The sequence below is a fragment of the Planococcus dechangensis genome (assembly GCF_042654465.1).
Classification (GTDB): domain Bacteria; phylum Bacillota; class Bacilli; order Bacillales_A; family Planococcaceae; genus Planococcus; species Planococcus dechangensis.
Genome location: NZ_JBHSGL010000005.1, coordinates 172,299 through 229,969, shown reverse-complemented (window position 1 = coordinate 229,969; position 57,671 = coordinate 172,299). Strand labels below are relative to the sequence as shown.

Genomic DNA, 57,671 nt, shown 5'->3' with positions numbered 1-57,671 from the left:
GACCTGCATTTCTTCCTGGTTTGAGAAGTTTGAACTGTATACGCCGCTCACAGATCGAATCACCGCCTTATGTCTGCCGGATGCTTTTTCGATAGCATCCGAAATTTCACCGAGCGAAGCCCGGTGGCGTGCTGCTTCGATAGCGCAAGCAAGAATATTGTCTTCACCGCTTTGAGCAGCATTCGTCAATTCCGCCAACGCTTTGTCAACTTTTTTCTGGTCGCGCGCATCGCGCATTCTATCCAAACGCTCGATTTGCTTTTTGCGCACCATCGTATTATCGATATTTAAAATGTCGATTGGGTCTTCTTGTTCAAGACGATAGCGGTTGACACCGATAATCGTCTCTTCATTCGAATCGATTTGGGCTTGTTTTTTTGCCGCCGCTTCTTCGATGCGCATTTTCGGCAAGCCGGTTTCGATCGCTTTCGCCATACCGCCGAGTTCTTCGACTTCTTCGATCAAAGTCCAAGCTTTTTCCATCAATTCTTCAGTCAGCTTTTCGACATAATAGGAGCCGCCCCAAGGATCGATCGTGTTGGTCATCAAGGTTTCTTCCTGTAAGAACAATTGCGTATTACGCGCAATGCGTGCCGAGAAATCGGTCGGCAAGGCAATCGCTTCATCGAGTGCGTTCGTGTGCAGGGATTGGGTATGGCCCATTGCCGCTGCATTCGCTTCCAGAAGCGTACGGGTCACATTATTGAACGGATCTTGTTCCGTCAAGCTCCAGCCGGAAGTTTGGGAATGCGTGCGGAGCGCCAGTGATTTCGGGTTTTGCGGCTCGAAGCTCTTCATCATCTTGGCCCAAATTTCGCGGCCTGCACGCATTTTCGCCACTTCCATAAAGTAATTCATGCCGATGCCCCAGAAAAAAGACAAACGCGGGGCGAAATGATCGATTCCGATGCCTGCATCGAGTCCTGTACGGACATATTCCAATCCGTCTGCGAGCGTATAAGCAAGTTCGATATCTGCTGTAGCTCCCGCTTCTTGGATATGATAGCCGGAAATGGAAATCGAATTGAATTTCGGCATATGGTCGGATGTATATTTAAAAATATCTGCGATGATCTGCATCGACATGGCTGGAGGATAGATGTACGTATTGCGTACCATGTATTCTTTTAAAATATCGTTTTGGATCGTACCGGCAAGTTGCTCAGGCGATACGCCTTGTTCTTCTGCTGCCACGATAAAGAATGCCATGATCGGCACGACTGCACCGTTCATCGTCATCGATACCGACATCTGGTCAAGCGGGATGCCGTCGAACAAGATTTTCATGTCTTCGACGCTGTCGATGGCCACACCCGCTTTCCCGACATCTCCTACAACGCGTGGATGATCGGAATCATAGCCGCGATGTGTCGCAAGATCGAATGCGACCGATAAACCTTTTTGCCCCATCGCCAAATTGCGGCGGTAGAACGCATTGCTTTCTTCGGCTGTCGAGAATCCGGCATATTGACGCACTGTCCAAGGACGGGACACAAACATAGTCGGATATGGCCCACGGACGTTCGGAGCCATTCCAGGCAAACTCGACTGTGGTTTGTTCAAATCTTTGGATGTGTAAAACGGTTTAACGGCAATTCCTTCGTTTGTCATAAAAGCGCTGTCGTCGCGTTCAGCCATTTGCACAGGATTCAGCTTATTCACATCTACACTTTTGAAATTAGGTGTCGTCATTTATAGCGCCTCCTTTCCAAGCGATAAAACATCTTTCAATTTATCGATCAAAGGTTTTCCGGTATGGAGTGTATCCCGGACGCCATGAACTTGCCAGCTCGCTAACGTCTCGCTGTCCAATTTTCCGGCGACATCGATAGCTGTTTGCGGCTTCAAGCCAGGAACGATTTTATCCAAAGTTTCTTGACTGCCGCACAGTACCGCATAATCAAGTTCTTCCGAATGGATAAAGCGATTGACTTCATCTGCAGACGATAGATAAGGGCTGATTTCCGGCTCGATTCCGGCAACCGAAAGGAAACCTTGCACAAAGTCTACCTGCGGTTTAACCGCTTTCAAAGGCTCCAACAGAATGATGGCCGATTTGATTGTCGTTTCACGGCTTTGTGCGCGCAGCTTCTCAAAAGGAGTGGCCAAGCGTTTAGCTGTCATATATTCCAAATGCGCAGGGTCGATTTTGGCGTCTTTTACCGGTTCTTGCGGATTGGCGTAAACATTCGTTCCGATCAATGAAGTTTTGCGTTTTGCCACCTGCTGCTCGCGTTCAAGCCATTTTGCTTGGATATCATCGGTGAGCCAACCCGTGCGTTTCACTTCGGAATAACCGCCCGCATCTTGGATTTCGCAGAAATAATTCCATGCAGCTTCAACGTATTGCCGCGTCAAACTCTCGATGAAATAAGAACCGCCTGCAGCATCAGTTACATGCGAAACATGGGATTCTTCTTTGATGACTAGTTGAACATTACGGGCAATGCGTCGGCTAGAAGGCGTCGGAACCGTCAGGAAATCGTGAGGATGCACCGTGTGCCCATCTGTTCCAGCCAATACGGCCGAGAAAGTGGCATTGCCGGCGCGCAATAAATTGACATAAGGATCCAATTTGGAATATGAGCGCACTGACGTTTCCGTGAAAATCGGAATGCGTGGTGACTGCTCTCCGTATGCAGAACCAAATGCTTGCCACAATACACGGAATGCGCGCAGTTTGGCGATTTCCTGGAAGAAATGTGTATCGACCGCAAAGCGCACCCAGAACTGATCGGCTGCTTGATGGAAAGATTGTTCTTTCAACGTTTCAGCCATCATACTCAGCGCGACCCCGAGTTCATGGATAATGGTGCCGCCAGCGTTATGCGTCGGCAATGTATCAATTAATTGGGTGCGTACCTTGGGTGGCGCCTCGATAGTTCCAGCCCCATGTATAACCCCCTGCACTTGTTCTTGTTGCTCGGTCGTCAGCATTTTAAAAACACGCAAAATCGGGTCCTGTTCTTCGATTATTTTAAAATAAATCGGATATCGGGCGATCAACGCCGCCAATTCTTCGAGTTGCGCATCGGACCAGTCGAATGGATGGGCACTTGTATAGACGATTGCCTCATTGCCTCGCGCCAAATCGTCTTTTGTCAACGTTAAGAATGTTTCGGCATCGTCTGCCGCGATTTCTTGTGCAACGATCCAAGAAGTCTGGAACTTGCCGCTCTGCACTGTGGCCGTTTGTGCATCCACATCGGATACTGTGCGCTCCAACATGCTTTCTGTATAAAGGGGTTCGAGAGTGATGTCTTCAATTGTTGGCGTTTTCATTACCTTGTCGAAATCTTTTCCTTTGAGCGCAGCTTGTGCCGCTTGTTTCCATTCGTCGTATGTATGTTCCGGAAACTGGATGTTTTTCATCGATTCAATCGTCAAACTGTTCCCTCCTCAATGCTTTCTATTTCCAGTTTACCTGACACAGCGGGTTACTGAAAGAAAAAAAAGCTTGAAGTCCGAAGACTCCAAACTTTTCATTAATAGACAGAAGTGTTTTCTTTGTTCATTTTCTCGAGGATTTCTTTGACGCGTGCCAAGAACTGGCCGCAGACAAGTCCGTCAAGAACACGGTGATCGAGTGACAAGCATAGGTTCACCATGTCGCGTGCTGCAATCATGCCGCCATCCATGATGACCGGGCGTTTGATAATCGATTCGACTTGCAAAATTGCTGCTTGCGGGTGGTTGATGATGCCCATCGATTGGACGGAACCAAACGAGCCTGTGTTGTTGACCGTGAACGTGCCGCCTTGCATATCGGCAGACTTCAACTTGCCTGTACGCGCTTTTTGCGCCAATTCGTTGATTTCGCGGCCGATGCCTTTAGCTGATTTTTCATCAGCATTTTTGATGACCGGAACGAACAATGCATTGTCTGACGCGACAGCGATCGAGATGTTGATGTCTTTTTTCTGGATGATCTTATCTCCAGCCCACATGGAATTCATCATTGGGAACTCTTTTAATGCTTGTGAAATGGCTTTGACGAAGAAAGCGAAATACGTGATGTTGAAGCCTTCTTTTTTCTTGAAGTCGCCTTTGATCGAATCGCGGAATTGCGCAAGATCCGTTACGTCGACTTCAATCATCATCCAAGCGTGCGGTGCTTCGTGCTTGCTCTTGAGCATGTTCGCTGCAATCGCTTTGCGCACGCCAGATACCGGAATCTCAATATCTCCTGGTGCCGATTCGATCGGCGCTTGTTTGGCCGCCGGTTGTTTCGGTGCTTCAGGCGCTGATTCTTGGACAGGTTCAGCAGCTTGTGGCGCTTGTTCTTGCTGGTCACCAGCTTGCGGGATGTTGCCGCTGTCGATCAATTGCATCAAATCTTTGCGTGTGATGCGTCCTTCGTTTCCGGAGCCTTCCACTTGGTTCAAATCGATGTCGTGTTCTTGTGACAAACGAAGAACAGCTGGTGAATAACGTGCTTTGCCGCCTTGTGGCTTCGCTGGTTTTGCAGAACCTTGTTGTCCTTCGAGGTTTTTCGTCGGTTTGGCTCCTGCAGCCGGCATTTCATTCGCTTTTTCGCCTTCAGCTGGTTTGGCTTCTTCTACTGGTGCAGAATCGCCGCCTTCTGTTTCAATTGTGCAGACGATCTCGCCCACTTCCAAAGTTTCACCTTCAGCGGCGATCAATTCCTTGATCGTGCCGGTAAATGAAGATGGGACTTCCGCTGTTACTTTATCCGTATTTACTTCAGCCAGCGGGTCGTATTTATTGACGTGGTCGCCTGGCTGAACAAGCCATTTTTCGATTGTGCCCTCAGTGACACTCTCGCCGAGCTGAGGCATCGTAATTTTTTCAATAGCCAAAGGGATTCCTCCTTTTCAATCTGTAGTGCGCGTATTCATTTATGAAAGTAAGGCATGGATGTATTGTCAGAGCAAAACGGCTGTTTCCGCTTTTCTTTATGTCTAGCTCCAACAGCCAGCTTCTTGGGTCATAAGCCGCCTCGGCTGTGTGGCAAAGAGCGCCACTTCGCCGGTTCGTCTTATGCCTGTCGAAGCTAAACGGCTGTTTCCGCTTTTCTTTGTGTCTAGCTCCAACAGCCAGCTTCTTGGGTCATAAGCCAGGCTGACTGTGCGGCAAAGAGCGCCGCTTCGCCAGCCTGTCTTATGCCTGTCGAACCTTAACGGCCATTTCCGCTTTTCTATTAATACTCCGCGAGTTCTCTCATGGCTTTTTCGACTTTGTCTGGGTTGATCATGAAGAATTTCTCCATGGTCGGTGCGTATGGCATTGCCGGGATGTCCGGTCCGGCTAGGCGCTTGATTGGTGCATCGAGGTCGAATAGGCAGTTTTCAGCGATGATCGCTGCGACTTCGCCGATGATGCTGCCTTCTTTATTGTCTTCCGTGACGAGCAAGACTTTTCCGGTCTTTTTCGCAGCTTCGATGATGCCTTCTTTGTCTAGCGGATAAATGGTGCGCAAGTCCAAGATGTGGACTGAGTAGCCATCTTCTGCCAAGCGCTCTGCCGCTTGCAATGCGAAATGGACAGCTAAACCGTATGTGATGACAGTGATGTCTTCACCTTCGCGTTTGACATCCGCTTTGCCGATTTCGATCGTGTAATCCTCTTCTGGCACTTCGCCTTTGATCAGACGGTATGCACGTTTATGTTCAAAGAACATGACCGGATCGTCGTCGCGAATGGCTGCTTTCAACAAGCCTTTTGCATCATATGGCGTGGATGGGATAACGATTTTAAGACCTGGTTGGTTGGCGAATACCGCTTCTACTGATTGGGAATGGTAAAGCGCGCCGTGAACGCCGCCTCCGAATGGTGCACGGAAGACGATCGGGCAAGACCAGTCGTTATTTGAACGATAACGGATGCGTGAAGCTTCCGAGATGATTTGGTTGACTGCCGGCATGATGAAATCGGCAAATTGGAATTCTGCGATCGGGCGCAAACCATACATCGCTGCACCGATGCCGACTCCGGCAATAGCTGACTCGGCAAGCGGCGCATCGAGAACGCGGTCTTCGCCGAATTCATCGTAAAGGCCTTGCGTTGCTTTAAACACGCCGCCTTTTTTCCCGACATCTTCCCCTAGTACGAAAACGTTTTCGTCACGTGCCATTTCTTCTTTCATGGCAAGCGTGATGGCATCGATATAACTCATAACGGCCATTATTCGTTTCCTCCTTTTTCAGCATAAACGTATTTCATCGCGCTTTCTGCTGGTGCATATGGTGCATTTTCCGCATAATCCGTCGCTTCGTTGACGAGGACCATGATGCGGTCATTGATTTCTTTCTCAAGTTCATCGTTCATGATGCCATGTTCTTTTAAATAAGCACCGAACAACAAGATCGGGTCTTTTTCTTTTTGCGCAGCGAGTTCGTCGGCTGAACGATATTGGCGGTGGTCATCATCAGATGAGTGGGCCGTCATGCGCTCGGAAACCGTTTCGATCAGGCTCGGGCCTTCACCGCGGCGTGCGCGATCTGCCGCTTCTTTGACGTGCTTATATACTTCGATTGGGTCATTGCCGTCGATCGTCACACCCGGCATGCCGTAGCTTGCTGCGCGGTCCGAAACGTTTTTGCTCGCCACTTGGCGTTCGTAAGGAACGGAAATCGCATAGCGGTTGTTTTCGACCATCGTGATGACCGGCAATTTATGGACGCCTGCAAAGTTCAAGCCTTCGTGGAAATCACCTTGGTTGGAAGAACCTTCACCTAGTGTATTGAATGTAATGAAATCCTGCTTTTTCATTTTTCCTGCCAACGCAACACCGACTGCGTGCGGCAATTGAGTCGTTACCGGAGATGAGCCCGTCAAGATGCGGTTTTTCTTCTGCCCGAAATGTCCAGGCATCTGGCGCCCTCCTGAGTTTGGATCTTCCGCCTTAGCGAATGCCGACAACATCAATTCTTTCGGTGTCATTCCGAAGTGCAATACAACACCAAGGTCACGGTAATATGGTGCCACATAATCTTTCGTGTTATCGAGAGCATATGCTGCGCCAACTTGTGCCGCTTCCTGGCCTTGGCAAGAGATGACGAATGGAATCTTACCTGCACGGTTTAAGAGCCACATGCGTTCATCGACACGGCGCGCTGTCATCATCGTTTCATAGATGTTCAATAAGTCTTCATTAGTCAATCCTACTTCTTCGTGTTTCGTAGCCATTGAAATTCCTCCTTTAACTATGGATCGCTTTTCCGTCTACCGCCAAAGCCGCTTCACCCATCACTTCTGAAAGCGTCGGGTGCGGATGGATCGTCTCCGCGATTTCCCACGGTGTTGCGTCGAGTACCATGGCAAGACCTGCTTCAGAGATCATATCGGTCACGTGCGGCCCGATCATATGGACACCGAGAATATCATTGGTTTCTTTGTCTGCGATGATCTTAACAAACCCATCAGATTCCCCGTAAACGAGCGCTTTACCTATTGCTTTGAACGAAAATTTACCCGTTTTGATCTCGTAGCCTTGTTCTTTCGCTTGATCTTCGGTAATTCCAACGCTTGCCGCTTCCGGATTCGAATATACGGCGCGCGACACCAAATCGTAATTGATCGCATGCGGCGTATTGCCTTTAATATGCTCGACTGCTGTAATGCCTTCATGCGAAGCTACGTGTGCTAGCTGCATGCCGCCGATAACGTCGCCGATCGCATAAATATGGGATTCTCTCGTCTGGAATGTGCTTTTCACTTGGATAAAGCCTTTTTCGACAATTATGTCCGTGTTTTCGATTCCGATGTTTTCGACGTTCGCTTGGCGTCCGACCGATACAAGCATTTTTTCTGCACTGAAGGTTTCGTTGTTGCCGTTGATTTCGGCTTGGATCGTCACTTTGCCGTCGCCTTTTTCTACCGTTTCCGGTAAGACTTTCGCGCTTGTCGCGAATTTAACGCCTTTTTTCTTTAGTAATTTCAGCATTTCTTTGGAAATGTCTTTATCTTCTGTCGGAATGATGCGCTCCGCGTATTCAAGAACCGTCACTTCGACGCCGAAGTCGTTGAGCATGGAAGCCCACTCGATTCCGATGACGCCGCCGCCGACAATCAAGATCGATTTCGGCAATTCGCTCATGACTAGCGCTTCGTCCGAACTCATGACGAATTCACCGTCAATATCAAGTCCCGGTAAAGTGCGTGGGCGCGAGCCCGTCGCGATGATGACGTTATTTGGAATCAACATTTCGTTTTCTTCCCCGTTTTTCATCTCCACCGAAATCGTCCCCGGGTTTGGAGAAAAGATAGATGGCCCTAGGATACGGCCAATGCCTTCATACACATCGATTTTGCCTTTTTTCATCAATCCTTGAACGCCTGCATGCAATTGATCGACGATTCCTTGTTTACGCTGTTGTACACGGGAAAAATCAAGTGAAACATCACCGGTATTGACGCCGAATTCTGCGGCATGGTTTTTCGTCGTTGCGTATACTTCTGCACTACGCAAAAGTGCTTTGCTCGGGATACAGCCTTGGTGCAAGCAAGTGCCGCCCAAATTGCCTTTTTCGACGATTGCTGTTTTCAGTCCGAGTTGTGCTGAACGGATCGCTGCTACATAACCGCCCGTCCCGCCGCCTAAAATGACGACATCGTAATTTTGAGCCATAAGGTATTCCTCCTATTAAATTAATTAACCGTTCGGGTAGATTCTCGCTTGTTCTTCACCATCTAGAACACGGCTCGCACCTTCCGCGAGTGCCTGTAATTCGTTTTCCCCAGGATGGACCACGACATCGGCAATCCAGGAGATTCGGTCAGAAATGACTTTGACAAAATCTTTGCCGTACGCCAGGCCGCCCGTCAAAATGATGGCATCCACTTGCCCTTTTAAGACGGTGCTGGCAGAACCGATCTCTTTTGCTACCTGATACGCCATCGCGTCATAAATCATCTGTGCATCTTTATCGCCTTTTTGAATGCGTTTTTCGACCGTTACAGCATCGTTGGTACCGAGATATCCGACCAATCCGCCTTGTCCGACCAATTTCTTCATAATCTCATGGCGATAATATTGTCCGGAAAAGCATAGTTCGACCAAATCACCAGCAGGCACTGTGCCCGCACGTTCCGGACTAAATGGCCCGTCGCCGTGCAATCCATTGTTGACATCGATTACTTTTCCATCTTCGTGGACACCGACCGTGATGCCGCCGCCCATATGGGTGACGATGAGACGCAAGTCTTTATAGGAGCGCCCTGTTTCTTTAGCATAGCGTCTCGCCACTGCTTTTTGGTTGAGCGCATGGAAAATCGACTTGCGTTCAATGAGTGAAAATCCGGATACCCGTGCAATCGGCGCTAGTTCATCAACGACTACCGGATCGACGATAAAGGCCGGAATATTAAGCCCTTCGGCAATTTCGTTGGCGATGATGCCCCCGAGATTGGAAGCGTGCTGGCCAGAATAGCCTTCGCGCAAATCGTTGAGCATTTCTTCGTTAACGGCATATGTACCGCCTTCGATCGGGCGAAGCAATCCGCCTCTTCCGCACACTGCGGCAAGTTTCGATACGTTCATGCCCTCTTCATCGAGCGCTTGTAAAATTGTTTGTTTACGAAATTGAAACTGGTCAATAATGGCAGGGAAATCCGCCAACTCTTCTGTTGAGTGGCGGATAGTCTTTTCAAGGATCTGTACATCGTTGTCAAAAACGCCGATCTTTGTCGAAGTTGAGCCGGGATTAATGACCAGAATTCGATTCAGCTGTTTTTGCACATCGATTTCCTCCATTTCTTCTTTCAACTTTAACGTCTGCTTAAAATGTCGTGGCTGTAACCGTTGCGCAGGAACTGGCTTCTTGATTTGCGTACGCGCTCGATGCGTTCTTCCGCCATGCGGTCAGCAGCGATATAGCTTGGAATCCCGTCGCGCTTCGCGATTTCGAAAATACGCGTGATGCTGTCGTAAATGGTTTCAACGCGCTTCATCGCACGTTCGTTATTGTATCCGTAAAGCTCATCCGCTACGTTGATGACACCGCCTGAGTTGATGACGAAATCCGGTGCATAAACAATGCCGCGTGCTTCAAGCTCATCGCCGTGGCGTTGTTCTTTCAATTGGTTGTTCGCCGATCCTGCAACCACTTTCACTTTCAATTGAGGAATCGTGTCGTCGTTGATGATTGCGCCCATTGCACACGGTGCAAAAATGTCCGCTTCTTGCGAGTAGATGTCGTTTGGCTCGACCGCTGTAGCGCCGAACGCATCGACTGCACGCTGGACCGCTTGTTTGTTAATGTCCGTGACGATCAATTTAGCACCTTCTTTGTGCAAGTACTCGCATAGTGGGTAAGCTACGTTTCCGACACCTTGGACGGCAACTGTTTTACCTTCTAGGGAATCGTCGCCGAATGCTTCAAGCGCTGCAGCTTTCATGCCGATATATGCGCCGTATGCAGTGACAGGTGATGGGTTGCCTGAAGAACCGAATGCCGGTGAAATGCCTGTGACAAAATCCGTTTCTTCGTGGATCATATCCATGTCAGCAACAGTTGTACCAACATCTTCGGCTGTAATGTAACGGCCGTTCAAGCCTTGGATAAAGCGGCCGAATGCACGGAACATTTCTTCGTTTTTGTCTTTTAGTGGATCGCCGATGATGACGGTTTTTCCGCCGCCAAGGTTTAATCCAGCTGCTGCGTTTTTATAAGTCATTCCTCGGCCTAAGCGGATAGCATCTTCAATGGCTTCTTCTTCTGTTGCATAGTTCCACATGCGCGTGCCGCCTAGTGCTGGTCCAAGAGTCGTATCATGGATGCAGATAATGGCTTTCAGCCCGGAGTTTTTATCTTGGCAAAATACCAATTGCTCGTAATCATGTTCTTCCATTTTTTTAAAAATTTCCATTTTATAATTCCTCCTAGTGGTTTGTCCCGCTTGTATGTTGTGTATAGAATTGCTATCAATTAGTGAAGTTTTCCCATTGATTGCGGCTGATTTTATAAAGCAGCTGAGCGCAAGGCTATAGCGAGAGAGAATAATTTGCTTTCTGCACTGTCGGCGCGCGATGTCAACACGATCGGTGCTTTGGCGCCTGCGATGATGCCGCCGACCTTGGCTTTCGAAAAATAAACGAGCGATTTATACAGGATGTTGCCTGCTTCAATATTCGGCACAAGCAAGATATCTGCATTTCCTGCAGTATCTCCGTCAATGCCTTTATGCTTGGCAGCTTCTGTAGAAATAGCGTTGTCTAATGCGAGTGGCCCGTCCACGATGCAATCCGTGATTTGGCCGCGCTTGTTCATGCCCATCAGTGCTGCCGCATTGAGCGTTGCCTGCATCGCCGGATTGATAACTTCAACCGCTGCAAGTGCTGCAACAACCGGCGTGTCTACGCCTACCGAGCGTGCCACATGCACCGCGTTGCGGATGATCTGCGCCTTTTCCTGAAGCGTCGGCTCCAAATTCATTCCAGCATCAGTGACGAAGATCAGCCGGTCATAGCCCGCCACTTCAAATGCCGCGACGTGGGACAAAACCTTGCCCGTACGCAAGCCATATTCGGCATTCAATGCGGCTTTCATTAAGATAGCTGTCGGGATATGGCCTTTCATCAAGACAGTGGCGTCATTGTGGAAGACGGCCCTGACGGCTTCTTTCGCCGCTTGCTGCGGTCCCTTCGCATGGTGAATCGTCAGCTTCGGGTGGTCAGTCAAATGGGGGAAATCGGTTAGTATCAATTGTTTTAATGTTGTTTCATCATCATATAGATGAAAGCTTGCCAAATTCTGTTCAAGCGCCAAACTGATGGCTTCAAGGACAGCGGAGTCAGCGGCTGCCGCAACGGCGACAGCGTGATCATTCGACAAGTCGATTTCATCGGCGATGCTCTGTAAAGTGGTCATTTCTATCACCTCATTCTTTTTAATTAAAACAGAAGAAAGCCTGAGATATAAGGGATGTAAGCGTTTTATTTGCTAAATACGGCGCATCTCTTTGCAAATTCTTGCAAAACCTTGCAAATGATTGCAAAAATCTACAGTAGTCCGAATTTTTCCAATTTATAGTACAAAGTTCGCAATGAAATTTCGAGTTGTTTGGCAGTTTTCGACTTATTGCCTTTGGCATCTTCAAGCGCGCGATGAAGGATGCTGCGTTCGAGCGTTTCCAATTGCTCCTGCAAGGGCGCTGACGCCGGGATTACCACTTCATTTTTTGCTTCTTTGGATTTCAGCATATTGAGCGGGATGTGTTCTTCGGTCATGACTTTGTCATTCATCTGCATGAAAATCATCGAACGGCTCAAGATGTTTTCAAGTTCACGGACATTGCCGGGCCAATCGTACATCTTTAAATACTGCAACGCTTTATCCGATAGACTTTCTACATTTCGGCCATATTCCTGATTCAATTTCAAAAGCAACCGATCGGTAATGCGCGGGATATCTTGTTTGCGGCTTCTAAGCGGCGGAATTAAAATTGGCATGCGGTTCAGGCGATAATAAAGATCTTCGCGGAATGTTCCGTCGAGCAGCGCTTTTTCCATATTGGCATTGGTTGAGGCGATGACACGGACATTGACCGGTATCGGTTTGGTTCCGCCGATGCGAAGCGTCTCGTGCTCTTGCAGCACCCGCAGCAATTTGCTTTGGATTTGCGGAGACAACTCCCCGATTTCGTCGAGGAAAATGCTGCCGTTGTTCGCTTCTTCCAAAAGGCCGCGCTTTGTGCCAGTCCGATTGTCGGGCGCAGCACCTTCTTCGTAACCGAACAGTTCTGCATCAAGCTGTTCGCTCGATACCGCCGCACAATTGACGCGCACAAACTTATTGAACTGGCGCTCACTGGCGCTGTGGATAGCGTGGGCAAATAATTCCTTGCCAGTGCCTGACTCCCCGCGCAATAGCACCGTCACGAGTGTCTGGGCCGCGAGTTTCGCCTGCTGTAAGGACAGCTGCATCTCCGATGACAATCCGATAATGTCATCGAACGTATATTTCGACTCCAAGGTCCGGATAATGCTTCGTGCCCTGTCCAATTCTTTCATGAGCGAGCGGATTTCCGTGGTGTCATGGATGACGCCGACGCTTCCTTTTAATTGATTGTCGACGATAATCGGTGCGACGTTGACAATGACTTCCCTTTTAGATGGGCCGACTTTCAAATTGACACCGCGTACCGGCTTGCGCGTCTGCAGCGCCTTTAAATGCATGCTCTCGCCTTCTGAAATATCCGCAGACGCCGGACGCCCGATCACTTGGTCCATTTCCAAACCCGTAATGCGCGTATATGCTGGGTTGACCAATAAGCCATAACCTTTTTCATCAACAACGGAAATGGCATCATCACTGGATTGGATGATGGCTTGGAGCATCGTTTGGATTTCTTTCAAATCGGTAATTTCCTCTGCCAGCGAAACGACTTCTGTAATGTCTTTGAAGACGGCGAACGCACCGATCAGTTCACCATTTTCATCAATCATTGGGAAACGGCTTGTAACGATTTTCGATCCATCTTTTAATTCCAATTCACGATTCAATTCCGTTCTGCCGGTTTGCGCGATCCGCGGAAGCTCACTCATCGAGATAAGCTCGTGTATGTGGCGTCCAATCGCGCTTTGCTGCTCTACGCCCAACATGCGCGCAGCGCTGCGGTTGATGAAATTGATATGGTTATTGCAATCGATTCCGACCATTCCTTCATCGATCGAGTTGAAAATGATGGATCCTTTGTGGCTTTCATTGCTTAAGCGGTTAATATAATGTTCTTTTTCGTCCATCAAACGGACGAATATATTCGCAACACTTCCCGGAATAATGACTGTGCGCGGCGGATAATAATGGCGCAAGCGCTGCGTCAACTCGTCATTGCCCGTCACATTGAAGACGATATCGACAGCCTTCGTCAATTCGCGATAATCCGAGGCAGTGGCAATACTGTATTTTGAAGCTGCAAGTAAAGCAGGTGCAGCAGGATCGATGTCTGCGACGCCTTCAACATGAAACAATCCCGACTCCACCAATAGTTTCAGGATAGCTGATCCCCCGATGCCGCCTCCAATTATGATGACTTTTTGCAATTTTCTTCAAACCTTTCCTTAGCTGTTCGTGCAATACACTGCACAGTTAGTTATAGACTACAGCAGTGAAGAATTCTTGACAACTTTGAGCAGATTGGAAACAATAGACGATGAAGGATGTGGAATAGATGGGACGATTGATTGCATTTATCATATTGCTGATTCCCGGGATCATGGCCGCTTACGGCATTAAACTAATGCGGGATACCCTTTTCAATAAATTGCTAGAACCTTATCCCGCGCTTTGGATGCAGTTCACGCTCGGTATGTTCTTTACGGTCATCAGCATCGGATTTTTTGCCGGTTTCCTATTGAATCGCGACCGTAAAAAAGGCAATGTATCGGAACGATTCCAAAAACGATAAGGACGTACAGCTGCACACAAAAAAAAGACAGCCAGGATTAATTCCTGGCTGTCTTTTTTTGTGTAGGCGCAACTACAAAAGGCGTTCCGGGTAATTGGTGATGAGCCCTTTGACGGATGGATGAAGCGATTGCAATAGACGTTCATTTCCTGAGATGCCATAAAGACGGATGGGTTTATTGAGTGCGGCCGCCGGTTCGAGCCATTTTGAGCGATGGAAACGCTTATGGAAATGGATGCCGTCGACCCATTCTTTATCCATCAGTTCATCCCATTGCTGGGCTTTTTTTATGATCCAGGCCACTTCAATGTCCGGGCGCAATGCTTTTACCCGCTCAAGCAAGGTAATATCAAAAGAGGAAAGATGATAGTTTTGCACCTCGCTTAACAAATCGGCGATGATTTCCGGCCCGGACGGATGATTTCCGACAGAAGCTTTAAGTTCAATATTTAATGGGATTTGTTGTGCACTGGCCCACGCCAACACCTCAGATGCTAACGGAATAACATGTCTGTCAAAACGCTTGAAGCGTTTTCGCACAGCAATGGACTCTACGATATGATACGGGGTAGCGGAAATAACCCTTTTACTGCCAGCCAGCCGCTTGAAGTGCTGATCGTGGTAAACCACCGCAACGCCGTCTTGAGTCAACTGGACATCGAGTTCGATCCCGACACCCAATTGATGGGCCAGCTTGAATGCAGGCCACGTATTTTCCAGTGCTTGTCCCGAAGCTCCGCGATGTGCATAAATTTCTACACTGCGCATCTCTTCCCCTCCCTTAGCGGCCGCTCAAATGATGATCTAATTGTAACATGTGGACGATTTGTTGGATCTGCTCAAGCTTGTTGTTAGCTATTTTTTGATTTTTTTATAATTCCTTATGTAGCTTAGTACATGTCAAGCAACGAAGCTAACACATAAAAAAACCGCTCCCTTTGAAGGTGGCGGTTTCCGTCTATTCATTGTTCTTGATTGCCTAGGCTGTCGACGATCATGGCGATAAACTCTGAGTTCGACGGTTTGGATTGCAAATGTGCTTCGCTATAGCCGATGACAGAAGCTATATGGCCCACCGATTCAGCTCGCACCCATACTTGCTCGATCGCGTGGCGGATGGAGCGTTCCACTCGCGCGGCCGTCGTATCAAACTTCAAGGCGATTTTCGGATACAGCTCTTTTGTCACTTTCCCTAGCAGCGCTTGTTCCTGCTGGACTAGTGACACCGCCGCCTTCAAGTAGACATAGCCTTTCAAGTGCGGCGGAACGCCGATATCTTTTAGGCGGATCGTAATCAATTCATCCACCGTCACCACGCCCGCTTTAGATCTGCTGTCCCCATTTTTCATAATATGGTTGATCTGGACGACGAGTCGTTCCGATTCGAACGGTTTCATGATGAAATAGGAAGCGCCATAATCGGCCGCCTGGCTCATAATCGATTCCTGACCGAACGCCGAAAGCATGATGACATGGATTTTGCTCAATTGTTCATTAGAACGAAGCACATCCAATACGGCAATGCCATCTAGATAAGGCATAATAATATCCAACAGCAAAATATCCACTTCGGTTTGTTCCAGCAGGCCGATACATTCCCTGCCGTCGTATGCCACTCCAACCACTTCCATATTCGGCTGCGCCAAGAGGAATTCGGTCATCAACTCTACAAGTTCCCGGTTGTCATCGGCAATAGCGATTCTAATTTTCTCCATGGTCTTCTCTCCTAAAATACGTATCGATCGTTATTTCATCAATAGCTTTCGGTCATTAGCCAGAGATAATAACTCTTCAGCGTGCTGCAAAGTCAACTCGGTGATTTCAGCTCCCGACAACATGCGGCTCATTTCTTCGGTGCGCTTGCGTCCAGTCAATTCTTTCACAGCTGTCGTTGTCCGCTCTTTCGATACTTTTTTCTCGATGAATAAATGTTGATCGGCCATCGCTGCCACTTGAGGCAAATGAGAAATGCACAACACTTGGGAATGACGTGCTATGGCGGCGATTTTTTCGGCAATCGCCTGTGCCACACGGCCACTCACCCCTGTGTCGACTTCATCGAAAATAATCGATGTGATGCCTTGATGCTTCGAGAAAATGGTTTTCAATGCCAGCATCATTCGCGATAACTCGCCGCCGGATGCGACTTTTGTCAACGGCTTCAGCGGTTCCCCAACATTGGTGGAAATATGGAAAGCGATGCTGTCATGCCCGTAGCGGTCGAATTTCCCTTTTGGCAACAAATTAAAATTGACATCAAAAGAAGCTTTGCCCATATGAAGCTCTTTTAATTGCTCCATAATGGCACGCGATAATTTCGCCGCAGCTTGCTTCCGGAGCAAAGTCAATTCCTCCGCTTCCACGCGCAAATCTTCAGTCAACTCTTTTAATTTCTCCTGATCGAGGCGCAAGCGCTGATCACGGTTAAGCAATTTATCGAGTTCATCGGCACGCTCTTCATGATACAACAGCATATCTTCGACAGAAGCCCCGTATTTGCGCTTTAAAGACTGCAAAAGTGTCATGCGCTGTTCAATTTCAGCCAGCCGCTCGGGATCGAATTCCAATTGGTCGAGTATGCGCTTGATTTCAGTCGATGTGTCCTGCAACTGATAAAATGCCCCGGCGACCGATTCAGAGGCTTCTTGGAATTGTTCGTCGACAGCTGCTGCATGTTCAAGTTCCGACATGGCATTGCCGACCCAATCAAGCCCTTTGGACTCACCTTGAATCGCTTCGTGCGCCTGTGAAATCGATTCGAAGATTTTGGTGAAATTCTGTAATCGCTTGCGTTCTTCAAGCAAAATCTCTTCTTCTCCCGGCACTAGTTGCGCTTCTTCAATCTCTCGTAACTGGAAAGTCAATAAATCGATGCGCTGGGCAATTTGCTGTTCGTTTTCATTGTAACTCGCGAATTCACGCTTTAGTTTTGTATATTTGTCGAATGTATGGGTATAGCCGTCTTTCGCTTTCATCAATGACTTTCCGGCAAATTGGTCCAATAAATGGAGGTGCTGCTTCTCATCCATCAACTCTTGTGTTTCATGCTGGCCATGGATATCAATAAGCGCCGCGCCCACTTCACGCAAAATCGAAATGGTCACAAGCTTGCCGTTGATGCGGCAGACATTTTTTCCTTTGCCATTGAGTTCGCGCCGCAGCACGACGTCCCCGTCACTCGCCTGAATTCCGAAGTCTTCCAGTTTTTTATAAACCGGATGTGCATCGCCTTCAATTTGGAACAAACCTTCGATTTCGGCCTTTTGGGCGCCATGGCGAATAAACTCCACGCTGCCGCGCCCGCCTGCGAGCAAATGCACAGCATCGATGATGATCGATTTACCGGCGCCTGTTTCACCTGTCAAGACCGTCATGCCTTCTGTAAAACTGACCGATAATGTATCGATAATTGCAAAATTGCGTATGTCCAGTTCACGCAGCATATACATCCACCTCTTTATTTAAAGCATTTCGATCAAACGTTGTTTCAACACTTCACGGTGTTCGACATCACGGCAAATAATCAAACACGTATCATCTCCGCAAATCGTGCCGAGAATTTCCTCCCAGTCCAAATGGTCAATCAATGAACCGATCGCATGGGCATTGCCGGGCAATGTTTTCATGACAAGAAAATGGCTTGCTCCATCTATGCTGACAAACGCATCTGTCAGCGCGCGGTGCAGCTTCTGCATCGGATTAAAACGCTGGTCTGCTGGCAAGCTGTATTTATAGCGCCCGTCCTGCAACGGGACTTTAACCAGGTGCAATTCCTTAATATCCCTTGAAACGGTCGCTTGCGTCACTTCATAACCCGCAGCTTTCAGTAAGTCGACCAAATCATCTTGCGTTTCGATTTCGCGATTTGAAATCAAGTCGCGGATTTTGATATGACGTTGTCCTTTGTTCATGGTGCTCCCCCTTGAGTGAATAATTATTCCATATACTTTATATCGTACCTCTAAATGGATTCGAAAACAAGAAAACTTCACGGCGGGACGCTAAGACACGCCAGCTAGACTATCCAATTTTCGCGCCATAGCGGAAATTCAACCATATACGACAAAACGGACAGAGAAAAAGGTGCTTTTTCTCCGCCCGTTTGTTATAGCAAGCTTGCTTTTTCTTTAAAAGCAGCATGAGCATGTTCTACGGTTTGCTCAATTGATCGCATATCCGGAACCGCGCTTTTTTCTTCTGTTGAATTGGAGACGAGATGGAATAGAAATTCGATATTTCCTTCTCCGCCGGTTATCGGCGAATGGGTCATCGCTCTCACTTCAAATCCGCACTCGACAGCATAAGAAGCGACTTTCTCCAGTACTTCCTGATGGACTTTCGGTTCACGGACAATGCCTTTTTTGCCGACTTTGTCCCGTCCAGCCTCAAACTGCGGCTTGACGAGTGCAATGCAGTCACCGCCGGGAACCAAAATGGTTTTCAACACCGGCAAAATGATGCGCAAGGATATGAACGATACGTCGATTGTCGCCATTTCCGGCAAGCCTTCCGTGAAATCTTCCGGTTTGCAATGGCGGAAATTGGTGCGCTCCATGACCGTCACCCTCGGGTCTTGACGGATGGTCCATGCCAACTGGTTATAGCCGACATCGAGTGCATAGCCATGGCGTGCACCGTTTTGCAAGGCACAATCGGTAAAGCCGCCGGTAGATGAACCGATATCTAGCATCATTTTGCCATCCACCGACACATCAAACTCAGCGAGCGCTTTTTCCAGCTTCAAGCCGCCTCGGCTGACGTAGCGCAAATCATTGCCTTTTTTCTCGAGCGGTGCATCGTGGGCGATTTTTTCTCCCGGTTTGTCCATGCGTTCGCTTCCTGAAAAGATGACACCCGCCATGATGGCGCGTTTTGCTTTTTCGCGTGTTTCGCAAATGCCGCGCTCGACAAGCAGGACATCTACACGCTCTTTTTTTACTTTATTCATAGAACGTTCGACCGCTCCTGTTGTTTTGCATCTTGCTGTACATGCAATTTCACTCTCCGGACAACTTCATCGCTATTCAAATGAATTTCATCCATCAATTCAGCGACATCGCCATGTTCGATAAAGAGATCTGGAATACCCATCCGATCGATAACGGAATGGTGGTGGCCATTGTCGTGCGCGTATTCGAGCACCGCGCTGCCGAATCCTCCTTGCACGACTGCTTCTTCGATCGTGATGACCGGCACGCCGCGACCGAAAATCGATTCGAGCATCTCTTCGTCCATCGGCTTGATGAAACGCGCATTGACAACTTCTGCCTGGATGCCTTCTTCACTTAATTGCTGTGCCGCCTTGAGTGCCATCGGGATGGTAGTGCCGAATGTCAAAATCACAGCGTCCTTGCCTTCTGTGAGCACTTCCCAGCTGCCGATCGGAATCGCTTTGAGTTCGTTGTCCATCGCAACGCCGAGCCCATTGCCGCGCGGGTAGCGCAGCGCAATCGGGCCGCCGTCATAATCGATCGCCGTTTTGACCATATGCTGTCCTTCGTTTTCATCTTTTGGCATCATTAACACCATGTTCGGCAGATGGCGCAAGAACGCGATATCGAATACGCCTTGATGCGTTTCTCCGTCTGCACCTACGAGGCCTGAACGGTCGATGCCGATAAAGACGTTCAAGTTCTGGCGGCAAACGTCATGGACAACCTGATCATAGGCGCGTTGCAGGAATGTGGAATAGATGGCCAAGAATGGCTTCATCCCTTGAGTCGCAAGTCCTGCTGCCATCGTCGTTGCATGCTGTTCAGCGATACCGACGTCGAACATGCGCTCTGGGAATTCCGATGCAAAACCTTCAAGCTTTGATCCGACCGGCATCGCCGGTGTGATCGCGACGATGCGCTCATCGCTGCGCGCAAGCTTGCGTGTCGTTTCGGCAATCAGCCCACTCCAAGACGGTGCGCCTGAGCTTGATGATTTCACTAGATCACCGGTCTCCATCTTGTACGGCCCAATGCCATGCCATGTACCGATTTTATCTTGTTCAGCCGGCAAATAGCCTTTGCCTTTTTTCGTAATAACGTGGAGCAGAACCGGCCCCTTGGTTTTTTTCGCATATTGAAGATTGTCTTCAAGCTCTTCTAGGTCATGTCCGTCGATCGGTCCCAAATAAGTAAAGCCCAGTTCTTCAAAAAACATGCCGGACACGACTAAATATTTCAAGCTGTCTTTGACGCGCTCTGCAGTCGAAGCCAGTTTCCCGCCAACTGCCGGAACTTTTTTCAGCAAGTATTCAAGATCGTCTTTAACTTTATTGTATTTGTTCGCTGTACGCATCCGCCCAAGTACGCTATGAAGCGCACCAACGTTCGGTGCAATGGACATTTCGTTGTCATTCAAGATGACCGTCATGTCCGTCTGTGCATGACCGATATGGTTCAATGCTTCAAACGCCATGCCACCCGTTAAGGCACCGTCCCCGATGATCGGAATGACGTAGTTCGAATCTTTCTTGATATCGCGTGCAGCAGCCATGCCCATCGCAGCAGACAAGGACGTCGAGCTATGGCCGGTTTCCCACACATCATGTTCGCTTTCGTTGCGCTTCGGGAAGCCGCACAGCCCTTTAAACTGGCGCAGCGAATCGAATTGGCCGGCGCGGCCAGTCAAGATTTTGTGGACATATGATTGATGCCCGACATCCCAGATGAGCTTATCGTCAGGGCTGTTGAATACGCGATGCAACGCGATTGTCAACTCTACTACACCTAAATTCGGCCCGATATGCCCCCCGGTTTTTGATAGATTTTCTATAAGAAATCGACGGATATCTTCACTCAAAAGCTCTAATTGTTCATGATTGAGCTCTTTAAGAAAAGATGGACCAGTTATCGACTGAAGATCCATTTGCCATCACACACCTTTTTTCTAAATTTTCCTGTATGGTTATCTCCCCATATTATAGCAGTACACGACAAATGTACAAACTAGAGCATTGACTTTAGCTCTTTCGCTCTACGATCAACTCGGTTAATTCCTTCAAAAGCAGCTGCTCGCCAGGCAATGAAGCGATCGCTTGGAGCGCTTGTTGAGCATGAAAATCAAGTTTTTCCTTCGCTTTTGGCAATGTCAAAATGCCGGGATAAGTGCTTTTATCGCTCGTTTCGTCTTTGCCCGCTGTTTTTCCGAGTTCCTCGGAAGTTCCCGTTACATCCAAAATATCATCCTGGATTTGGAACGCCAAGCCTAGATGGCGGCCGAATGTTGAAAGCGCCACCAATTGTTCAGAACTCGCCCCGGCGAGAATCGCTCCGGAAATGATACTATAAGTCAATAAAGCGCCGGTTTTCAGTAAATGGACTTGCTCCAATTCTTCCAGGCTCAACTGCTTCTCTTCACCTTCGATATCAAGAACTTGTCCGCCAACCATGCCTTCTGCGCCTGCTGCTGTCGACAAAAGATCGATAAGCCGCACTTTGTCTTCCGCCGTGACATCCTCCAAACGCGCCAAAATGCCAAAACTGTAAGTTAATAAAGCATCTCCAGCCAAAATGGCGACCGCTTCTCCGAATACTTTATGGTTAGTCGGCATGCCGCGGCGCAAATCGTCATTGTCCATGCTCGGCAAATCGTCATGAATCAACGAATATGTATGAATCATTTCAATGGCAGATGCCACTTTCAACGCATCCGGATGCGCAGCGCCTTGCTCATGCATAACTGCCAAAAGCAACATGGGGCGGATGCGTTTGCCGCCTGCTTGCAAAGAATAATGCATCGATGCTTTCAATGATTCCGGCACTGTCAATCCACTGATCAGCTCAGCCATTTCCTGCTGAATGGCCGGTTCATAATGGGTTCTGAATTGTTTTAAGTTCATTGCGCATTCCCTTCCCCTTCGATCTCAGCAGGCACTTCTTTTCCGTCTTTCATCATCGTCACCAGCTGGTTCTCAGCATTTTTCAATTTGTCATGGCATAACTTCGACAGCTCCATGCCTTTCTGGTACAGCGTCAGCGCTTCTTCAAGCGGCACATCGCCTTGTTCGAGCAAACGCACGATCTCTTCCAATTGCTCCATTGCATCATTAAACATCAATTTATTTTCAGCCATTTATTCGCGCTCCTTGTCATTTGGATTGATCGCTTCGACCACTGTTTGCACATTGCCGTCTTGCAGCGACAAGCTTAAGCAGTCGCCCGTGGTTAGTTGATGAACCGACTTGACCACTTCGCCGTCATGAAACGGAATGGCGTAGCCCCTGTCCATGATTTTCAGCGGGCTCAGAGCATCAAGCGTCCTAAGCGCCGACTTCAATTGCTGGTCACGCTCTTTGAACACACTGCCAACACGTTGGTCAAGCCGCTCTCTCAACACTGTCAGCTCGCGTTCAGCTTGGCGTATCCGGTCAATCGGCTTGCGGTTGTCGAGCTGCTTCGACAGCATAGTCAGGCGGTCATCCGAGCGTCGGATGGCAAGCTGGGTCTCTCGTTGAAGTGCATCTGCTGCCCGTTCGACACGTTCGATAAACGGACGGTACAGCCGGTCGGGATAGGCCATCGGATAGGAATTCTGCAGCTGTTTCAACCGAATGCGCCGCTGTTCGAGATCGTTTGTCATATGCCGAAACATTACTTGGCGCTGCGCCATGACCCGCTCAAACAATTCGGTACGGCTCGGCACAGCCAGTTCTGCGGCGGCAGTAGGCGTAGCAGCTCGCAAATCCGCCACAAAGTCAGCAATCGTCGTATCAGTTTCATGGCCGACCGCTGAGATGACCGGCACTCGGGAATCAAAGATCGCCCTTGCTACCGCTTCTTCATTAAACGCCCACAAATCCTCGATCGAACCGCCACCGCGGCCGACAATCAAAACATCACTGTCCGTAAGGTTTGCCTGTTGGATCGACTGGACGATGGATTGGACCGCTCCTTGCCCTTGTACTAGTGTCGGAAACAGTACAATATCAGCAAGTGGATAGCGGCGTTTTAAGGTCGTCAAAATATCGCGCACTGCCGCACCGGTCTGCGCTGTGATGACACCGACTTTTTCTGGATATGGAGGCAGCGGCTTTTTATGCACTGCATCGAAGAGTCCTTGTTTATTCAGTTTTTCCTTCAATTGCTCGAATGCCAAAAAATATTCGCCAATGCCATCAGGCTGCATCGACTGGGCGTATAATTGGTATTGCCCGCTTGCTTCGTATACAGAGATATCGCCGCGTATGAGCACAGTCATGCCGCTTTCCGGGCGGAATTTCACTGATTTCGCCCGTGCCGAAAACATGACTCCCGGCAATCGTGCCTTTTGGTCTTTTAACGTGAAATAAATGTGGCCGCTCGTATGGATTTTCACATTCGACAACTCGCCTTTAATATACACATCACGCAAATGAGGGTCGGCATCAAATTTCTTCTTTATGTATTTCGTTACAGCTGCAACACTTAAGTACGGGTCGGTAGCCAAACTGTCAACCCCTGTCTATGGAAAGTAAAAAGCTGTCTTTCTTTCGAAAAACAGCTCTATTTGCTATTCATTTTACACGCTTTCGGCAGCTTTGTCTTTCGATAATCCTTTTTCCGCAGACAGCAATGTGTTTTCCATCAGCATCGCGATGGTCATCGGACCGACACCGCCCGGGACTGGCGTAATAAAGCTGGCACGTTCACGCACCGCATCGAAATCGACATCGCCGCAAAGTTTTCCCTTTTCGTCACGGTTCATGCCGACATCGATGACGACAGCGCCTTCTTTAATGTGTTTTGTACCGATGAATTTGGCGCGGCCAATCGCCGCGATGATGATGTCCGCCTGCTTGGTTATCGCCTGGAGGTCTGTTGTTTTGGAATGGCAATACGTCACCGTCGCATCTTTTTGCAGCAGCAATTGCCCGACCGGTTTGCCGACGATATTGCTGCGGCCGATGACGACTGCATGCTTGCCCGAAGGATCGATGCCGTAATGCTCAAGGAGCACCATCACCCCATGCGGCGTACATGGCAGAAACGTATCTTTGCCGATCATTAAATTGCCGACCGAAATCGGGTGGAACCCGTCGACATCCTTTTCGGGAGCGATTGCCGTGATGATGTTGAATTCATCGATATGCCGCGGTAACGGCAATTGAACCAAAATGCCGTGGATTTCCGGGTCTTTGTTCAATTCATCGATTTTCGCAAGAAGCTCCTGTTCAGATAACGATTCAGGGTATAGATGCAGATCCGATCGCATGCCGAGCGATTCGCATGTTTTTTTCTTGTTTTTGACATAAGTTTGCGAAGCGGAATCATCTCCGACCAATACGACCGATAGTCCTGGCGTGATTCCGTTTGCTTTTAGTTTCTCTACACGTTGTTGCACTCGCTCTTTAATTTTCAGGCTTACGGCTTTTCCATCAATCAATTCAGCAGTCACGTAGATTCCTCCAATAATTAATTTGCAGTTTGGTCAGTGAATTTTGAAAGTACGCCGTTGACGAAACGGCTTGATTTATCATCCCCGAACGTTTTGCTCAATTCAATCGCTTCATTCATGACAACACGGCTAGGGGCATCGTCCATATACTCCAATTCAAAAACTGCCATACGCAAAATGGTGCGTTCGACTTTCGGCAAGCGCTCGAGCGACCAATTTTCCAAATGGCCTTTCAGTTTTTCGTCAATTTCCAGCTGTTTGCTGTTTGTGCCTTCTACCAGCAATTTATAAAATTGGTCGGTTTCCCCGTCCATTACATGCTCGATTGCTTCTTCAATTGTCAATTCCGTACCGTCGAGCTGAAATAGTGTCTGAAGCGCTTTTTCCCGTGCTTCGTGTCGTTTCATCATAATTCCGGTCTCCTTTTCAAGCTTATTAGCCCTCATTATACAGCTAATCGCATGGAACTTCCAAGTTTGAAATGTTCCAACAAATCCCGCTCTGCCTGCAAACGGCCATAAAAACAAGGCCGCCCGGACTATGCGTTCGCATGTCCGGACAGCCTAATGATCAATCTGCCTGTGGAGTATCGAAATGGACACCAGTAATGTGCACATTCACTTCCTGCGTCTGCAGCGAAGTCATCGTCTCCAATGTCTGGCGGACTTGTTCTTGGATTTTTTGTGCGGTCTTCGGAATGGAGACGCCATAATTGATGACACAATAGACGTCGATTGCCAAGCCTTCTACCGATAAATCGGTTTTGATGCCTTTGCCGTGTACTTTTTTGCCCAGGCGTTCGACGACGCCTGATGCGAAATTGCCGCGCATGCTCGCAACGCCTTCAATATCAGTGGCTGCAATACTGGCGATCGTCTCCAGCACTTCCGATGCCACTTCGATATTGCCGAGGTCTTGGGCGCCCGGTGATTTCATTTTCACATATGGTACTACTTTTTCTGCCATCTGTTCGTTCCTCCTTAGGAGCCCATTACATCGTATTTTTCAAGAAACTTCGTATTGAAGTCCCCGGATTTGAACACGTCATGATCCATGAGGCGAAGATGGAAAGGAATCGTTGTAAAAACGCCTTCGACCACAAATTCATCCAGTGCACGCTTCATTTTCGCTACGGCTTCTTCGCGCGTATCGGCATAAGTAATGAGCTTAGCCACCATGGAATCGTAATAAGGCGGGATTGTGTAGCCTGAATACATCGCTGAATCGACACGTACGCCCATACCGCCCGGAGGCAAATACATATCGACGCGGCCTGCTGACGGCATGAAGTTTTTCAGCGGGTTTTCCGCATTGATCCGGCATTCGATCGACCAGCCTTTGAACGTGACATCTTCCTGTTTGTAAGCCAGTGTTTCACCAGAAGCCACTTTTAATTGCTGTTGAATCAAATCGATCCCGGTGATCATTTCTGTGACTGGATGCTCGACTTGAATACGCGTGTTCATTTCCATGAAGTAGAATTTTTGGTTCTCTACGTCAAAAATGAATTCGACTGTTCCAGCCCCGCGGTAATTGACTGCTTGCGCTGCTTTCACCGCTGCTTCGCCCATTTCCGCTCTCAGCTCCGCGGACAATGCCGGAGATGGCGCTTCTTCGACTAGTTTTTGCATGCGGCGCTGGATCGAACAATCGCGTTCCCCGAGATGTATGGCATTGCCATGGGAGTCGGCGAGCACTTGGATTTCAATATGGCGGAAATCCTCAACAAATTTTTCGATATAAACGCCCGGGTTGCCGAACGCTGCTGCTGCTTCTTTTTGTGTCATGTTCAAGCCTTTGACGAAATCCTCGCGTGTTCGCGCTACACGAATGCCCTTTCCTCCGCCGCCGGCTGTCGCTTTGATGATGACGGGAAAGCCGATTTTCTCGGCGATTTCCAGACCTTCTTGTTCGCTGGCGACAATGCCTGTCGATCCTGGGACGACCGGAACGCCTGCGGCACGCATTGTTTCACGGGCGACATCTTTCGTGCCCATTTTTGAAATCGCTGCGGCAGTCGGGCCGATGAACATGATATCGCACGCTTCGCACAACTCGGCAAAACTGGCATTTTCAGCGAGGAAGCCATACCCCGGATGAATGCCGTCGCAATTTGTCAGTTTGGCGACGCTGATGATATTGGAAAAGTTCAAATAGCTGTCTTTCGATAATTTCGGCCCGATGCAATATGCCTCATCTGCGAGTTCGACGTGAAGGGCTTCTTTATCGGCTTCCGAATACACTGCGACCGTTTCGATGTCGAGCTCTTTACAAGCACGGATGATGCGGACGGCAATTTCACCGCGGTTGGCAATCAATACTTTTTTCATCATCTCAGCTCCCCCTTAATTCGCTTTTACGAGGAACAAAGGCTGGCCATATTCGACCAATTGGCCGTCCTTGACTAGAATTTCAGCGATTTCCCCATCCACTTCCGCTTCAATTTCGTTGAAAAGCTTCATCGCTTCTACGATGCAAACAACTTGGTCTGCAGAAACTTTTGACCCGACTGCAACATAAGCGTCTTCTTCCGGTGATGGCGATTGATAAAACGTGCCGACCATCGGCGATAGAATTTTATGCAAGTCTTGGTCCGATGCACTGCTTGTTTCAACTGATTCAGTTTGAACCGGTTGTTCGGTTGGAGCTGCTTCTTTCGGTTCAGCCTGTTTTGGAGCCGCTTCTGCAAAAGTTTGTGCAGGCGCTTCTGAAGCCGATGATTGGATTGATCCCGCTGCTGAAGGGTTTGATGAATTTTTCTTCATTTTGACTTTGACTCCGTCAAACTCATAGCTGAATTCATTGATGGATGAGTTATCCACTAATTTGATGATTTCGCGAATTTCTTGGATTTTCATGTTTTACCTACTCCCCTATTTATGTAATTGATTTAGCTACTACCCTATATTAGACTTTTTTGAATCATTTTGAAATAGCAAGCCAATTTTTTTAAAAAAAAGGCCCCAGTAAAGAGGCCTCCGTTGCTTACTGCGCCCTTGATACATAAGACGAATCAGTTGTATTGATGATCAATTTGTCGCCTTGGTTGATGAAGAACGGCACTTGGACACTTAAACCAGTCGTCAATATCGCCGGTTTAGAACCACCGCTTGCCGTATCCCCTTTGATGCCAGGATCCGTTTCAGCCACTTCAAGGACAACCGTGTTCGGCAGTTCCACACCGAGCACTTCCCCTTCGTATTGAATCACTTGAACATCCATATTTTCCTGAAGGAATTTCAATTCGTAGGCAATGCTTTTTTCCGGCAACTCGATCTGGTCGTATGTTTCCGAATCCATGAACGCATGCATGTCGCCATTAGCATACAAATACTGCATTTTGCGGTTATCGATTTGCGCTTTCGCTACTTTTTCGCCGGCACGGAACGTTTTTTCATTGACCGCACCTGAGCGCAGGTTGCGCAGTTTCGAGCGCACAAATGCCGCCCCTTTGCCCGGCTTAACGTGCTGGAATTCCATTACGCGCCAAATATCGCCGTCCACTTCAATTGTTAAGCCTGTTTTAAAATCGTTCACTGAAATCATATTAGTTCCTCCGTTTATTATAAAATACGTAGCTCTTTGGAAGAATGCGTCAAGCGTTCATTCCCCGTTTCGGTTATCAGTATATCATCTTCGATGCGCACTCCGCCAATTCCCGGTAAATAAATGCCTGGTTCCACCGTGACAGCCATGCCTGGTTCGAGCACCGTCTCGGAACGGAACGACAGCCCGGGCGCTTCGTGTACTTCCATGCCGATGCCGTGTCCTGTCGAATGGCCGAACGCTTCTCCATAGCCTTTCGACTTGATATAATCGCGTGCGATGGCGTCTGCTTCGATGCCCGTCATGCCCGGCTTGATTTTCTCGAGCGCCAATACTTGTGAGTCAAGGACGATTTGGTAAATTTCCTTAAGTTTTTCAGACGGCTCCCCAATGGCGATGGTGCGTGTGATATCGGAAATATAGCCTTTATACAAAGCCCCGAAATCAAGTGTGATGAAATCGCCTTGTTCGATCTTCTTGTCGGATGCAACACCGTGAGGCAATGCTGAACGCAAGCCCGATGCCACAATAATATCAAACGATGAACAAGCGGCTCCTTGAGAGCGCATGTAAAACTCCAGTTCATTCGACACTTCGAGCTCAGTCATGCCTGGTTTGATCCAGCTGCAGATGTGCTCGAATGCATCATCAGCGATGTTTGCTGCCGCTTTCAGCACTTCGATCTCCTCGTGAGATTTAAACATGCGCAAATTCTCAATGACGCCGCTGACCGGTTCGAGTGCAGCTGCTAATTTTTCCTGATAAACCGTGTATGTCGCAAAGGTCATGTAATCCTGTTCGAAAGCGATTCGTTCGACAGCAGCTTCTTGCGCAATACGCGCCACTTCGTCGATCAAGCCTTTTTGTGCTTGGACGACTTTGAATTCCTTCACTTGCTCTCCCGCTTGTTCTGTATAGCGGAAATCCGTGACGAACCAAGCGTCGTTGCGCGTGATGAGCGCTAAACCCGACGTTCCTGTAAAGCCTGTGATGTAACGCAAATTATAAGCACTTGTCACGAGAAAAGCATCCATTCCCCGCTTGTTCATTTCTTCACGCAATTTGCTTAATTTCATCGTTTTCATCCTTTCTGTTGTCGAAGCAGGAGCGCTTCTAGCCCAAGTCGGTAAACTTCCTTGCCGAATCCAGCGATTTGCCCGATTGCAACAGGCGCGATATGGGAATGATGGCGAAACTGTTCCCGTGCATGGATATTGGAAATATGTACTTCAACGACCGGCACCCGTATGGACGCAATCGCATCACGCAGCGCTATGCTTGTATGCGTGTATGCTCCAGCATTCAAGATGATGCCTGAAATGCCTTCGTCATCCGCTCCATGGATCCAATCGAGCAATTCGCCTTCATGATTGGACTGCCTGCAGATCAGCTCAAAGCCGCGTTCGTCCGAAAAATCAACCAGTTCTTGTTCCAGTTCCGGCAGAGTAAAACTTCCATATGCTTCTTTCTCCCGTTTCCCGAGTCGGTTCAAGTTTGGACCGTTCAATACTAAGACATTCATGCCCCTACACCCTTTCCTAAGCGTTCCTTTCCCATTTTAACATATGAAACGGCGGCAAGCACAAACCGCAAAAGTGGTTTTGCGCATAAAAAAGCGGAAGCCGTTTTTCGGCTTCCGCTGCTTATATTATAGTCCGCATTTCAATTGGGCTGAACAGTTGGTGCAAGTATTGCAGCCGCCCATTTCTTCTACGGTGCCTTTACGGCACACCGGACAAGTGTCGCCCACTTCAGAACCGATCGACACGTTGGTCGACCGCAAATCCTGGATTGTATCGATTAAAACAATCGGGCGTTTGCCTGTATCTTCTTCGGTATGTTCTTCTTCGAAAGTATTTTCTTCCGCTTTCAGGGTCAGCACTTGCGAATCACGGCTGCCGTCGACATAAACCGTTCCGCCTTTCGCGCCGCCTTTGTACAAGCGCTCATAAACGCCTTCGACTTGCTCGACTGTATAGCCTTTCGGTGCATTGACGGTTTTGGAGATCGACGAGTCGATCCAACGCTGGATAATGCACTGGACGTCAGCGTGAGCTTCAGGTGCGAGGTCCATCGATGTGACAAACGCTTTCGGTAAATTGTCTTCGTCCGCATCCGGGTTGTTCTTCAAGTATTCACGGACAATGTCCGCTTTTACTTCGATGAATTTCCCGAGACGTCCACTGCGGTAGTAAGTAAAGGAATAATATGGCTCAAGCCCTGTCGAGACGCCTACCATAGTGCCGGTAGAACCAGTCGGCGCCACCGTCAATAGGTGTGAGTTGCGAATGCCTTTAGCCAATACTGCTTCGCGGATTTCTTCCGGCATGTCTTGCATAAAGCCAGTTTCCGTGAAAGCACGGCGCAATTTTTGCGTTTCTTCTTCTGTTTTGCCGATGAGGAATGGGAAGCTGCCGCGCTCTTCAGCGAGTTCGGTTGAAGCTTCGTATGCCGCGACTGCAATTGTCTTAAAGATCTCATCGACTAGTTCGTTGCCTTCAGGCGAACCGTATTCACGATCTGTATAGATAAGTAAATCGGCCAGCCCCATGACGCCAAGCCCTACGCGGCGTTCGCCAAGTGCTTGGACTCGGTTTTCTTCGAGGAAATAAGGAGTGGCATCGATGACGTTGTCCTGCATGCGGACACCGACGCGTACCGTTTCCTTCAATGCTTCGAAATCGACCTGTTTTGTTTTCGGGTCTGCAAAACGCGCCAAGTTGACCGCTGCCAAGTTGCAGACGGAATAAGGTGCCAGCGGCTGTTCGCCGCAAGGATTGGTAGCGACAACTTTTTGTCCGTATGCAGCAGCGTTGGTTTTTTCATTGGCATTATCGATGAAGAAAATACCCGGTTCTGCAGAGTAGGTTGCGCAAACATTGATCAAATTCCATAGTTCACGCGCCTTGATTGTGCGGTATGTGCGTACTTTATGGCCAAGGCGTTCCCATTCACGGACATCGCCGATTTTATGCCATTGTTCGTTGTAGTTTGCCATTTCCTCTTTTGAATAGCTTTCGACTGCCGGGAAGCGCAAGTCAAAGTCCTCGTCGTTTTCAACAGCTGTCATAAAGTCGCTCGTCAAAGTGATCGAAATATTGGCACCGGTCAAGAACTCTTCGTTATGGACAGTGTACGTACCGCCGTCGCGCAATTTTGTTTCGGCATCACGCATGATTTTTTCGTTAAAGCCGCCCATGCCCGGAATTGCCCGGTAATTAAGCAAGCCTTGATACATCGCTTGTTCCTGTTCGGTCAATGGTTTGAACTTCAATTTGTCGTGAGCAAGTGTCTTAATGGTTTCGTCTTCGCTGTTTTCAATCAAATAGCGGAGGATGCGCGGGTTCTGCATCTTCGAAATGATGAATTCCGCGATATCCGGATGCCAATCAGCCAGCATGATCATCTGTGCACCACGGCGCGATCCGCCCTGTTCGACAAGGTGAGTCAGCTTAGCGATATCATCCAGCCAGGAAACCGAGCCGGAAGATTTGCCGTTGACGCCTCTCGCAAGCGTATTGCGCGGACGCAATGTCGATCCGTTTGTACCGACGCCGCCGCCCCGGCTCATGATTTCCATTACTTGCTTGCGGTGGTCTGAGATGCCTTCACGAGAATCGGCAACGAACGGCATGACGTAGCAGTTGAAATACGTGACATCAGTATCGGCTCCTGCTCCGTAAAGAACGCGTCCTGCGGGAACAAAATTCAAGCCGACGAGCTGCTCATAAAATTTCGTGAACCATTCGCTTTGTTTTTCCGGTGTTTTTTCGACTGCCGACAAGCCTGTTGCGTTGCGCTTGGCGATTTGTTCGTAAAACACTTCGAGCGGTTTTTCGATGACATCGATCGGGCGGGTGACGATGCCTTTATCGGCTTCATCGGAATTATCGATCGCACTGCGGTAATCTTCCTCGATCCAGACGCGCGCTTTATTCGCTTCGCGGTCGATCGACACGATATAGCCAAGGCCGCGCGCCGGGAATTTCGGGTCTTCCTTTACTGTTAGGACAACAAAATCGCCTGCTTTCAATGTTTCCTTGCTCGTGTCCTTGAAGGAGTAACGGTCGATCATGACCAAACGGGAAACGCCTTTATGCGTTTTCTTCATTTCTTTCGTGACAGCGTGGACTTGCGGAAAAGCCTCGATGTCTTTGTTCAGGGATTGGATATTCAATGTGTAATCGGATTGTGTGGCGGATACCATTTGACAAATCCTCCTTTATAATATATGGAGTAAACACTATATATAGTATTAATACATTTCCCATAATACTATATATTGAAACTCGCTCGCAATAACATTTTTCTGATGGAAATTTTACAAAGTCGATTAAACGAGCAATGGCAAGGCTTTTCAATATTTGTCGAAATAAAAATGAGACAAAAGACACGTACGTTCGCATAAAACTGTATAAAAATTATTTTTTTCTTTTTCGCATCACTTGACAAAACAGGGCGACCAATAACCCTTTGTTAAATCGTGACTTGCAGCGCAATTGGCTGCTCTTCACAGAATTGTCTCTGTTTTAACGCGATTCCTTCAACATAGTCATTGAATATCCTGCGCCTTATCTCTTATAATGAATTAAGTATAGAAAGGGGCAACAACAGTGGAATTTTTGTATATCACATTAGGTGTCGTCATCGCCATCCTTATTTTTGCGGTCATCTCTTTTTTCCGCATTCGCAAAGCGGTCACCGATTTGAACCAGGAAGAATTTATCCAAGGCTATCGAAAAGCCCAGCTGATCGATGTCCGGGAGCCGAAGGACTTCGCGGCCGGCCATATTTTAGGGGCCCGCAATATTCCTCAAACGCAAATGCGCCAGCGCTATAAGGAAATCCGCATCGACAAGCCGGTCTATTTATATGACCAAAACGGAGCCCGCAGCGGACGAGCTGCTGTGTTCCTGAAGAAAAAAGGCTATGATCAATTGTTCCAATTGCAAGGCGGCTTTAAAAAATGGACAGGCAAAGTCAAATCCAAATAATAAAAAATCCCCGTGAGCAAAAGCTCCCGGGGATTTTTTTATGTCTTGCCGCTATGAAGTTCAGTGGCACGTCGAACAAACAGCGGAATGAGAAAACCCGCTGTTTTGTTCGTTGCTCTTTATTCGGTTTCGTTTGGCTTCTGGTAACGGAGAATCGGCTTGCGTGCCGCTTTCGTTTCGTCTAAACGATTGATGACCGTCGTATGTGGCGCATTTTGGACGATTTCTGGGTTTTCTTCGACTTCGCGCGCAATTTGTATCATCGCGTCGATAAAGTCATCGAGCGTTTCTTTTGACTCGGTTTCCGTCGGCTCGATCATCATTCCCTCTTCAACGTTGAGCGGGAAATAGATTGTCGGCGGATGGTAACCGAAGTCAAGCAGGCGCTTTGCCATATCAAGTGTCCGCACGCCGAGTTTCTTCTGGCGGCGCCCACTGAGCACGAACTCATGCTTGCAATGGCGGTCGTATGGCAAGTCGAAATGAGGCTGCAATCTGCGCATCATGTAATTGGCGTTCAGTACAGCGTACTCGGTTACTTTCTTCAAGCCGTCTGGTCCCATCGTGCGGATATACGTATACGCACGGACATTGATCCCGAAGTTTCCATAAAACGGCTTGACGCGACCGATGGAATCCGGACGATCGTAATCAAATGTATAGACGTCACCTTTTTTGATAAGCAACGGCTTCGGCAAATAAGGGATCAGATCAGCGCTTACGCCGACAGGTCCTGATCCTGGGCCGCCTCCGCCATGGGGGCCAGTAAATGTTTTGTGCAAGTTCAAATGCACCACATCAAAGCCCATATCGCCCGGGCGTGCTTTTGACATGACGGCGTTCAAGTTCGCGCCGTCATAATAAAGCTTGCCGCCGACGCCATGGATAATCGCGGCCATCTCCAAAATATCCTCCTCGAACAAGCCTAATGTGTTCGGGTTGGTCAGCATGAGCGCTGCGGTATCCTCGCCGACAACGCGCTTCAGGTCTTCAAGGTCGACAAGCCCGTGCTCGTTCGACTTGACCGTGACCGTTTCAAATCCGGCGACCGTCGCGGAAGCGGGGTTTGTGCCATGTGCCGAATCCGGTACGATGACTTTAGTGCGGTGGGTATCCCCATTCGCTTCGTGGAACGCACGGATCATCATCAATCCCGTCCACTCGCCATGTGCCCCTGCAGCCGGCTGAAGAGTCACTTCGTCCATGCCAGTGATCTCCTTCAAATGCTCCTGCAAGTCAAACATCAATTCCATTGCCCCTTGCACAGTCTCTTCTTCCTGCAGCGGGTGGATATTCGCAAAACCGGAATAACGCGCAACCGACTCATTGATTTTCGGGTTGTATTTCATCGTGCATGAACCAAGCGGGTAAAATCCGGAATCCACACCGTGGTTGCGGTTGGACAACGCTGTGTAATGGCGCATGATATCGAGTTCCGAGACTTCCGGAAGTTCTGCGAGCTCCTCGCGAACAAGCTCACCGCCAAGTAATTCATTCAAGTCTACTTCAGGTACATCAAGTTCCGGCAAGCTGTAGCCGACCCGGCCTTGTTTCGTCATTTCAAAAATGAGTGGCTGGTTATCTTTATGCATGGGAAGCCTCCATTTCTCGCACGAATGCATCGATTTCCTGGACAAACGCATCGATTTCTTCTTTCGTACGCTGTTCTGTTACCGCAATCAGCATATGCCCTTCGAGTTCCTCATAGCTTAGGCCGAGGTCATAGCCGCCGATCATGCCTTTTTCAAACAATGATGCATTCAATTCCTTGACGGAAGATTTCGCTTTGACTACCACTTCGTTAAAATGGGCTCCTTCAAAAGCAATTTCAAAGCCCGCTTGTTTCAACTGCTGTTTCATATAATGCGTCTTCGTAATATTCTGCACAGCGATTTCTTTTGCGCCTGCCTTGCCAAGTGCCGTCATCGCAACAGATGCAGCGAGTGCGTTCAACGCCTGATTCGAGCAAATATTCGATGTCGCTTTATCGCGGCGAATATGTTGCTCGCGCGCCTGCAATGTCAATACAAAGCCGCGGCGGCCTTCATCATCAGTCGTTTCACCGACTAGACGCCCTGGTACTTTACGCATCAATTTCTGTGTGACGGCAAAATAACCACAATGCGGACCGCCAAATGCTTCCGGAATGCCAAAGGGCTGTGCATCGCCTACTGTAATATCCGCGCCGAACTTGCCGGGCGGCGTTAAAGCGCCAAGTGCCAACGGGTTGGAAGAAACCGTGAAGAGTGCGCCAGCTTCATGGACGATTGGTTCGATGTCCTTCAAGTTTTCCACTTGCCCAAAAAAGTTCGGGTATTGAACCATGACAGTCGCCGTGTTTTCATCGACCATTTCTTTCAGGGCTTCAAGATCCGTGCGGCCGTCTTTCAACGGAATTTCCACAACATCGATCGACTGGCCGAGTGCATATGTCCGGACGACGTCGCGCGATTCCGGATGGACAGCGGCGGACACAAGAATTTTCTTGCGGCGCGTCTGTCCGGCAGCGAGCATGCCCGCTTCAGCGAGCGCTGTCCCTCCGTCGTACATGGAGGAGTTCGCGATATCCATTCCAGTCAGTTCAGCGATCATCGTCTGGAATTCAAAAATCGCCTGCAATTCCCCTTGCGAAATTTCCGGCTGGTAAGGCGTATATGCCGTATAGAATTCAGAACGTGAAATAACATGATCCACTACGATCGGCTTGTAATGATCGTACACTCCTGCGCCAAGAAACGAAGCATAGCGAACGGAATCTGCGTTCTTGGAAGCGAGTTGTGCCAATTCTTTTGTCAGCGACGACTCCGATTTTGCAGGCTTGATGTTGTATTCGCCGCGGAAACGAACTTTTTCCGGAATATCAGAAAACAATTCGTCGATCGACTGGACGCCAATCACCTCGAGCATTTCCTTTTCATCTTGTTGAGTCATTGGTAAAAAGCGATGTTTCATCATTTGCAGTCCCCTTTTTTATTCGGATTAATTTGAACGTTTATAAAACGGTGCAGTTATGATTTTCGCCTTGAGCCGCTTGTTGCGGATTTCGACGTCCACTTCACTGCCAAGCTCCTGGTGGTCTGCTGCTAGTAAGGCAAGTCCAATGTTTTTTTTCAAGGTCGGTGATTGTGTACCAGTTGTCACTTCGCCGATTTTCTCGTCGCCTTTGTAGACGGCGTAGCCGTGGCGTGGGATTCCTTTATCGATCATTTCTATTCCGACCGATTTACGCGGTACGCCCGCTTCTTTTTGGGCCGTTAATGCGGCTTTTCCGATAAAGTCGTTGTCCTTTTTCAGCTTGACGACAAAACCGATGCCGGCTTCTAACGGCGTAATGTCTTTTGATAGTTCTTGGCCGTATAGTGCGAGACCGGCTTCAAAACGTAACGTGTCCCGAGCGCCGAGTCCTGCTGGGACGATGCCGTGGGATTCGCCTGCTTTCAATATTTCATCCCACAAAGCAGTCACTGCTTCTGGGCTGCCGTAGATTTCAAATCCATCTTCCCCTGTATAGCCGGTTCGCGATACCAGCACTTTATGGCCCGCTACTTCTACTTGGTCTTTAAAACGGAATGGGCGGATCGCCGACAAATCTTCATCAGTCAATGTGCTGAGCACTTGTTGAGCGAGCGGTCCCTGCAACGCCAATAAGCCGTAGCGCTGCGAGGCGTTGTCGAGTTCGACTTGGCCTTCTTGCTGCTGCTCCATCCAGGCAAAGTCTTTTTCGATATTGGAGGCGTTGACGACTAGCAGAAAACGCTCTTCTTCGAGCTTGTAAACAAGCAGGTCATCGATTGTCCCGCCGTCTTCGTAGCACATTGCGGTGTACTGCGCTTGTCCTTGCTGCATTTTTGACACATCGTTTGTCACAAGTTTTTGCAAATACGCCAAACTATCCGGACCCGTGACAAAGATTTCGCCCATATGGGATACATCAAACAATCCCGCTTTTGTGCGGACTGCTTCATGCTCGTCTTTGATGGATGAAAATTGCACCGGCAATTCCCAGCCGCCAAAATCGATTGTTTTCCCGCCATAGCGGGCGTACGAGTCAAACAAAGGTGTTCGCTTCAATAGTCCCATCTCTTTCCCTCCTATTTTTCAAGCCGCACAAAAAGGACAGAGAACCCCCTTTATAATAAAAGGGAATTCTCTGTCCTGGCACCTGAAAGTTTACCGATTACGGCTTTCCTCTTTGGTAGCTGCACGAAAGCAGCGTTCTCCAGAGATGCGTCCTGTACGAGTCTTTTGTGCCTGAGAGATTCATGACTAATCATTTGCTCCTTCGGCGACGCTAAGCGTTCTCTCCCCGTACATTCATCCGCCCAAATCAATGATGAATTGGTCCAACCCGTTATACAGAATAGTATAACTTCGACTACATCCTAACATTGAATAGCAGAAAGCGCAATCTTTTTTGCTGTTGGACTCAATTCACGAACATTAGAGATTTTCACACATTGTTTCGTTCGGTTTTCAGGCGACGAACTTGAAAAGCAGCATATTGAGTGATTTGTTTTAAACTGCGGTGTTCTGTTCGGATGGTGATATGCGCGGTACGTTTGTAATCACGGTACCGTGATTTGTGTAGCGCCTCAATTTCCTCCCGTGTCGAGCGCCGGACGATTGGGCGATTTGGATCCTTATGAATGCGCCGCCATATTTCCCGAAAAGGGGCATCTAAAAACAACACAAGCCCCGTCCGCCGCATGATCCGCTGATTTTCCTTGCGCATCGTCACGCCGCCCCCGGTTGAAATGATGCAGTGATCCTGTTCTAAATTTTGCAAAAATTGGGTCTCGAGATCTCTGAAATAACGCTCTCCATGCTGCTCGAAAATTTCAGGGATGGTCATGCCCATCTGTCGGACAATTTCCTTGTCCATGTCATAATAAGGCATTTTCAACAAAAAGCTAAGCCTTCTGCCGATTGCACTTTTGCCGCAGCCCATAAAGCCGATCAAATAGATTCTGTTCATTGTTCCCACCCGTACTACCCTACTCAGGGATTTTATTTTGCCCAATTTCCGTCAGTAGTTGTATAGTAGCATTTCTATGAACATTTTCCAAACTATCATAAGTCCGGTACTCAATCGAATACATGAGCACCATATGGGACATGAGCATTAATGCAGAGATAAAAAAGACCAGTGTAAGCGGATAGACAGCGCCCGTTTCACATTCAAGGAAGCGGCAATTCATATTCCACCTCCTCGGCAGTTCCTTTTTTGAATTGCATGGAAATCCTCAAAGTCTTTTTTTCGATGGCAAAATTACCGGCTGTGACCTCAGTCAACATGATTTCATGCCCGAGTTGGTCTTTGCGTTTGCGCACAACCGTCCCGTACATTTCAATATCATAGATCACCCCCGCTCGGTAAATGCGCAGCCCTTGCCCACTGCGCGTTATGGCGACTTGATCGCTTCCAATCACATACTGCTGCAGCTCCAGTGTAAATAACCGGAATTCCGTAGCGCTGGAATCCAAATCCGTATTAAACTGCATACTATACAAATAGAACATCGCAGCCAACGGCAGGACCAGCGATAGAGCGGCAATGTCCAGCAGCGAATCCACAAATGTAAAGCCGCGCTCTGCACGTATCATTTTACGCATAAGCGCTGCTCTTCCCCTCGGTAATCGCTGTATTGGACACAATGCCCTTCAGACTGCCAGCTGTAGATGATACCGTTGACTGTCCTCGTGCCCGCTTTAGCATCACTTTGGACGATTTGCTTTGCTGCCTCATGTAAAGTTTCGTATGCAGCATGGCGCTCTTTTTTTAACTCGAGCCGGATATGCATTTCCTGGATCAGCGGCAGGAGCGAACCGAACACAAGAAAAACCATGAACAAGCTCAGCATCGTCTCGGCTACTGAAGTGCCCAGTTCATTGCGAAACAACCACCCTCCCTTTTCCAAGATGTATCGTCACCGTCCTTTCTCCGCGGCTGGTCGCAAAGCGCAATGTTCCAGGCTGGCGGATCGAGCCATTCGGCGTAAAATACACTTCGCGGATATTGCTTGTTTTGCTTAAGCTGACCGTCGCTGGCATGTGTCTAGAAAAACCAGGATAACTCAAGCCATACATAACATCATAATTGTTTTTCCCTTCCCGAAAAACGAGCATGACCGAGGAACCGAGCAAATAACTTTAGCTTTGCGCGAAATGGATGTCTTGCTCGAGCAGCTCAAAAAAATGCTGTTCTTCCCTTTTTTGTTCCTGCACCGCAGCATGGGACAGTGCGAGCGTGGAAAACACACCCACCACAGACAGCACGAGCAGCATCTCTATTAGCGTAAAGCCGTTCTGCTGCTTCAGGAAGCACGTGAGGACACAACGCCCTCGGTTGAAATGTCGATCGTGTCACCGTTAGGACAGCTCGTTTCGCCAGTTTTCAAATATCCGCCCGCCACTAAATCCGTCATGGCCGGCACTTTTTTATTATCCATCCGGTACGATTCGACCTGCCCTTGAACCATTTGGACAAATGCCTTGCAACCTTTTTCATCGACCGCTGAAGTTTGTTTGGCGACATTCGGAATCGCAATCGCGATGAGCACCGTGATTATGAGCATGACGATAAGCATTTCAATTAATGTAAACCCTCGTTGATTTTTTATTCGATTCATTGTATTCCTCCTTAGATGGTATGGACGAGATTATACATCGGGAGCAAAATCGCCAAATAAGCAGCGACGATGCACACGGCAATTAAGACAAAAAAAGTCGGTTGGATGATTTTCAGCGAACGCTGCGCCTGCAACTCGATCCGGTCCATCAGCACTTCACTATAGAGCACCAGCTCCTTGCCGAGCATGCCCGTAGCTTCTCCGTGTCTTGTGAATGCCGCCATATCATGGGCGGCAAAACTATGGCGCTCAATTGCGACGGATATCGGAATCCCCGTCTTCACCTGTTCGTGTAAAGTGCCGGCGATATGGCTAATGATTAAATGGTGTCGCTGTTTATGCAAAAGCCTTAACGCTTCCTGCATTGGAATTCCGCTGTGCAGCAAAGTACCAAGTTCACGCGAGGCAAGTTGTGACCAGTACAGGCGCAGGGAAGAGTTTATCAGCGGCATTTGCAAAAGCAGCGCGATTTGACGCTCGACCGGCTGGCTTTTAATATAGAGGCGCACAATGAACGCCACCGCTGCGCTGATGATCATGAGCGCGATAAAGACATCAGGGATGCGCAACAGGTAGACAGGGACCCCTTGTTGCTCGCCGTCGTTTTGCAAAGATGAAATGAGCGCCGATAAATTCGGCACGTAATTGGTGCGGAAAAACAGAAACAACGCCGCCGTGAGAACTAGTAAAGATATCGGGTAGACGAGAATGTTCTGCAGTTTTTTCTGGACGTCCTGCGTCCTTTTAAAACCGGCGGAAATGCCTTTGATTGCTTCGCTAAGGCGACCATGGAACTCAGCAATTTCCACTGGAAACAGAACACGCTCACGGAATCCGAGAAATTTCAATACTTCCGCTGCGTTGCCGCCGCCTTTTAGGATCCTGTCCATGCCTGCAATAGCCTCATCGACACGTGACGTATGCATCGGCAAGAGCAGCGTCAATGCGACAGGAAATAAATAGCCTTCCGCCATCAACGCCGACAGCCTCATCAAAAATTGGGCGCGCTCACGGAATGGCAAGCTCTTAGCCGTTCGGGTTCGAGTGAAGCGCACCGATTCTCACCCCTTCCCGGATTTGGCCGCCGAACGACAAATGTTCTGGAAGTTGGTAGTCTTGTTGTTTTTTCGCAGATTCAATGGCGTTCGACAAGCTGTCGCCGCTGAGTATTTCATAAAGAGCCTTGTGTTTGGTTTCCTGCTGCTCCAAATCTTCATACATCGGCACGATCTGTTGGGCAGCAATGCCGATGACTGTCTGCAACATATCCTCGTATGGAATGCCTAAGTCGTGCAGCCGGTGCAAACAGCCGACGGAATGCCTGGCGTGTATCGTAGACAACACCAAATGCCCTGTCAAAGCAGCCCTGATAGCGATTGCAGCTGTATCCGCATCGCGAATTTCACCAATCATGATAATATCCGGATCATGGCGCAATATTGCCTTTAAACCGGCAGCATAGGTCATGCCCGATTTCTCGTTCACCTGGATTTGGAGAAAAGCCGCGTTCTGTCGCTCCACTGGGTCTTCAAGAGTGATGACGTTGCGATTTAATCTTTCGGAGCAATGGCGTAATAGAGAGTAAAGAGTAGTGGATTTCCCGCACCCCGTCGGCCCTGTCAATAAGATCAGGCCTTGCCGCTCTCCGGCGAGTTTCTCGAGAAGCCTGGCCGAATCACGAAATGCAGCCAATTCATCGAGAAATAGCGCCGTGCTGTCCGGTATGACGCGTATGACAATGCTTTCCCTCGTCAACACGGATGGCAATGTCGAAATGCGGAAATGCTGAGGATGTTCGTTCATGTGAATATGGAATGAGCCGGTTTGGGGTTTGCGTTTTTCGCTCATATCCAAAAGAGAGAGGTATTTGAAATAAGCAATCATGCGATCACCCAAATCAAAGGGGATTTTACATACCGGTTCAAAATGCTGGTAGTTCCGGTATGTGATGCTGTAATGCTGGGGTTCTGGCCTGATGTGGATATCGGTCGTTTTCGCCTTTACTGCGGACTGCAATAAATCGAAGCAACGCCGTTCAATGATCTCTTGCATATTCACCTCCTGTCCGGGTCTCCAAGCGGAGGCTGCCACTCCGCTTGCCATTAGTATAAGTCGATTAACAATAGTTGAAAATCAAAAATAGCAAAATAATTATTTAAATCGCCAAAATGCCTCAAATTCCACATTTCATGCCTGTTGGCGATCGGCTGTTATCGCTTTCCATTGCTCTATCCACCGCTTTGTCACAAAGTAGACCGAAGTCCTTGTTTACACATTGACTCGTCTTCCTATATAATGAATAGGAGATTATTGTGTTGTGGCAAAGGAGGGATTACCCATGGATAATATGTTTAAATTAATGGGATGGTGGACTGGAATCTTTGCAATTTTATTTTATGTCGGCGATATGGTAGAAGTATCATTGTTGATGGTTGCCAATACCGGCTTCTTCGTTCTTCTCGGATACTTGAACATCTCTGAACGTATGTATATGTATATTTTTGCGGCCTACCTAACAGTCTTCTTCGTAGGCTTCACTTACTACTCCACGTTCATCCACGTTCCGGGAGCAGGTCATTAATTAATACGAATTTGCACAAAAAAACGGCCGAAATGGCCGTTTTTTTCTATGCCCATCTTTTACGGACGCAGGAATGGATTATATTGACTTTCCTGTTTCGGTGTTGTCTCAGGACCGTGTCCCGGAAATAAGAATGTCTCGCCCGGCAGCGTCAATAAAGATGAGCTGATCGACTGAAGCAGTACACTCTCGGAGCCTTCCGCCAAGTCCGTGCGGCCGATGCTTCCGGAAAACAAAGTATCCCCGACAATCGCAAAGCGGTCTTCGGGAAAATAAAAAGATACACTGCCTGGCGAATGACCCGGCGTGTGGAATATATCCATTGTGATCGGACCAATCACAAGCGTCTGTTCATCGGTGATCAGTCGATCGGCCGGAGCCACACGGTAATCCGGCACAGCCGCATATTTCGCTGAACCGTTCAATTTCGGAGTTCCGAGAAAATCACGCTCTTTGTGATGAAGATAAACTGGAATCTTATACAGCTCACGCAGTTCATCCACCGCACCGATATGGTCAAAATGGGCATGGGTCAACAAGATCGCTAGCGGCTTCAGCTGCTTGCGTTTGATGACTGCCTGAATCTTCCCGGCTTCTTCTCCAGGATCAAAAATGATGCAATGCTGATCTTCCCCGGATACGATATAACAATTCGTTTGTACAGGCCCTAATTCCAGGCGGTCTATTTTAAGCATTTGTTTTCACCTCCCCAATAGTATAACATGTTCAAAAGCCGTCACTTGTTCAATAGAATGACATTTTTAGCGCTCGACAAACATCCCGATTTTCTTTACAATAAAAGAGTAGAAGACGGCACTGGCTGTTAACGTTGAAGGGAGTGTCATAAGATGAGTATTATTTTAATGATTATTTTCGGACTCACAGCAATTCTTGCTGCGATTGGGACAGTTCAAACCCTGAAGAACAGAGAATATTTAGGATTTGTATTTAATTTAGGTACTTTTGTTATCTTCGGTGCTTTCACTGTAGCGACGCTTATTACGCAAGGCTACCCTGCACCAATTTAATGGCAACTAAACCGGCGCAGCTGCACCGGTTTTTTTGTTTGCTTTTATCATGCTAAAAAGGATGGATCAGCCAATTTTAACGGCCGATCCATCCTTTTTTAATTCTGTTTACGGCTGTTCCGATTCTTCAATCGTTTTCAGCTGGCCGCTTTGATCGTCATAAAATCGCAGCAAGTCGCCATTGATGATTGACTCGGAATACTGAAGCTCCTGGATCGCGCGTTCTGCATATGGATCGCACAAAGTTTGATCTTCCACAGGCTCGCCCGTTCCATTCTCATAGCATACGTTAGCCGCGTAGACATATTCGTCGGTCACAAAGCGTCCGTCGCGGAAGATGACAAATTCTTCATGTTCCTCAGAGAAGAGATCTCCACCGAACTGCATGTCTTTGTCCGTCTCCATGCCCATCAAATGAAGGATCGTCGAACGCATGTCGACTTGTCCGCCGACTTCTTCGTTGACATGGCCTTCGCCATAGCCCGGAATATGGACGAATAACGGGACTTTTTGCAGCTGTGCCGATTCATACGGTGTAATTTCCTTGCCTAAGTACTGCTCCATCGCAGCATTATGGTTGTCGGAGATCCCGTAATGGTCACCGTACATAACAATGATCGAATCTTCGTATAAACCTTGTTCTTTCAAATCTTCAAATAAAGATTTTACAGCCTCATCCAAATAACGCACCGTTTGGAAATAGCGGTTGAGTGTTCCTGAATTGGAATCGTACTCATCAATCAATTTATCTTCTTCATCTAAAGTGAACGGATGGTGGTTGGTAAGCGACAGCAAACGTGAGTAAAACGGCTGCTCCATTTCTGTCATATGGTCAACGGATTGTTCAAAGAACGGAATATCTTTCATTCCCCAGTTGACCGCTTGCCCTTCGCCGACCGTATAGCTTTGGATATCGTAGAATTTATCGATGCCCATCGACTCGTACATCATATCGCGGTTCCAGAAACTTTTTGTATTGGCATGTTGAACATTGGTTGAATAGCCTTCGTTGCCCATCTTCTCGGCCATGGAATTGAATTCATTGCCACTGTGGGTAAAGAAGACTGCACCGCCGCTGAGCGGATACAATCCGGTCTCAAGCAGAAACTCCGAATCGGATGTTTTTCCGAGTCCGGTCTGGTGATAAAAGTTCGGGAAGTAGATCGTGTCTTCATCTTCCGTCAATTCGTTCATGAACGGCGTGATGGTCTGGCCGTTCATTTCATTGTTCAAAGTGAAAGTCTGCAATGATTCGAGTGTTACGACGATCAAATTGCGGCCTTCCGCTTTTCCGAACATTTCAGCTGATGGCTCCGCCTGGTTTGAACGCACGTAGTTTGTCACTTCGGTCAATTCAGATCCGTCTGCTAATGCCCGCTGTGCTTGTGATTTCGACTGGATGTAAATATCGTACAAATGGTAATTGTACATTCCAAGGTTTTTCACGAGCATTTCACGGTCAAAGCTGCGCGTCAACAATTGCGGGCGCTCTGCTTCTGCAAGCCCAAGGTTGAAAAACAGGATCGCTGCCGACAACACAAAATACGCTTTGCGATGGGAAGCCGCCGCTTTTACAGTGGAATCTTGTTCTTTGATCAAAAACATCGCAAGAACAATGATGATGATATCTGCAAAGTAGAAGATGTCTGTCCAGTAGATGCTTGCCGCAGCACTAGACCCTAAATCGCCGAAATTATCTGTCTGGAACAATACCGGCAATGTGATAAAATCTGTAAAAAACCGGTAGAATGCCACGTTTCCATAAAGGATTATTGTTGTAATCACTGATATGGCCACGATATAACGGTTGCGTGCTTTTTTACTCTTGAAGAATAGCGCGCCGCCATAAAGGAACAACAGCAAGCTTAACGGGTTTAAAAACAGGATAAACTCTTGCAATGCATTGTCGATTGTAATAGAGAAAGCCGTTTTGTAGACGACGTAGGTGGTCAGCCAAGTGGCGATGACCGCTATGGCCAGAATTGAATGCTTCGGCCATTCTTTGTTTTTCATTGCCGCACATCCTCCTCTTCTTTCAGGAACCTTTGTCCGGTTCGTCTCAATATCAGTTTGTTGCCAGCATTAAAAAGCCCATTAGAAATATCAATAACTTACATTATAGAACAAATTGCCCTCTAGCAAAAGCAATTACCCTTAATATAACGCTTCAAAACGGATTCGGTTTCATTGGCTATGCTTTTTTTCGTATTCCAGTCGGTTCTGGCGCAAAATGGCCAACGCTCCACCGAATTCCCGTGCTGTGATAAAGTCGCTGCGGTACAAGTCTCGAAGATCTTCTTCCATCAAATCGAGATCCGATGGAAAGTCTGCTGTGTAGATGATCGTGCCATAGCGCTTCAATAATTGCATAACATCATATAAATCTTTCATCTTCTCACCGCCTTTGTATCGATTATCCGTCTCTCAGTGATGATGACTGCTACCGGAATATCGTGGCTCTCAACCGGCACGCTGTCCGCTATTTGTAGGTCGAATGCCAAAGACCGCGTGGCGCCATTATAGCCTGTCAGATAACGGTCATAATAACCCCCGCCAAACCCGATGCGGTAACCCGATTCTACAAAGACAACCCCCGGAACGACGAGCAGATCAATATCTCCTGCATCGATCGCCTCGGTCATCGCTTCGTTAGGCTCCTGCAAATCCATATAGACGACTTCCAATTGATTCATCGACTCCAACAAGCGGAATGTCATCGTGCGCTTTTGGGGGTCGCATTTCGGCACTGCCACACGCTTGCCTGTGCGCCAACAATGTTCGATAAGTGGCATGATGTTGACTTCCGGATAGCGTGATAAGGTCAAGCCCACTGTCTGGGCGCTCTTGAAAATTGGATCTTCGAGCAGTTTTTCCATAATGGCAGCTGAACGCTGTTCATGTTCTTGCAGTGGTAAATCACGTAATTGGCTCAAGACCGATTTTCTTAGTATCGCTTTATCCATTCGACTATCGCCCTTTCTCTATATATGTAACATTCACTAGAACGGAGAATTCAAAAGAAAAAGCCAAAACCCCGAGAGGTTTTGGCAGACAAGTCATTACTTTGTTTCACGGTGTGCTGTCATTTTTTTGTCACGTGAGCAATATTTTTTCAATTCAAGACGCTCAGGGTTGTTGCGCTTATTTTTAACAGAGCTGTAGTTACGTTCGCCACATTCTGTACAAGCCAGTGTAATGTTTACACGCATCGATATCCCTCCCAATTCTTTCGAAAATCCATTTCAATAATAAGCATGATCTATACGACTTAATTATTATAGCATACCTGCAGTGATTGTCTACTGAAAAATATTGGTTTCTGTTGAATTCTTCCACTATAAAAACCGCAGTCGATCCTGCGGTTTTAAATCACTTATTCAAATCATAATGGCGCCCACGCACGAGATAAAATAGCTGTTCTGCAATATTGGTAGCATAATCTGCTGAGCGTTCCATATAGCGGCTGACGAACGCCAATTGCGTTACTTGGCTAAGCTTTTCAGGTTCTTTCGCACTGTGCTGGAACAACAAGCGAATTGCTTCTCCGTAAAGGTCATCCACTTCATCATCCATATCGGCGATGGCTTTTGCCTTCTCAACATCTTCTTGGACAAGTGCATCGATGCCTTGTCTTAGCATTTCAGTCGCCAACTTATGCATGCGCTGGATCTTTTGGATCGGTTCCAGCAATTCCTGTTGGCCGATGCGGATCGTTTCTTTGGCGATATTAACGGCATAATCGCCGACACGCTCCATATCCGATGCCACTTTGATCGTGACGATCAATCGCCGTAAATCGGTTGCGACCGGTGATTGTTTGGCGATCAAAAGAATCACATGGTCATTGAGCTCTTCTTCCAGGCGATTGATGTGCATGTCATCTTCAATCACTTGCAATGCCGTGTCGATGTCATGCGCAACGAGTGCTTGCATCGATTTATCCAATGCATCGATCGCCATTGTGCTTAGTGTAATCAACATCTCCTGAGCCGACTGTAATTCGTATTCAAACTTTTCACGTACTGCCATATTGTATTCCTCCTAATTTATCCAGCTTTAACGGAGCTATAAATCCTGCCTATCCAGGCGCAACGCAGAACTCCAGATTGCTTGGAAATTCTCGTTACCCGAAACGCCCTGAAATATAGTCTTCTGTCCGTTTATCAGCAGGGTTGGAGAAAATCGTATCGGTGCTGTCATACTCAATCACTTCGCCATTGAGGAAAAATGCCGTTTTGTCTGAAATCCTAGCGGCTTGCTGCATATTGTGCGTGACAATGATGATGCTGTATTGTTCTTTTAGTTCCTGGACCAATTCTTCGATTTTCAATGTCGAAATCGGGTCCAGTGCAGAAGTCGGCTCATCCATCAAAATGACGTCCGGTTCGATGGCCAGTGTGCGCGCAATGCACACGCGCTGCTGCTGACCACCGGAAATGCCGTATGCATTTTCATTCAACCGGTCTTTCACTTCGTCCCAGATCGCCGCGCCGCGCAAACTCTTTTCAACGATTTCATCGAGGATTTTGCGGTTTTTGATGCCGTGGATGCGCGGCCCGTATGCGATATTATCGTAAATCGATTTCGGGAATGGGTTCGGTTTCTGGAATACCATGCCGACACGCGTACGCAATTCCTCGACGCCGTAATTGGCCTCGAAGATATTGCGCCCGCGATATTGGACTTCGCCGGATGTTTTGACCGAAGGCACCAATTCAACCATGCGGTTCAATGTTTTCAAATAAGTTGATTTCCCGCAGCCCGACGGTCCGATGATCGCCGTCACTTCGTTTTCTCCGATTTCCAAGTCAATATTTTTTAAGGCATGATTGCTGCCATACCATAAATTCAATTGCCGTGTACTATAGACGCTGTCCTTTTCTAATTGCTGTTCTGTGGCTGTGATCTTTGGTACATCAATTTTTGTTTTGATTGTTGCTGTGTTCATGATGAACTCCCCTTCCACATGATACTTTAATAAGATTTATCGAATTTGTTCCGAATGAAGACCGCGATGGAATTCATGAATAGCAAGACCACCATCAAGACGATGATGCCAGCTGCTGCAACGGTTTGGAACTCAGCTTGCGGACGGCTCGACCAGTCGTAAATCTGCATCGGCAGTGCGGTAAATGTATCCATGACGCCAACCGGCAGGAATTGGATGATGACCGGAATGCCGACAACTATGAGCGGTGCCGTTTCACCGATGGCACGGGACAAGGCTAAGATGCTTCCTGTCAAAATGCCGGCGATAGCCGCCGGTAAAATGATGCGCACGATTGTTTGCCATTTTGTTGCGCCCATTCCGTAAGAGGCATCGCGCAATTCACCCGGCACCGAACGGATCGCTTCTTGCGATGCGACAATGATGACCGGCAAGATCAGCAAGCTCATCGTAAATCCGGCAGCCAGAATGCTGTTTCCAAGTGCCAATGCCCGTACGAAAATGGTGAGGCCGAGAAGTCCGAAGACGACCGATGGCACTCCCGCCAAATTGGCGATGTTCATTTGAATGAAACTCGTGATGCGCCCCTTTTTTGCGTATTCCTCTAAATAAAGAGCAGATCCTACTCCTAGAATCATCGACGTTGGAGCCACAACCGCCATGAGCCAGATCGATCCGACAAGCGCCGCTTTGATGCCGGCCTGGTCCGGGAATCTAGAGGCGAAGTTAGTGAGAAAGTCGAGCGACAGATGCCCCGCTCCTTGGCTGACGATCCGGTACAGCAATATGACAAGCGCGAGCAGTGCGAGCGCAGTCGCAAACATGAAAAACCCTTGGAATATGCGATTAACGATCATCCGGCCGTTCATGCGCCGGACGACTTTTTCCTGTTCAATATATCTCATTTTAATATTCCTCCCGGAAACGTTTGGACATATACCCGGCCAGTATATTCATCGCCATCGTAAAGAGGAATAAGGTGAAACCGACCGCATAGATGGAGTAGTAAATCGTTGTTCCATAGCCGGCATCTCCTTTCGATACTTGGACAATATACGCTGTCATCGTCTGGATTGAACCGGTAAAGTCGCCATCGAACTTCGGCGTGGATCCTGCCGCAAGGGAGACGATCATCGTTTCACCGATTGCACGGGACAAGCCCAAGACAACTGAAGCGATAATTCCTGATAATGCTGCAGGCACGGTCACTTTCCAAGCCACTTCAAATTTTGTCGAGCCCATCGCCAGCGCTCCGTCGCGTATGCTCTTCGGTACGGAAGACATGGCGTCTTCCGACAGCGAAGCGATCATCGGGATGATCATAATGCCGACAACGATACCTGGCGAAATTGCATTGAAAATCTTGATCTCAGGGAAAAAGCTTTGCAACACAGGTGTGACGAATGTTAAAGCGAAAAAGCCGTAGACGATCGTCGGAACGCCAGCCAACACTTCAAGCACAGGCTTGACGACGCGTCGCACATTGTCTGACGCATATTCGCTCAAATAAATTGCAGCGGATATTCCGATCGGCACTGCGACCACAATGGCGATTCCTGTAATTTTCAGTGTGCCTACGATAAGCGGCCAAATGCCGAAACGGGCTTCTGTGTTGGAGAAAGGAAGCCAGGTGGTACCGAAAATGAAATCAGTGAACGGCACTCTCGTGAAAAACGTGATCGTTTCAATAATCAAAGTCAACACGATTCCGATCGTCGTCAAAACTGAAACGGAAGCGATCAGAAACAACAAAAAAGGAATGAGCTTTTCGATGATTTTCTTACTTTTTTTATCGTTTGATTTTGCAATCATATCTTGGACCGATGTCCCCATATTGGAATCCCCTTTCAACCGCAAAAGGTGAGCAGGAGCTGCTCACCCTAAGACTGAACTTGCAACTTGATTATTTTAATGCCTCAAGATCCGCTAAGCCTTTATCGTAATCTTCCTCTGAAAGCGGCACATATCCGACAGCTTCAGCCATTTCGCCTGAGTTTTCCAGCGTGAATTTCATAAAATCGTACATTGCGTCATTGTCCGCCACTTCGGCGTTGCTCGCATACGTGAAGAGCGGGCGTGATAGCGGTGAATATTCACCGGACTCGATTGTTTCAGCGTTCGGCTCAACACCGTCGATTGTTACGACTTTCAAGGTATCCTGGTTGGCAACATAGTAAGCATAGCCGAAGAATCCGATTGCGTTCGAATCGCCTTGGATGCCTTGAACGAGTGTGTTGTCATCTTCTGATAATGTCGCGGATTCGACGATGTCCTCGTCTTCAAGGATGACTTCGTTAAAGTAATCGTATGTCCCCGATGCTGTACCCGGTGCATAGAACACCACTTCTTCATCCGGCCATTCCGGGTTGATGTCTGCCCATGTTTTTGAGGTGCCATCTTCTACCCATAGTTTTTTCAGGTCTTCGACTGTCAAATCTTCAACAAATTCATTGTCCTGGTTGACGACAATGGAAAGCCCATCATACGCAAGGAGAAATTCTGTATAATCGATGCCCGCTTCTTCAAGGCTTGCTGCTTCTTCTTCTTTGATAGGTCTAGAAGCATTCGAGAAAGCTGTTTCGCCTTGGACGAATTTTTCAAATCCGCCGCCTGTTCCTGAAACGCCAACCGTTACTTGGACGTCCGGTTGTACTGCCGCGTATTCTTCTACAAGACCTTCTAAAATCGGCGCTACTGTGGAAGAACCGTCACCTGCGACTGAACCTTCTAAAGCTGCCGCCTCATCTGAAGTCGAATCTGCTGTGCCGCTTGTAGCCGTTTCCTCTTCTGTGCTGCCACACGCTCCAAGTACTAAAGCCGATCCAAGAATAGTTGACGCCATTGCGAATTTCCAGTTTCTCATTTGTGTTTTCCCCCTAAATGATATGTTGTTTACAAAACCAACTATACTCCCGCTTTGTTGAGGACATATGAAGCCATTGTTAAGAAATTGTAAATGGCATAAGTCCCAGACAAAATAAAAAAGAGCCGCAGCACAAATCCTTGTTCAGGATTTTTTTGCTGCAACTCTTCAATATTAGTAAGTTTAGTCTTCATCAATGCGTGTGCCGCTAAATGGCGGTTGGATTTTATTCGTATCGTCTTCACTGCGCTGTGCTTTCAGCTCGAAGTATTTATCGGCAGCAGCACGGGCAATTTCATTATTTGTTCTTGGGACTTCTTTTGGATTCGTCGTCACATAAGGAATGACGACCGCATAAGCGATTTCCGGATTTTCGTATGGAGCAAACCCGACATGGGCGATGTTGACATTCACCGTGCCGTGCAACTCGTGATCTCGCTCATAAAAATAAGCTTCTGCTGTTCCTGTTTTGCCAGCAGCCGTGTATGGCGTGTCGGCAAATTGAGCACGCGCTGAACCGGATCCGCCGATATACACATTGCGCATGCCTTCCTGGACGCGGTCAATTTCCTCTTGCGTGTTGTTGATGCGGTTCAGGATTTTCGGTTCGATCACTGTTTCGATCGGTCCGAGCGTTGTGCCGTCCTGCGACGCTTTGCGGATTTCTTTGACCACATGAGGCTGCATGCGGTAACCGTCGTTGGCGATCGTTGAAATATACTGTGCCAATTGCATTGGCGTATAGGTATCAAATTGTCCGATCGCAAGGTCCAATAGCTTTCCTCCCGGTGTCGAGCCACCGAGATAACCGGTGCCTTCATTCGGCAAGTCGATGCCGGTCGCAGTCCCTAGGCCGTACTGGGCAAACGAGTTGCGCAGCACTTCAAAGCTTTCCGGGTCGATGCGCAGGCCGCGGTTGTATTGATACTCCATGCCGGCTATCTTGAGCGCGATTTTGAACATATATACATTCGATGAGCGCTCAATCGCCATCAAATCACTCATTTGCATGCGGTTGAACAGCACCGTATTGAAGATCGAGTTTTTTTGCGCCGTGCCGGCGAACTTCAATGGTTCGTCAATCAGCACTTCGCCCATTTCCACAGCATCTTCTGCATAACCTGTCAACAGCGTTGCACCTTTAATGGTTGAGCCCATTTCATGGGCAGCCGTAAATGTGCCGAATGCGTAATCGTTGACGACTTGCTTGCCGTCCCCGTCTTTCCCAATGCGCTTGCCGACCATCGACAACACTTCACCGGTACGCGGGTTCATCATAACCAAATAGGCATCTTTGACAAGTTGCGAGTTCGGCCCGGCTTTTAAGGCCACCAATTTGTCTTCGACGATTTGTTCGAGTTCATATTGCAGCTCGCTGTCGATCGTCAACACCAAATCTTTTCCAGGCTCCCCATCCTCTACAGGTATCGTTTCAATGACACGGCCGCGTCCGTCTGTGACGTTTTTCACGATGGATTTCTGCCCTTGCAGCACATCTTCGTATTGCAATTCCAAAAAGCTTGTGCCGACACGGTCGTTGCGCGAGTAATCGCGGCTCAAATAATAGTCGAGCCTGTTCGCTGGTATGCCTTGGTCCGGTGTGGTCGTGCTGCCGAGTATTGTCAAGTCGGTCATCTTCACCCGTTTCCAATCTGTCACCGTATTGACTCCTGCCAGTTTTGGATCAGTCAAGCGTTCTGATACTTGCGCAAACTCTTCCGGCGTCACGCCTTCACTTTTGATGATTTGTGGAGACAGAGCATACCCCGACGTCATCTCACGGTAAATCGCCAATATTTCCAGCTGTTCGCCTTCTAGACTTGCTAACTCTTCTTCGGTGATTTTCTCGCGGATCAATGCATCCAATTTTTGTTGCTTCTCTTTCTGGGGAATTTCCTCAGCATCGATTGCGGCGCGTTCCTCAGCCGTGACTTTCTCTGTCGCGCTTTCCATATTCAATTGTATGTAAAAGTCTTGCTTATCGCGCAAAGTCACTTTATCAGTATCTTTCTCGATCAATTTCGCAAGTTCTGTTGCAACTTCGAGCATTTCGTCGCGTTTTGTTGTTTGCATCGCCGTATAGGTGATGCTGTTGACCGGCTCGTTGTCTACCTGGAGGCGCCCTGCCGAATCAAAAATCCGTCCACGCGGAACGCTCGTATTGACCGCTACTTCTTCGGTACGTGCAATGGCGCGGGAATAATCTTCCCCTTTAACGATCTGCAAATACCCGAGACGCAGGATGAGCACAGAAAACAACAGAAAAATGACAAAAAATAAAATGTTCATCCGAAATGTCGTGTTGGCTTGAAGTTTTGACTTGGCCAGCGAGACACGCCGTTTTTGCGGGGTTTTCATGAGCGCGTAGCTCCTTTCAATGAAATATCCAAATGCTAGTATAGCACCGGACATAAAAAAACACACACTTTTTCAGACGAAAAAGTGTGTGTTCGGGTTTCAATATTTAACAATTATTTAGCAGCTTCGTAGCGCTTGGACACTTCGTCCCAGTTTACTACATTCCAGAATGCTGCCAAGTAATCCGGGCGGCGGTTCTGGTATTTCAAGTAATAGGCATGTTCCCAAACGTCTACTCCAAGAATCGGCGTTTTGCCTTCAGATAGTGGAGAATCCTGGTTTGGCGTTGACGTTACTTCAAGTTCGCCGTTAGAAACGACTAGCCAAGCCCATCCAGAACCGAAGCGCGTTTTGCCGGCAGCTTCGAATTTCTCTTTGAACTCGTCAAAGCTTCCAAATTTGCTGTTGATTGCGTCTGCCACTGCACCTTGTGGGTTGCCGCCGCCGTTAGGTGACAACAATTGCCAGAATAGCGAGTGGTTAGCGTGTCCGCCGCCGTTGTTGCGGACAGCTGTACGGATGTCCTCAGGTACTGCATTCAAATCCGAGATCAACTCTTCAATTGATTTAGAAGCGAGATCATCATGACCTTCCAAAGCAGCGTTTACGTTCGTGATGTACGTGTTGTGGTGTTTTGTGTGGTGAATGTTCATCGTTTCTTTGTCGATGTGTGGTTCCAATGCATCGTACGCGTAAGGTAGTTCCGGTAATTCGTATGCCATGATTAAATTCCTCCTTGAGTCTATTGTTCTACTTTGTTAGCGTATCAAAATTTTCAGAACGACACAAACATTAAGTCTAGTGTTATGTGCTTTTCAGACCTAAGTCGGAGAAAGCTAGAGGATCACCCAGAAGAACAGGCCAACCATGATCGCTTGAATGATGCCTTTCGTTACGGCTGAAGTGATAAAGCCGATGACCGAACCGACTCCTGAGCGGATCGAGTTTTTGATCGACGACCGATTGACGACCAATTCAGCAATGATGGCACCTGCAAACGGGCCGATCAAGATGCCGGCGAACGGGATGATGAACGGACCGAAAATCAAACCTATGGTACTCCCCCACAAGCCCGCTTTCGAGCCCCCGAATTTCTTCACGCCGATGACATTCGCCAAGAAATCTGCACCGAACAACAACAGCACAAACAAGATTTCAATAAGCCAGAACCACCACGGCAAATCCGCGAAGCTGAAAAACAAGCCATAAATCAAGAAACCTCCGATAATAAACAATGACGCAGGAATGACAGGATAGACCAGGCCGATAAACCCGATGGCGAAAAACAGCAAAATGAACACCCAACCGACAATTTCAAGCATCATTCGCCCTCCTTTTTCGATATAAAAACTCCCTTTCATCGTGCCTTACATTAAAGGAAATGTAAAGGATGAAAGGGAGTACAGATTATGCGCGGTTGCCTAAAATGGCTTCTGCGATATTTACGGCATGATCGCCGACGCGCTCCAAGTTGCTGACAATATCGACGAAAACGATGCCGGCTTGCGCTGAGCATGCGCCTTCGTTCAAGCGAAGGATGTGCTTTTTGCGGAATTTGCGTTCCATTTTATCGATTAAATCTTCTTGCTCTGCCACTTCACGCGCCAACTCATGGCTAGTTGTGTCGAGTGCATCCAGTGATTTCGATACGGTGGCAATGGTCAATGTGAACATTTCATCCAAATCTTCCATCGCATCAGAAGTCAATTTCACTTTGTTCGTCTCCTGATAATCGATCAATTCGATGATGTTTTCGAAATGGTCGCCGATGCGTTCGATATCACGGACGGTTTCCATCAACATCGTATGACGCGTTGAATCCGCCGCTGAAATCGATTCAGCTGAAATGAGCACCAAGTAATCGGTGATTTTGCTGTCGAGATTGTTGATGGCGTCTTCTAATTGATAGCCCATTTCGGCATTCTTTTTATTTTTTGTTTTCAAATACTCATATGTTTCTTCCAAACCTTGGACTGAATATTTACCCATGCGCAAGATTTCTTCTTTCGCTTGCCCAAGTGCGATCGATGGCGACTGCTCGATAAAGTTTTTGTCCAAATGCTTCGGCTTGAATTCAACAAGCACTTCATCACCCGGAATAACTTTGGTGACCAGATATGCCCATGCACCGATCAATGGGAATTGAATGATCGTGTTCGCGACGTTGAACGTCCCGTGGGCAAAGGCAATTTGCATTTTCGCTTCCAAATCAAGTACTGCTGCAATCCATTCCACATAAGCGGTGAATGGCACGAGCAAAATTAAGAAGATGACAGAGCCGATCAAGTTGAACAGCACGTGCACAGCTGCTGCACGGCGAGCAGCGATGGAAGTTCCGAGCGCTGCCAGAACCGCCGTTACGGTCGTCCCGATGTTGTCACCGAAAAGAACCGGCAAGGCCGCATCGAGCGTGACCAGGTTTTCTGCGTAAAGCCCCTGCAAAATGGCAACTGTACCGCTGGAACTTTGCACGATAAAGGTAACAAGGGTTCCGACTGCCACGCCAAGAATAGGGAATTCGCTCAAATTGACGGTCATGTCGATAAATGCAGGCAACTCGCGCAAAGGCTTCATTGCCCCGCTCATTGTCTCCATCCCGAAGAACAAACCGCCAAAGCCAAAGACGACTTGGCCGATGTTTTGGATCTGGTTTTTCTTAAAGAAGAAAATCATGAACGCACCTACTGCCATAATCGGCAAAGCATACGCACCGACGTCGAGCCCGATAATGAACGCCGTTACGGTCGTTCCAATATTCGCGCCCATGATCACGCCGATCGCTTGTCTAAGCGTCATGAAGCCGGCACTTACAAGCCCGACGACGATAACGGTCGTCCCTGAGCTCGACTGGATTAAGATCGTTACGATAATACCGACGAGCACACCCATAAATGGATTGGTCGTGAAGCGATCCAAGATGTCCCGCAATTTATCGCCTGCAGCTTTTTGCAAAGCGTCTCCCATATACTTGATTGAGAAGAGGAAAACACCAAGTCCTCCTACAAAGGAGAAGAGTATCTCCTGCCAGTTCATTTCCACGATTCACATTCAACTCCTAATTATAACGTAATCACACCTCACCTATTATGTAGAGTTCTCTAAGTAATTGTAAACACCTTTTTTGAAAATTTACATTCCCGTAACAATAGAATGGGATTTTCCCATTTTGGCGTGATACGATTACACTACAACCGGAAAGGAAGATTAGCTGTGACTTTATACCAATTATTCATTGCCAGTTTCATGGAGCCGAAAAAGCGCGCCGCCGTCCGAATCATGCCGATCGGCCGCATTATGAAATTCGTTTTTTTGTTCGTTGCGCTATTGGCATTGGCGTCATTCGTCGAGTTTACACTTGGCATCGGCTCAAGTTCTTCTGAATTGGAAGGCTTGCTGCAATTCATCAAAGAAATCGAATGGCTCTTATACCCATTTGCGCTGGTCTTTTTGTTTGTATCGACGACGATTTATCATTTCATCAAAATAAGCGCTTTCGCTGCAATCGGTTTGGGGTTCCTCAAATTGCTCCAGCGCCGCGGGGAATATCGCCATATGTGGCGCACAGCAGCACTGGCCGTCACCGTGCCGACTATTGCAGCCTATGCACTCAGCTTTTGGGCCAGCAGCTTGTGGTTCTCGTTCTTCACCAGTTTGTGGACACTTTACCTTCTATATAGTGCAGCACGCTTCTATCCGAAAGCACCACCTGCCAAAAAATAAGCCGCTTTGTTGCATAGATGTAAAGAATCAGCCCCCTACAGCCGTCTTTCTTGTCTTTTCAAAGCAGACACTGCTAAAATGGCTATAGGCAATAGAAATTTAATGGCACGGTAGTTTCGTGCACAAGGAAGCTGAGTGAACAGTCCGGATGACCGGAAACTCACAAAAAGGAGAGATTTTTAACATGAGTGAAATGACTCACCGTTCAAAAACGCGCCCCGTCAAAGTCGGAGATATAACGATCGGCGGCAGCAATGAATTATTCATAC

General features: G+C 48.1%; 58 protein-coding genes and 1 riboswitch (2 of these 59 cut by a window edge). Of the genes, 6 read left to right on the top strand and 52 right to left on the bottom strand.

Features of this window, described 5'->3' with window-relative positions:
- The 10 genes from scpA to ACFO5U_RS04115 form a co-directional block, all read right to left on the bottom strand.
- Positions 1-1,692, bottom strand: partial view of a methylmalonyl-CoA mutase gene (gene scpA, locus ACFO5U_RS04160; RefSeq protein WP_377276954.1) — the 5' portion only. It extends 456 nt beyond the left edge of the window; only the first 1,692 of its 2,148 coding nucleotides appear in the window; it begins with the start codon at positions 1,690-1,692; the stop codon falls past the left edge of the window.
- Positions 1,693-3,387: a methylmalonyl-CoA mutase family protein gene (locus tag ACFO5U_RS04155; RefSeq protein ID WP_377276952.1), complete on the bottom strand. Its 1,695-nt coding sequence runs from the start codon at positions 3,385-3,387 to the stop codon at positions 1,693-1,695.
- A gap of 98 nt (positions 3,388-3,485) precedes the next feature.
- Positions 3,486-4,820: a dihydrolipoamide acetyltransferase family protein gene (locus tag ACFO5U_RS04150; RefSeq protein ID WP_377276950.1), complete on the bottom strand. Its 1,335-nt coding sequence runs from the start codon at positions 4,818-4,820 to the stop codon at positions 3,486-3,488.
- A 341-nt stretch (positions 4,821-5,161) separates the two neighbouring features.
- Positions 5,162-6,145: an alpha-ketoacid dehydrogenase subunit beta gene (locus ACFO5U_RS04145; protein WP_377276948.1), complete on the bottom strand. Its 984-nt coding sequence runs from the start codon at positions 6,143-6,145 to the stop codon at positions 5,162-5,164.
- Positions 6,145-7,149 (bottom strand): thiamine pyrophosphate-dependent dehydrogenase E1 component subunit alpha, encoded by a 1,005-nt coding sequence (locus tag ACFO5U_RS04140; protein WP_377276946.1) that lies wholly within the window; start codon positions 7,147-7,149, stop codon positions 6,145-6,147. Before ACFO5U_RS04140 ends, ACFO5U_RS04145 begins: the two co-directional genes overlap by 1 nt.
- Before the next feature lie 13 nt (positions 7,150-7,162).
- Positions 7,163-8,590 (bottom strand): dihydrolipoyl dehydrogenase, encoded by a 1,428-nt coding sequence (gene lpdA, locus ACFO5U_RS04135; protein ID WP_377276945.1) that lies wholly within the window; start codon positions 8,588-8,590, stop codon positions 7,163-7,165.
- A 24-nt stretch (positions 8,591-8,614) separates the two neighbouring features.
- Positions 8,615-9,700 carry a butyrate kinase gene (buk, locus tag ACFO5U_RS04130; RefSeq protein ID WP_377279451.1) on the bottom strand — a complete coding sequence of 362 codons (1,086 nt, stop codon included), beginning with the start codon at positions 9,698-9,700 and terminating at the stop codon, positions 8,615-8,617.
- A 29-nt stretch (positions 9,701-9,729) separates the two neighbouring features.
- The gene (locus ACFO5U_RS04125; RefSeq protein ID WP_377276943.1) at positions 9,730-10,830 is read right to left on the bottom strand and encodes a Leu/Phe/Val dehydrogenase; all 1,101 of its coding nucleotides are present in this window, start codon (positions 10,828-10,830) and stop codon (positions 9,730-9,732) included.
- 92 nt (positions 10,831-10,922) lie between these two features.
- Positions 10,923-11,831 (bottom strand): phosphate butyryltransferase, encoded by a 909-nt coding sequence (gene yqiS / locus ACFO5U_RS04120; RefSeq protein ID WP_377276942.1) that lies wholly within the window; start codon positions 11,829-11,831, stop codon positions 10,923-10,925.
- A gap of 131 nt (positions 11,832-11,962) precedes the next feature.
- The gene (locus ACFO5U_RS04115) at positions 11,963-14,005 is read right to left on the bottom strand and encodes a sigma 54-interacting transcriptional regulator (RefSeq protein WP_377276940.1); all 2,043 of its coding nucleotides are present in this window, start codon (positions 14,003-14,005) and stop codon (positions 11,963-11,965) included.
- Between the two features lie 128 nt (positions 14,006-14,133).
- Here ACFO5U_RS04115 and ACFO5U_RS04110 point away from each other — a divergent pair, with 128 nt between their 5' ends.
- Positions 14,134-14,370 carry a DUF2627 domain-containing protein gene (locus tag ACFO5U_RS04110; protein ID WP_377276939.1) on the top strand — a complete coding sequence of 79 codons (237 nt, stop codon included), beginning with the start codon at positions 14,134-14,136 and terminating at the stop codon, positions 14,368-14,370.
- 72 nt (positions 14,371-14,442) lie between these two features.
- Here ACFO5U_RS04110 and ACFO5U_RS04105 read toward each other — a convergent pair whose 3' ends face one another.
- The 18 genes from ACFO5U_RS04105 to ACFO5U_RS04020 form a co-directional block, all read right to left on the bottom strand.
- Complete coding sequence (locus tag ACFO5U_RS04105; RefSeq protein ID WP_377276937.1) at positions 14,443-15,138, bottom strand: glycerophosphodiester phosphodiesterase; 696 nt, start codon at positions 15,136-15,138, stop codon at positions 14,443-14,445.
- Positions 15,139-15,332: 194 nt separating this feature from the next.
- Complete coding sequence (gene spo0A / locus ACFO5U_RS04100) at positions 15,333-16,085, bottom strand: sporulation transcription factor Spo0A (RefSeq protein WP_377276936.1); 753 nt, start codon at positions 16,083-16,085, stop codon at positions 15,333-15,335.
- A 30-nt stretch (positions 16,086-16,115) separates the two neighbouring features.
- Positions 16,116-17,813, bottom strand: a complete 1,698-nt coding sequence (gene recN / locus ACFO5U_RS04095) for a DNA repair protein RecN (protein ID WP_377276935.1) — start codon at positions 17,811-17,813, stop codon at positions 16,116-16,118.
- Positions 17,814-17,831: 18 nt separating this feature from the next.
- Positions 17,832-18,281, bottom strand: a complete 450-nt coding sequence (ahrC, locus tag ACFO5U_RS04090; RefSeq protein WP_058380870.1) for a transcriptional regulator AhrC/ArgR — start codon at positions 18,279-18,281, stop codon at positions 17,832-17,834.
- Between the two features lie 194 nt (positions 18,282-18,475).
- Positions 18,476-19,318, bottom strand: coding sequence for a TlyA family RNA methyltransferase (locus ACFO5U_RS04085; protein WP_377276932.1), 843 nt, complete (start codon positions 19,316-19,318; stop codon positions 18,476-18,478).
- Positions 19,315-21,228 carry a 1-deoxy-D-xylulose-5-phosphate synthase gene (gene dxs, locus ACFO5U_RS04080; RefSeq protein ID WP_377276930.1) on the bottom strand — a complete coding sequence of 638 codons (1,914 nt, stop codon included), beginning with the start codon at positions 21,226-21,228 and terminating at the stop codon, positions 19,315-19,317. The genes ACFO5U_RS04085 and dxs overlap by 4 nt, the downstream gene beginning before the upstream one ends.
- A 94-nt stretch (positions 21,229-21,322) precedes the next feature.
- On the bottom strand, positions 21,323-22,201 hold the full coding sequence (locus tag ACFO5U_RS04075) for a polyprenyl synthetase family protein (RefSeq protein ID WP_377276928.1): 879 nt from the start codon (positions 22,199-22,201) through the stop codon (positions 21,323-21,325).
- Complete coding sequence (gene xseB, locus ACFO5U_RS04070) at positions 22,198-22,434, bottom strand: exodeoxyribonuclease VII small subunit (RefSeq protein ID WP_377276927.1); 237 nt, start codon at positions 22,432-22,434, stop codon at positions 22,198-22,200. The genes ACFO5U_RS04075 and xseB overlap by 4 nt, the downstream gene beginning before the upstream one ends.
- Positions 22,435-23,787 (bottom strand): exodeoxyribonuclease VII large subunit, encoded by a 1,353-nt coding sequence (gene xseA / locus ACFO5U_RS04065; protein WP_377276925.1) that lies wholly within the window; start codon positions 23,785-23,787, stop codon positions 22,435-22,437.
- 72 nt (positions 23,788-23,859) lie between these two features.
- Positions 23,860-24,735 carry a bifunctional methylenetetrahydrofolate dehydrogenase/methenyltetrahydrofolate cyclohydrolase FolD gene (gene folD, locus ACFO5U_RS04060; RefSeq protein WP_377276923.1) on the bottom strand — a complete coding sequence of 292 codons (876 nt, stop codon included), beginning with the start codon at positions 24,733-24,735 and terminating at the stop codon, positions 23,860-23,862.
- 17 nt (positions 24,736-24,752) lie between these two features.
- Positions 24,753-25,142 (bottom strand): transcription antitermination factor NusB, encoded by a 390-nt coding sequence (gene nusB, locus ACFO5U_RS04055; protein ID WP_377279450.1) that lies wholly within the window; start codon positions 25,140-25,142, stop codon positions 24,753-24,755.
- Positions 25,143-25,305: 163 nt separating this feature from the next.
- Positions 25,306-25,701: an Asp23/Gls24 family envelope stress response protein gene (locus tag ACFO5U_RS04050; protein ID WP_377276921.1), complete on the bottom strand. Its 396-nt coding sequence runs from the start codon at positions 25,699-25,701 to the stop codon at positions 25,306-25,308.
- Between the two features lie 14 nt (positions 25,702-25,715).
- On the bottom strand, positions 25,716-27,068 hold the full coding sequence (gene accC, locus ACFO5U_RS04045) for an acetyl-CoA carboxylase biotin carboxylase subunit (protein ID WP_377276919.1): 1,353 nt from the start codon (positions 27,066-27,068) through the stop codon (positions 25,716-25,718).
- A gap of 12 nt (positions 27,069-27,080) precedes the next feature.
- On the bottom strand, positions 27,081-27,593 hold the full coding sequence (gene accB, locus ACFO5U_RS04040) for an acetyl-CoA carboxylase biotin carboxyl carrier protein (RefSeq protein ID WP_377276917.1): 513 nt from the start codon (positions 27,591-27,593) through the stop codon (positions 27,081-27,083).
- A gap of 127 nt (positions 27,594-27,720) precedes the next feature.
- Positions 27,721-28,281, bottom strand: coding sequence for an elongation factor P (gene efp / locus ACFO5U_RS04035; RefSeq protein WP_377276916.1), 561 nt, complete (start codon positions 28,279-28,281; stop codon positions 27,721-27,723).
- Positions 28,282-28,298: 17 nt separating this feature from the next.
- Positions 28,299-29,357, bottom strand: a complete 1,059-nt coding sequence (locus ACFO5U_RS04030; protein WP_377276915.1) for a M24 family metallopeptidase — start codon at positions 29,355-29,357, stop codon at positions 28,299-28,301.
- A 5-nt stretch (positions 29,358-29,362) separates the two neighbouring features.
- Positions 29,363-29,803, bottom strand: coding sequence for a type II 3-dehydroquinate dehydratase (aroQ, locus tag ACFO5U_RS04025; protein WP_377276914.1), 441 nt, complete (start codon positions 29,801-29,803; stop codon positions 29,363-29,365).
- A gap of 126 nt (positions 29,804-29,929) precedes the next feature.
- Positions 29,930-32,488 carry a vitamin B12-dependent ribonucleotide reductase gene (locus ACFO5U_RS04020; protein ID WP_377276912.1) on the bottom strand — a complete coding sequence of 853 codons (2,559 nt, stop codon included), beginning with the start codon at positions 32,486-32,488 and terminating at the stop codon, positions 29,930-29,932.
- Positions 32,489-32,894: 406 nt separating this feature from the next.
- On the opposite strand from ACFO5U_RS04020, the gene ACFO5U_RS04015 reads away from it, so the two are divergent.
- Positions 32,895-33,275: a rhodanese-like domain-containing protein gene (locus ACFO5U_RS04015; RefSeq protein WP_377276910.1), complete on the top strand. Its 381-nt coding sequence runs from the start codon at positions 32,895-32,897 to the stop codon at positions 33,273-33,275.
- A gap of 119 nt (positions 33,276-33,394) precedes the next feature.
- Here the strand turns inward: ACFO5U_RS04015 and gcvPB are convergent, their stop codons facing one another.
- The 10 genes from gcvPB to comGA form a co-directional block, all read right to left on the bottom strand.
- The gene (gene gcvPB / locus ACFO5U_RS04010) at positions 33,395-34,867 is read right to left on the bottom strand and encodes an aminomethyl-transferring glycine dehydrogenase subunit GcvPB (protein WP_377276909.1); all 1,473 of its coding nucleotides are present in this window, start codon (positions 34,865-34,867) and stop codon (positions 33,395-33,397) included.
- Complete coding sequence (gene gcvPA, locus ACFO5U_RS04005; protein WP_377279449.1) at positions 34,860-36,227, bottom strand: aminomethyl-transferring glycine dehydrogenase subunit GcvPA; 1,368 nt, start codon at positions 36,225-36,227, stop codon at positions 34,860-34,862. Before gcvPA ends, gcvPB begins: the two co-directional genes overlap by 8 nt.
- A gap of 27 nt (positions 36,228-36,254) precedes the next feature.
- Positions 36,255-37,355 carry a glycine cleavage system aminomethyltransferase GcvT gene (gene gcvT, locus ACFO5U_RS04000; RefSeq protein WP_377276908.1) on the bottom strand — a complete coding sequence of 367 codons (1,101 nt, stop codon included), beginning with the start codon at positions 37,353-37,355 and terminating at the stop codon, positions 36,255-36,257.
- Between the two features lie 148 nt (positions 37,356-37,503).
- Positions 37,504-37,593, bottom strand: a riboswitch (glycine riboswitch).
- Positions 37,594-37,725: 132 nt separating this feature from the next.
- The gene (locus tag ACFO5U_RS03995; protein ID WP_377276907.1) at positions 37,726-38,250 is read right to left on the bottom strand and encodes a shikimate kinase; all 525 of its coding nucleotides are present in this window, start codon (positions 38,248-38,250) and stop codon (positions 37,726-37,728) included.
- A gap of 203 nt (positions 38,251-38,453) precedes the next feature.
- Positions 38,454-38,888 (bottom strand): competence type IV pilus minor pilin ComGF, encoded by a 435-nt coding sequence (locus tag ACFO5U_RS03990; protein WP_377276905.1) that lies wholly within the window; start codon positions 38,886-38,888, stop codon positions 38,454-38,456.
- On the bottom strand, positions 38,876-39,175 hold the full coding sequence (locus ACFO5U_RS03985) for a hypothetical protein (protein ID WP_377276904.1): 300 nt from the start codon (positions 39,173-39,175) through the stop codon (positions 38,876-38,878). The genes ACFO5U_RS03990 and ACFO5U_RS03985 overlap by 13 nt, the downstream gene beginning before the upstream one ends.
- A 250-nt stretch (positions 39,176-39,425) precedes the next feature.
- On the bottom strand, positions 39,426-39,593 hold the full coding sequence (locus ACFO5U_RS03980; RefSeq protein WP_377279448.1) for a prepilin-type N-terminal cleavage/methylation domain-containing protein: 168 nt from the start codon (positions 39,591-39,593) through the stop codon (positions 39,426-39,428).
- On the bottom strand, positions 39,590-39,904 hold the full coding sequence (gene comGC, locus ACFO5U_RS03975; RefSeq protein WP_377276902.1) for a competence type IV pilus major pilin ComGC: 315 nt from the start codon (positions 39,902-39,904) through the stop codon (positions 39,590-39,592). Before comGC ends, ACFO5U_RS03980 begins: the two co-directional genes overlap by 4 nt.
- Positions 39,905-39,915: 11 nt before the next feature.
- Entirely contained in the window at positions 39,916-40,959 is a 1,044-nt protein-coding gene (comGB, locus tag ACFO5U_RS03970) for a competence type IV pilus assembly protein ComGB (protein WP_377276901.1), read from the bottom strand.
- Positions 40,931-41,956 (bottom strand): competence type IV pilus ATPase ComGA, encoded by a 1,026-nt coding sequence (gene comGA, locus ACFO5U_RS03965; RefSeq protein WP_377276899.1) that lies wholly within the window; start codon positions 41,954-41,956, stop codon positions 40,931-40,933. The genes comGB and comGA overlap by 29 nt, the downstream gene beginning before the upstream one ends.
- A gap of 286 nt (positions 41,957-42,242) precedes the next feature.
- Here comGA and ACFO5U_RS03960 point away from each other — a divergent pair, with 286 nt between their 5' ends.
- Entirely contained in the window at positions 42,243-42,485 is a 243-nt protein-coding gene (locus tag ACFO5U_RS03960; RefSeq protein ID WP_377276897.1) for a DUF2626 domain-containing protein, read from the top strand.
- A gap of 59 nt (positions 42,486-42,544) precedes the next feature.
- On the opposite strand, the gene ACFO5U_RS03955 is transcribed toward ACFO5U_RS03960, so the two are convergent.
- Positions 42,545-43,180: an MBL fold metallo-hydrolase gene (locus tag ACFO5U_RS03955; protein ID WP_377276896.1), complete on the bottom strand. Its 636-nt coding sequence runs from the start codon at positions 43,178-43,180 to the stop codon at positions 42,545-42,547.
- Positions 43,181-43,333: 153 nt separating this feature from the next.
- On the opposite strand from ACFO5U_RS03955, the gene ACFO5U_RS03950 reads away from it, so the two are divergent.
- Positions 43,334-43,513: a DUF2759 domain-containing protein gene (locus ACFO5U_RS03950; protein ID WP_215105549.1), complete on the top strand. Its 180-nt coding sequence runs from the start codon at positions 43,334-43,336 to the stop codon at positions 43,511-43,513.
- Positions 43,514-43,621: 108 nt separating this feature from the next.
- Here ACFO5U_RS03950 and ACFO5U_RS03945 read toward each other — a convergent pair whose 3' ends face one another.
- The 13 genes from ACFO5U_RS03945 to ACFO5U_RS03885 all read right to left on the bottom strand — a co-directional run bounded on the left by ACFO5U_RS03945 (position 43,622) and on the right by ACFO5U_RS03885 (position 56,721).
- Entirely contained in the window at positions 43,622-45,526 is a 1,905-nt protein-coding gene (locus ACFO5U_RS03945) for an LTA synthase family protein (RefSeq protein WP_377276894.1), read from the bottom strand.
- 171 nt (positions 45,527-45,697) lie between these two features.
- Positions 45,698-45,904 carry a YqgQ family protein gene (locus ACFO5U_RS03940; protein ID WP_377276892.1) on the bottom strand — a complete coding sequence of 69 codons (207 nt, stop codon included), beginning with the start codon at positions 45,902-45,904 and terminating at the stop codon, positions 45,698-45,700.
- Entirely contained in the window at positions 45,901-46,476 is a 576-nt protein-coding gene (locus ACFO5U_RS03935; protein WP_377276890.1) for a 5-formyltetrahydrofolate cyclo-ligase, read from the bottom strand. The genes ACFO5U_RS03940 and ACFO5U_RS03935 overlap by 4 nt, the downstream gene beginning before the upstream one ends.
- 96 nt (positions 46,477-46,572) lie before the next feature.
- Positions 46,573-46,722, bottom strand: a complete 150-nt coding sequence (rpmG, locus tag ACFO5U_RS03930; RefSeq protein WP_377276889.1) for a 50S ribosomal protein L33 — start codon at positions 46,720-46,722, stop codon at positions 46,573-46,575.
- Between the two features lie 160 nt (positions 46,723-46,882).
- The gene (gene phoU, locus ACFO5U_RS03925) at positions 46,883-47,542 is read right to left on the bottom strand and encodes a phosphate signaling complex protein PhoU (RefSeq protein WP_377276887.1); all 660 of its coding nucleotides are present in this window, start codon (positions 47,540-47,542) and stop codon (positions 46,883-46,885) included.
- Positions 47,543-47,636: 94 nt separating this feature from the next.
- Positions 47,637-48,461 carry a phosphate ABC transporter ATP-binding protein PstB gene (gene pstB, locus ACFO5U_RS03920; RefSeq protein ID WP_377276885.1) on the bottom strand — a complete coding sequence of 275 codons (825 nt, stop codon included), beginning with the start codon at positions 48,459-48,461 and terminating at the stop codon, positions 47,637-47,639.
- A gap of 26 nt (positions 48,462-48,487) precedes the next feature.
- Positions 48,488-49,366 carry a phosphate ABC transporter permease PstA gene (gene pstA, locus ACFO5U_RS03915; RefSeq protein ID WP_377276884.1) on the bottom strand — a complete coding sequence of 293 codons (879 nt, stop codon included), beginning with the start codon at positions 49,364-49,366 and terminating at the stop codon, positions 48,488-48,490.
- A 1-nt stretch (position 49,367) separates the two neighbouring features.
- Positions 49,368-50,294, bottom strand: a complete 927-nt coding sequence (gene pstC / locus ACFO5U_RS03910; RefSeq protein WP_377276882.1) for a phosphate ABC transporter permease subunit PstC — start codon at positions 50,292-50,294, stop codon at positions 49,368-49,370.
- Positions 50,295-50,364: 70 nt separating this feature from the next.
- Positions 50,365-51,324: a PstS family phosphate ABC transporter substrate-binding protein gene (locus ACFO5U_RS03905; RefSeq protein WP_377276881.1), complete on the bottom strand. Its 960-nt coding sequence runs from the start codon at positions 51,322-51,324 to the stop codon at positions 50,365-50,367.
- A 183-nt stretch (positions 51,325-51,507) separates the two neighbouring features.
- Positions 51,508-53,682, bottom strand: coding sequence for a penicillin-binding transpeptidase domain-containing protein (locus ACFO5U_RS03900; protein WP_377276879.1), 2,175 nt, complete (start codon positions 53,680-53,682; stop codon positions 51,508-51,510).
- A gap of 113 nt (positions 53,683-53,795) precedes the next feature.
- Entirely contained in the window at positions 53,796-54,404 is a 609-nt protein-coding gene (locus ACFO5U_RS03895) for a superoxide dismutase (protein ID WP_377276878.1), read from the bottom strand.
- A gap of 114 nt (positions 54,405-54,518) precedes the next feature.
- A complete protein-coding gene (locus ACFO5U_RS03890; protein WP_377276877.1) occupies positions 54,519-55,007 on the bottom strand; it encodes a DUF456 domain-containing protein in 489 nt (162 codons plus the stop codon).
- Positions 55,008-55,089: 82 nt separating this feature from the next.
- Positions 55,090-56,721, bottom strand: coding sequence for a Na/Pi cotransporter family protein (locus tag ACFO5U_RS03885; RefSeq protein WP_377276876.1), 1,632 nt, complete (start codon positions 56,719-56,721; stop codon positions 55,090-55,092).
- A 171-nt stretch (positions 56,722-56,892) separates the two neighbouring features.
- Here ACFO5U_RS03885 and ACFO5U_RS03880 point away from each other — a divergent pair, with 171 nt between their 5' ends.
- Together ACFO5U_RS03880 and ispG are read left to right on the top strand one after the other, a co-directional pair.
- Entirely contained in the window at positions 56,893-57,402 is a 510-nt protein-coding gene (locus ACFO5U_RS03880) for a DUF1189 family protein (RefSeq protein ID WP_377276874.1), read from the top strand.
- A 184-nt stretch (positions 57,403-57,586) separates the two neighbouring features.
- On the top strand, positions 57,587-57,671 hold the start of the coding sequence (ispG, locus tag ACFO5U_RS03875; RefSeq protein ID WP_377276872.1) for a flavodoxin-dependent (E)-4-hydroxy-3-methylbut-2-enyl-diphosphate synthase. Its footprint extends 1,043 nt past the window's final position; only the first 85 of its 1,128 coding nucleotides appear in the window; the start codon lies at positions 57,587-57,589; the stop codon falls past the right edge of the window.

Bases quoted from the DNA above. Each gene is read 5' to 3' on its own strand.
- ACFO5U_RS04145 (WP_377276948.1), bottom strand. From the start codon at position 6,145: ATGGCCGTTATGAGTTATATCGATGCCATCACGCTTGCCATGAAAGAA.
- ACFO5U_RS04140 (WP_377276946.1), bottom strand. From the start codon at position 7,149: ATGGCTACGAAACACGAAGAAGTAGGATTGACTAATGAAGACTTATTG.
- lpdA (WP_377276945.1), bottom strand. From the start codon at position 8,590: ATGGCTCAAAATTACGATGTCGTCATTTTAGGCGGCGGGACGGGCGGT.
- ACFO5U_RS04125 (WP_377276943.1), bottom strand. From the start codon at position 10,830: ATGGAAATTTTTAAAAAAATGGAAGAACATGATTACGAGCAATTGGTA.
- yqiS (WP_377276942.1), bottom strand. From the start codon at position 11,831: ATGACCACTTTACAGAGCATCGCCGATGAAATCGACTTGTCGAATGAT.
- ACFO5U_RS04110 (WP_377276939.1), top strand. From the start codon at position 14,134: ATGGGACGATTGATTGCATTTATCATATTGCTGATTCCCGGGATCATG.
- ACFO5U_RS04105 (WP_377276937.1), bottom strand. From the start codon at position 15,138: ATGCGCAGTGTAGAAATTTATGCACATCGCGGAGCTTCGGGACAAGCA.
- spo0A (WP_377276936.1), bottom strand. From the start codon at position 16,085: ATGGAGAAAATTAGAATCGCTATTGCCGATGACAACCGGGAACTTGTA.
- recN (WP_377276935.1), bottom strand. From the start codon at position 17,813: ATGCTGCGTGAACTGGACATACGCAATTTTGCAATTATCGATACATTA.
- ahrC (WP_058380870.1), bottom strand. From the start codon at position 18,281: ATGAACAAAGGACAACGTCATATCAAAATCCGCGACTTGATTTCAAAT.
- ACFO5U_RS04085 (WP_377276932.1), bottom strand. From the start codon at position 19,318: ATGAATAAAGTAAAAAAAGAGCGTGTAGATGTCCTGCTTGTCGAGCGC.
- dxs (WP_377276930.1), bottom strand. From the start codon at position 21,228: ATGGATCTTCAGTCGATAACTGGTCCATCTTTTCTTAAAGAGCTCAAT.
- ACFO5U_RS04075 (WP_377276928.1), bottom strand. From the start codon at position 22,201: ATGAACTTAAAACAATTCAGAACCCATTATGAACCGGCCATTCAGCAG.
- xseB (WP_377276927.1), bottom strand. From the start codon at position 22,434: ATGGCTGAAAATAAATTGATGTTTAATGATGCAATGGAGCAATTGGAA.
- nusB (WP_377279450.1), bottom strand. From the start codon at position 25,142: ATGAAACGACACGAAGCACGGGAAAAAGCGCTTCAGACACTATTTCAG.
- ACFO5U_RS04050 (WP_377276921.1), bottom strand. From the start codon at position 25,701: ATGGCAGAAAAAGTAGTACCATATGTGAAAATGAAATCACCGGGCGCC.
- accC (WP_377276919.1), bottom strand. From the start codon at position 27,068: ATGATGAAAAAAGTATTGATTGCCAACCGCGGTGAAATTGCCGTCCGC.
- accB (WP_377276917.1), bottom strand. From the start codon at position 27,593: ATGAAAATCCAAGAAATTCGCGAAATCATCAAATTAGTGGATAACTCA.
- efp (WP_377276916.1), bottom strand. From the start codon at position 28,281: ATGATTTCAGTGAACGATTTTAAAACAGGCTTAACAATTGAAGTGGAC.
- ACFO5U_RS04030 (WP_377276915.1), bottom strand. From the start codon at position 29,357: ATGAAATTAAGCAAATTGCGTGAAGAAATGAACAAGCGGGGAATGGAT.
- aroQ (WP_377276914.1), bottom strand. From the start codon at position 29,803: ATGAATGTCTTAGTATTGAACGGTCCAAACTTGAACCGACTCGGGAAA.
- ACFO5U_RS04020 (WP_377276912.1), bottom strand. From the start codon at position 32,488: ATGGTATCCGCCACACAATCCGATTACACATTGAATATCCAATCCCTG.
- gcvPB (WP_377276909.1), bottom strand. From the start codon at position 34,867: ATGCATAAAGATAACCAGCCACTCATTTTTGAAATGACGAAACAAGGC.
- gcvPA (WP_377279449.1), bottom strand. From the start codon at position 36,227: ATGAAACATCGCTTTTTACCAATGACTCAACAAGATGAAAAGGAAATG.
- gcvT (WP_377276908.1), bottom strand. From the start codon at position 37,355: ATGGGACTATTGAAGCGAACACCTTTGTTTGACTCGTACGCCCGCTAT.
- ACFO5U_RS03995 (WP_377276907.1), bottom strand. From the start codon at position 38,250: ATGAACAGAATCTATTTGATCGGCTTTATGGGCTGCGGCAAAAGTGCA.
- ACFO5U_RS03990 (WP_377276905.1), bottom strand. From the start codon at position 38,888: ATGCGTAAAATGATACGTGCAGAGCGCGGCTTTACATTTGTGGATTCG.
- comGC (WP_377276902.1), bottom strand. From the start codon at position 39,904: ATGAATCGAATAAAAAATCAACGAGGGTTTACATTAATTGAAATGCTT.
- comGA (WP_377276899.1), bottom strand. From the start codon at position 41,956: ATGCAAGAGATCATTGAACGGCGTTGCTTCGATTTATTGCAGTCCGCA.
- ACFO5U_RS03960 (WP_377276897.1), top strand. From the start codon at position 42,243: ATGGATAATATGTTTAAATTAATGGGATGGTGGACTGGAATCTTTGCA.
- ACFO5U_RS03955 (WP_377276896.1), bottom strand. From the start codon at position 43,180: ATGCTTAAAATAGACCGCCTGGAATTAGGGCCTGTACAAACGAATTGT.
- ACFO5U_RS03950 (WP_215105549.1), top strand. From the start codon at position 43,334: ATGAGTATTATTTTAATGATTATTTTCGGACTCACAGCAATTCTTGCT.
- ACFO5U_RS03945 (WP_377276894.1), bottom strand. From the start codon at position 45,526: ATGAAAAACAAAGAATGGCCGAAGCATTCAATTCTGGCCATAGCGGTC.
- ACFO5U_RS03940 (WP_377276892.1), bottom strand. From the start codon at position 45,904: ATGAAAGATTTATATGATGTTATGCAATTATTGAAGCGCTATGGCACG.
- ACFO5U_RS03935 (WP_377276890.1), bottom strand. From the start codon at position 46,476: ATGGATAAAGCGATACTAAGAAAATCGGTCTTGAGCCAATTACGTGAT.
- rpmG (WP_377276889.1), bottom strand. From the start codon at position 46,722: ATGCGTGTAAACATTACACTGGCTTGTACAGAATGTGGCGAACGTAAC.
- phoU (WP_377276887.1), bottom strand. From the start codon at position 47,542: ATGGCAGTACGTGAAAAGTTTGAATACGAATTACAGTCGGCTCAGGAG.
- pstB (WP_377276885.1), bottom strand. From the start codon at position 48,461: ATGAACACAGCAACAATCAAAACAAAAATTGATGTACCAAAGATCACA.
- pstA (WP_377276884.1), bottom strand. From the start codon at position 49,366: ATGAGATATATTGAACAGGAAAAAGTCGTCCGGCGCATGAACGGCCGG.
- pstC (WP_377276882.1), bottom strand. From the start codon at position 50,294: ATGGGGACATCGGTCCAAGATATGATTGCAAAATCAAACGATAAAAAA.
- ACFO5U_RS03905 (WP_377276881.1), bottom strand. From the start codon at position 51,324: ATGAGAAACTGGAAATTCGCAATGGCGTCAACTATTCTTGGATCGGCT.
- ACFO5U_RS03900 (WP_377276879.1), bottom strand. From the start codon at position 53,682: ATGAAAACCCCGCAAAAACGGCGTGTCTCGCTGGCCAAGTCAAAACTT.
- ACFO5U_RS03895 (WP_377276878.1), bottom strand. From the start codon at position 54,404: ATGGCATACGAATTACCGGAACTACCTTACGCGTACGATGCATTGGAA.
- ACFO5U_RS03890 (WP_377276877.1), bottom strand. From the start codon at position 55,007: ATGATGCTTGAAATTGTCGGTTGGGTGTTCATTTTGCTGTTTTTCGCC.